Annotated in this window: 52 protein-coding genes (1 of these 52 running past the window's edge); 26 read left to right on the top strand and 26 right to left on the bottom strand. The window is 71.1% G+C overall.

Annotation, left to right across the window (positions count from 1 at the left end; genetic code table 11):
* Positions 1-561 carry the 5' portion of a DNA-3-methyladenine glycosylase I gene (locus tag J2Y69_RS05585; protein ID WP_310018432.1) on the bottom strand. It extends 12 nt beyond the left edge of the window, so only the first 561 of its 573 coding nucleotides appear in the window; the start codon lies at positions 559-561; its stop codon lies off the left edge, out of view.
* 57 nt (positions 562-618) lie between these two features.
* Complete coding sequence (locus J2Y69_RS05580) at positions 619-1,455, bottom strand: PfkB family carbohydrate kinase (protein WP_310018430.1); 837 nt, start codon at positions 1,453-1,455, stop codon at positions 619-621.
* Positions 1,456-1,609: 154 nt separating this feature from the next.
* Here J2Y69_RS05580 and J2Y69_RS05575 point away from each other — a divergent pair, with 154 nt between their 5' ends.
* On the top strand, positions 1,610-2,596 hold the full coding sequence (locus J2Y69_RS05575) for a nucleoside hydrolase (protein ID WP_310018428.1): 987 nt from the start codon (positions 1,610-1,612) through the stop codon (positions 2,594-2,596).
* Positions 2,597-2,869: 273 nt separating this feature from the next.
* On the opposite strand, the gene J2Y69_RS05570 is transcribed toward J2Y69_RS05575, so the two are convergent.
* Positions 2,870-4,933: an acyl-CoA dehydrogenase family protein gene (locus J2Y69_RS05570; RefSeq protein WP_310018426.1), complete on the bottom strand. Its 2,064-nt coding sequence runs from the start codon at positions 4,931-4,933 to the stop codon at positions 2,870-2,872.
* Between the two features lie 339 nt (positions 4,934-5,272).
* Between J2Y69_RS05570 and J2Y69_RS05565 the strand changes: the two genes are divergently transcribed.
* Both J2Y69_RS05565 and J2Y69_RS05560 read left to right on the top strand, forming a co-directional pair.
* Entirely contained in the window at positions 5,273-5,839 is a 567-nt protein-coding gene (locus J2Y69_RS05565; protein WP_310018424.1) for a hypothetical protein, read from the top strand.
* Between the two features lie 166 nt (positions 5,840-6,005).
* A complete protein-coding gene (locus J2Y69_RS05560) occupies positions 6,006-6,905 on the top strand; it encodes a helix-turn-helix transcriptional regulator (RefSeq protein WP_310018422.1) in 900 nt (299 codons plus the stop codon).
* A 111-nt stretch (positions 6,906-7,016) separates the two neighbouring features.
* On the opposite strand, the gene recQ is transcribed toward J2Y69_RS05560, so the two are convergent.
* A complete protein-coding gene (recQ, locus tag J2Y69_RS05555) occupies positions 7,017-9,038 on the bottom strand; it encodes a DNA helicase RecQ (protein ID WP_310018420.1) in 2,022 nt (673 codons plus the stop codon).
* 115 nt (positions 9,039-9,153) lie between these two features.
* Here recQ and J2Y69_RS05550 point away from each other — a divergent pair, with 115 nt between their 5' ends.
* The 6 genes from J2Y69_RS05550 (at position 9,154) to J2Y69_RS05525 (ending at position 14,687) form a co-directional block, all read left to right on the top strand.
* Positions 9,154-9,456 (top strand): GNAT family N-acetyltransferase, encoded by a 303-nt coding sequence (locus J2Y69_RS05550; protein ID WP_310018418.1) that lies wholly within the window; start codon positions 9,154-9,156, stop codon positions 9,454-9,456.
* Positions 9,453-10,433 (top strand): pirin family protein, encoded by a 981-nt coding sequence (locus J2Y69_RS05545; RefSeq protein ID WP_310018416.1) that lies wholly within the window; start codon positions 9,453-9,455, stop codon positions 10,431-10,433. The genes J2Y69_RS05550 and J2Y69_RS05545 overlap by 4 nt, the downstream gene beginning before the upstream one ends.
* A 59-nt stretch (positions 10,434-10,492) precedes the next feature.
* Complete coding sequence (locus J2Y69_RS05540; RefSeq protein WP_310018414.1) at positions 10,493-11,035, top strand: ECF transporter S component; 543 nt, start codon at positions 10,493-10,495, stop codon at positions 11,033-11,035.
* A gap of 151 nt (positions 11,036-11,186) precedes the next feature.
* Positions 11,187-12,971 carry an ABC transporter ATP-binding protein gene (locus J2Y69_RS05535; RefSeq protein ID WP_310018412.1) on the top strand — a complete coding sequence of 595 codons (1,785 nt, stop codon included), beginning with the start codon at positions 11,187-11,189 and terminating at the stop codon, positions 12,969-12,971.
* Positions 12,968-13,801 carry an energy-coupling factor transporter transmembrane component T gene (locus J2Y69_RS05530; RefSeq protein WP_310018410.1) on the top strand — a complete coding sequence of 278 codons (834 nt, stop codon included), beginning with the start codon at positions 12,968-12,970 and terminating at the stop codon, positions 13,799-13,801. The genes J2Y69_RS05535 and J2Y69_RS05530 overlap by 4 nt, the downstream gene beginning before the upstream one ends.
* A gap of 10 nt (positions 13,802-13,811) precedes the next feature.
* Positions 13,812-14,687, top strand: a complete 876-nt coding sequence (locus J2Y69_RS05525) for a siderophore-interacting protein (RefSeq protein ID WP_310018408.1) — start codon at positions 13,812-13,814, stop codon at positions 14,685-14,687.
* 220 nt (positions 14,688-14,907) lie between these two features.
* On the opposite strand, the gene J2Y69_RS05520 is transcribed toward J2Y69_RS05525, so the two are convergent.
* Complete coding sequence (locus tag J2Y69_RS05520; protein ID WP_310018406.1) at positions 14,908-16,071, bottom strand: acyl-CoA dehydrogenase family protein; 1,164 nt, start codon at positions 16,069-16,071, stop codon at positions 14,908-14,910.
* 173 nt (positions 16,072-16,244) lie between these two features.
* Positions 16,245-17,201: a M15 family metallopeptidase gene (locus J2Y69_RS05515; RefSeq protein ID WP_310018404.1), complete on the bottom strand. Its 957-nt coding sequence runs from the start codon at positions 17,199-17,201 to the stop codon at positions 16,245-16,247.
* A 96-nt stretch (positions 17,202-17,297) separates the two neighbouring features.
* Here J2Y69_RS05515 and J2Y69_RS05510 point away from each other — a divergent pair, with 96 nt between their 5' ends.
* On the top strand, positions 17,298-18,521 hold the full coding sequence (locus tag J2Y69_RS05510; RefSeq protein WP_310018402.1) for an Rv2578c family radical SAM protein: 1,224 nt from the start codon (positions 17,298-17,300) through the stop codon (positions 18,519-18,521).
* 170 nt (positions 18,522-18,691) lie between these two features.
* Here the strand turns inward: J2Y69_RS05510 and J2Y69_RS05505 are convergent, their stop codons facing one another.
* A complete protein-coding gene (locus tag J2Y69_RS05505; protein WP_310018399.1) occupies positions 18,692-21,172 on the bottom strand; it encodes a DEAD/DEAH box helicase in 2,481 nt (826 codons plus the stop codon).
* Positions 21,173-21,451: 279 nt separating this feature from the next.
* On the opposite strand from J2Y69_RS05505, the gene J2Y69_RS05500 reads away from it, so the two are divergent.
* Complete coding sequence (locus J2Y69_RS05500; RefSeq protein ID WP_310018397.1) at positions 21,452-22,354, top strand: aldose 1-epimerase family protein; 903 nt, start codon at positions 21,452-21,454, stop codon at positions 22,352-22,354.
* Positions 22,355-22,397: 43 nt separating this feature from the next.
* Here J2Y69_RS05500 and J2Y69_RS05495 read toward each other — a convergent pair whose 3' ends face one another.
* The 3 genes from J2Y69_RS05495 to J2Y69_RS05485 form a co-directional block, all read right to left on the bottom strand.
* A complete protein-coding gene (locus tag J2Y69_RS05495) occupies positions 22,398-22,916 on the bottom strand; it encodes a hemerythrin domain-containing protein (protein WP_310018395.1) in 519 nt (172 codons plus the stop codon).
* A gap of 95 nt (positions 22,917-23,011) precedes the next feature.
* On the bottom strand, positions 23,012-26,299 hold the full coding sequence (locus J2Y69_RS05490; protein WP_310018393.1) for an efflux RND transporter permease subunit: 3,288 nt from the start codon (positions 26,297-26,299) through the stop codon (positions 23,012-23,014).
* A gap of 15 nt (positions 26,300-26,314) precedes the next feature.
* A complete protein-coding gene (locus J2Y69_RS05485) occupies positions 26,315-26,902 on the bottom strand; it encodes a TetR/AcrR family transcriptional regulator (RefSeq protein WP_310018391.1) in 588 nt (195 codons plus the stop codon).
* 175 nt (positions 26,903-27,077) lie between these two features.
* Here J2Y69_RS05485 and J2Y69_RS05480 point away from each other — a divergent pair, with 175 nt between their 5' ends.
* Both J2Y69_RS05480 and codB read left to right on the top strand, forming a co-directional pair.
* Entirely contained in the window at positions 27,078-27,560 is a 483-nt protein-coding gene (locus tag J2Y69_RS05480; RefSeq protein WP_310018389.1) for a nucleoside deaminase, read from the top strand.
* Entirely contained in the window at positions 27,557-28,858 is a 1,302-nt protein-coding gene (gene codB, locus J2Y69_RS05475) for a cytosine permease (RefSeq protein ID WP_310018387.1), read from the top strand. Before J2Y69_RS05480 ends, codB begins: the two co-directional genes overlap by 4 nt.
* Positions 28,859-29,255: 397 nt before the next feature.
* On the opposite strand, the gene J2Y69_RS05470 is transcribed toward codB, so the two are convergent.
* On the bottom strand, positions 29,256-29,615 hold the full coding sequence (locus J2Y69_RS05470; RefSeq protein ID WP_310018386.1) for a fluoride efflux transporter FluC: 360 nt from the start codon (positions 29,613-29,615) through the stop codon (positions 29,256-29,258).
* Complete coding sequence (locus J2Y69_RS05465; RefSeq protein ID WP_310018384.1) at positions 29,612-29,989, bottom strand: fluoride efflux transporter FluC; 378 nt, start codon at positions 29,987-29,989, stop codon at positions 29,612-29,614. The genes J2Y69_RS05470 and J2Y69_RS05465 overlap by 4 nt, the downstream gene beginning before the upstream one ends.
* 254 nt (positions 29,990-30,243) lie before the next feature.
* On the opposite strand from J2Y69_RS05465, the gene J2Y69_RS05460 reads away from it, so the two are divergent.
* The 4 genes from J2Y69_RS05460 (at position 30,244) to J2Y69_RS05445 (ending at position 33,094) form a co-directional block, all read left to right on the top strand.
* The gene (locus J2Y69_RS05460; protein WP_310018381.1) at positions 30,244-31,221 is read left to right on the top strand and encodes a hypothetical protein; all 978 of its coding nucleotides are present in this window, start codon (positions 30,244-30,246) and stop codon (positions 31,219-31,221) included.
* A 180-nt stretch (positions 31,222-31,401) separates the two neighbouring features.
* Positions 31,402-32,253, top strand: coding sequence for a DUF4097 family beta strand repeat-containing protein (locus J2Y69_RS05455; RefSeq protein WP_310018380.1), 852 nt, complete (start codon positions 31,402-31,404; stop codon positions 32,251-32,253).
* Positions 32,250-32,885 (top strand): PadR family transcriptional regulator, encoded by a 636-nt coding sequence (locus J2Y69_RS05450; protein WP_310018378.1) that lies wholly within the window; start codon positions 32,250-32,252, stop codon positions 32,883-32,885. The genes J2Y69_RS05455 and J2Y69_RS05450 overlap by 4 nt, the downstream gene beginning before the upstream one ends.
* The gene (locus tag J2Y69_RS05445; RefSeq protein WP_310018376.1) at positions 32,882-33,094 is read left to right on the top strand and encodes a hypothetical protein; all 213 of its coding nucleotides are present in this window, start codon (positions 32,882-32,884) and stop codon (positions 33,092-33,094) included. Before J2Y69_RS05450 ends, J2Y69_RS05445 begins: the two co-directional genes overlap by 4 nt.
* A gap of 25 nt (positions 33,095-33,119) precedes the next feature.
* Here J2Y69_RS05445 and J2Y69_RS05440 read toward each other — a convergent pair whose 3' ends face one another.
* Positions 33,120-33,668, bottom strand: coding sequence for a universal stress protein (locus J2Y69_RS05440; RefSeq protein ID WP_396653044.1), 549 nt, complete (start codon positions 33,666-33,668; stop codon positions 33,120-33,122).
* A 142-nt stretch (positions 33,669-33,810) separates the two neighbouring features.
* On the opposite strand from J2Y69_RS05440, the gene J2Y69_RS05435 reads away from it, so the two are divergent.
* Entirely contained in the window at positions 33,811-33,996 is a 186-nt protein-coding gene (locus tag J2Y69_RS05435; protein ID WP_310018372.1) for a DUF3073 domain-containing protein, read from the top strand.
* Between the two features lie 354 nt (positions 33,997-34,350).
* On the opposite strand, the gene J2Y69_RS05430 is transcribed toward J2Y69_RS05435, so the two are convergent.
* From J2Y69_RS05430 to purM, 3 genes are read right to left on the bottom strand one after another with little or no spacing between them, the layout of a single operon-like run.
* Positions 34,351-35,658 (bottom strand): MFS transporter, encoded by a 1,308-nt coding sequence (locus J2Y69_RS05430; RefSeq protein WP_310018370.1) that lies wholly within the window; start codon positions 35,656-35,658, stop codon positions 34,351-34,353.
* Positions 35,655-37,121 carry an amidophosphoribosyltransferase gene (gene purF, locus J2Y69_RS05425; protein ID WP_310018368.1) on the bottom strand — a complete coding sequence of 489 codons (1,467 nt, stop codon included), beginning with the start codon at positions 37,119-37,121 and terminating at the stop codon, positions 35,655-35,657. The genes J2Y69_RS05430 and purF overlap by 4 nt, the downstream gene beginning before the upstream one ends.
* Positions 37,122-37,127: 6 nt before the next feature.
* Complete coding sequence (gene purM / locus J2Y69_RS05420; protein ID WP_310018366.1) at positions 37,128-38,237, bottom strand: phosphoribosylformylglycinamidine cyclo-ligase; 1,110 nt, start codon at positions 38,235-38,237, stop codon at positions 37,128-37,130.
* A 132-nt stretch (positions 38,238-38,369) separates the two neighbouring features.
* On the opposite strand from purM, the gene J2Y69_RS05415 reads away from it, so the two are divergent.
* Positions 38,370-38,969 carry a zinc-binding alcohol dehydrogenase gene (locus J2Y69_RS05415; protein WP_310018363.1) on the top strand — a complete coding sequence of 200 codons (600 nt, stop codon included), beginning with the start codon at positions 38,370-38,372 and terminating at the stop codon, positions 38,967-38,969.
* A 21-nt stretch (positions 38,970-38,990) separates the two neighbouring features.
* Here the strand turns inward: J2Y69_RS05415 and J2Y69_RS05410 are convergent, their stop codons facing one another.
* Together J2Y69_RS05410 and J2Y69_RS05405 are read right to left on the bottom strand one after the other, a co-directional pair.
* Positions 38,991-39,308, bottom strand: a complete 318-nt coding sequence (locus J2Y69_RS05410; protein ID WP_310018361.1) for a potassium transporter Trk — start codon at positions 39,306-39,308, stop codon at positions 38,991-38,993.
* A 98-nt stretch (positions 39,309-39,406) separates the two neighbouring features.
* Complete coding sequence (locus J2Y69_RS05405) at positions 39,407-39,775, bottom strand: sterol carrier family protein (protein ID WP_310018359.1); 369 nt, start codon at positions 39,773-39,775, stop codon at positions 39,407-39,409.
* A 115-nt stretch (positions 39,776-39,890) separates the two neighbouring features.
* On the opposite strand from J2Y69_RS05405, the gene J2Y69_RS05400 reads away from it, so the two are divergent.
* The gene (locus J2Y69_RS05400) at positions 39,891-40,565 is read left to right on the top strand and encodes an NUDIX hydrolase (RefSeq protein ID WP_310018356.1); all 675 of its coding nucleotides are present in this window, start codon (positions 39,891-39,893) and stop codon (positions 40,563-40,565) included.
* 23 nt (positions 40,566-40,588) lie between these two features.
* Positions 40,589-41,866 carry a phosphoribosylamine--glycine ligase gene (purD, locus tag J2Y69_RS05395; protein ID WP_310018353.1) on the top strand — a complete coding sequence of 426 codons (1,278 nt, stop codon included), beginning with the start codon at positions 40,589-40,591 and terminating at the stop codon, positions 41,864-41,866.
* Positions 41,867-41,884: 18 nt separating this feature from the next.
* On the opposite strand, the gene J2Y69_RS05390 is transcribed toward purD, so the two are convergent.
* The 6 genes from J2Y69_RS05390 to J2Y69_RS05365 form a co-directional block, all read right to left on the bottom strand.
* A complete protein-coding gene (locus tag J2Y69_RS05390) occupies positions 41,885-42,613 on the bottom strand; it encodes an amino acid ABC transporter ATP-binding protein (RefSeq protein ID WP_310018350.1) in 729 nt (242 codons plus the stop codon).
* Entirely contained in the window at positions 42,610-44,130 is a 1,521-nt protein-coding gene (locus J2Y69_RS05385; RefSeq protein ID WP_310018348.1) for an amino acid ABC transporter substrate-binding protein/permease, read from the bottom strand. Before J2Y69_RS05385 ends, J2Y69_RS05390 begins: the two co-directional genes overlap by 4 nt.
* 97 nt (positions 44,131-44,227) lie before the next feature.
* Positions 44,228-45,766, bottom strand: a complete 1,539-nt coding sequence (locus J2Y69_RS05380; RefSeq protein ID WP_310018346.1) for an APC family permease — start codon at positions 45,764-45,766, stop codon at positions 44,228-44,230.
* Positions 45,767-46,034: 268 nt separating this feature from the next.
* Positions 46,035-47,534 (bottom strand): DHA2 family efflux MFS transporter permease subunit, encoded by a 1,500-nt coding sequence (locus J2Y69_RS05375; protein ID WP_310018343.1) that lies wholly within the window; start codon positions 47,532-47,534, stop codon positions 46,035-46,037.
* On the bottom strand, positions 47,531-48,226 hold the full coding sequence (locus tag J2Y69_RS05370) for a PadR family transcriptional regulator (RefSeq protein WP_310018341.1): 696 nt from the start codon (positions 48,224-48,226) through the stop codon (positions 47,531-47,533). Before J2Y69_RS05370 ends, J2Y69_RS05375 begins: the two co-directional genes overlap by 4 nt.
* 91 nt (positions 48,227-48,317) lie before the next feature.
* Positions 48,318-48,878 carry a GNAT family N-acetyltransferase gene (locus J2Y69_RS05365; protein WP_310018339.1) on the bottom strand — a complete coding sequence of 187 codons (561 nt, stop codon included), beginning with the start codon at positions 48,876-48,878 and terminating at the stop codon, positions 48,318-48,320.
* 75 nt (positions 48,879-48,953) lie between these two features.
* Between J2Y69_RS05365 and J2Y69_RS05360 the strand changes: the two genes are divergently transcribed.
* Positions 48,954-49,922 (top strand): phosphoribosylaminoimidazolesuccinocarboxamide synthase, encoded by a 969-nt coding sequence (locus tag J2Y69_RS05360; protein ID WP_396653043.1) that lies wholly within the window; start codon positions 48,954-48,956, stop codon positions 49,920-49,922.
* A 202-nt stretch (positions 49,923-50,124) separates the two neighbouring features.
* On the top strand, positions 50,125-51,471 hold the full coding sequence (locus J2Y69_RS05355; RefSeq protein WP_310018337.1) for a uracil-xanthine permease family protein: 1,347 nt from the start codon (positions 50,125-50,127) through the stop codon (positions 51,469-51,471).
* A 237-nt stretch (positions 51,472-51,708) separates the two neighbouring features.
* Here J2Y69_RS05355 and J2Y69_RS05350 read toward each other — a convergent pair whose 3' ends face one another.
* Both J2Y69_RS05350 and J2Y69_RS05345 read right to left on the bottom strand, forming a co-directional pair.
* Positions 51,709-52,704: a LacI family DNA-binding transcriptional regulator gene (locus tag J2Y69_RS05350; protein WP_310018838.1), complete on the bottom strand. Its 996-nt coding sequence runs from the start codon at positions 52,702-52,704 to the stop codon at positions 51,709-51,711.
* Between the two features lie 71 nt (positions 52,705-52,775).
* Positions 52,776-54,200 (bottom strand): glycoside hydrolase family 1 protein, encoded by a 1,425-nt coding sequence (locus J2Y69_RS05345; RefSeq protein WP_310018335.1) that lies wholly within the window; start codon positions 54,198-54,200, stop codon positions 52,776-52,778.
* Between the two features lie 115 nt (positions 54,201-54,315).
* Between J2Y69_RS05345 and J2Y69_RS05340 the strand changes: the two genes are divergently transcribed.
* The 3 genes from J2Y69_RS05340 (at position 54,316) to purQ (ending at position 56,058) form a co-directional block, all read left to right on the top strand.
* Positions 54,316-54,837 carry an adenine phosphoribosyltransferase gene (locus J2Y69_RS05340; protein ID WP_310018333.1) on the top strand — a complete coding sequence of 174 codons (522 nt, stop codon included), beginning with the start codon at positions 54,316-54,318 and terminating at the stop codon, positions 54,835-54,837.
* Between the two features lie 268 nt (positions 54,838-55,105).
* Positions 55,106-55,354, top strand: coding sequence for a phosphoribosylformylglycinamidine synthase subunit PurS (purS, locus tag J2Y69_RS05335; RefSeq protein WP_310018331.1), 249 nt, complete (start codon positions 55,106-55,108; stop codon positions 55,352-55,354).
* Positions 55,351-56,058 (top strand): phosphoribosylformylglycinamidine synthase subunit PurQ, encoded by a 708-nt coding sequence (gene purQ, locus J2Y69_RS05330; protein ID WP_310018328.1) that lies wholly within the window; start codon positions 55,351-55,353, stop codon positions 56,056-56,058. Before purS ends, purQ begins: the two co-directional genes overlap by 4 nt.
* Positions 56,059-56,438: the final 380 nt, after the last annotated feature.

Genomic DNA, 56,438 nt, shown 5'->3' with positions numbered 1-56,438 from the left:
GCGCCAGCATCCCTCCAGGTGGTCATCGACCATCCCTGCCGACTGCATCAGGGCGTACATCGTCGTCGGTCCGACGAAACGGAACCCCCGTGCGCGAAGGGCCTTGCTGAGCGCCTCCGACTCCGGGGTCACCGCCGCGACATCGGCCATGCTGCGCGGGCGCGGGCGGCCTGCGGGATCCGGGGCGAAGGACCACATCAGGCCATCGAGCTCCCCGTCCGCCATGTCCCGCACGATCGCGGCGTTGGAGATGGTCGCCTCGACCTTCGCGCGGTTGCGGACGATCCCGGGGTCGGCGAGGAGCCGGAGGACGTCGTCCTCGACGTAGTCGGCGACGATCCGAGGATCGAAGCCGGAGAACACCTCGCGGAAACGCGGGCGCTTGCGGAGGATCGTGATCCACGAGAGCCCGGCCTGGAAGCCCTCCAGCGCCATCTTCTCGAACAGCGCCCGATCGCCGTGCAACGGCTGCCCCCACTCCTCGTCGTGGTAGCGGCGGTACTCGGGATCGGTGCCCGCCCACGCGCAGCGCGGACGGTCGTCGATGTCGGCAGTCGTCATGACCTCACCCTACGGCCGGCCTCGGACAGCGGACCGACGCCCGCCTCAGGGAGAGCCTCAGGCGAGGTACTCGTCGAAGGGCGCGAGGTGCGGCTGCGAACGGGGGTCGGCGACCGCGGCCGCCCCGACCGCGCACGCCGCGGCGAGCGCCCGCTGCGGTGCGATCCCCGAAGCGAGCCCCACGGTCAGCGCCGCGCAGAAGGCGTCGCCGGCGCCGACGGTGTTGGCGACCTCGGTCTTCACCGCGGGCGCTGAAGCGATCTCGACGCCCCCCTCGAACAGCTTCGCGCCGTCGCCGCCATAGGTCACGGCCACACGGCGTGCGGTCCGAAGGGCCGGGATGAGCGCGTACTCCGTCTCGTTGACGATGACGAGGTCCGCCCGCTCCAGGACGGCGGCGGGGATGTCCATCGCGGGCGCGGCATTGAGCACGAAGTACCCCCGTGCACGCTCGGCGAGCGCCGTCACGACGTCCATCGAGATCTCCAGCTGGGCAAGCACCGCCTCATCGGCGCCGAGCTCGACGCCGTCGAGGGAGACCTCGCCGTTGGCTCCTTCGCAGACCGCGATCTGGTTCTCCCCCTCGGCGTCGACGACGATGAGAGCGACTCCCGTGGGCTCGACTCCGGCGCGGACGGCGGTCGTGTCAACGCCGGCGGCGCTCAGCTCCTCCCGCATCCAGGTGCCGTCCGAATCGGGGCCGACCGCGCCGATCATCCGTACCGCAGCGCCCAGCCGGGCGGCCGCGGCAGCCTGGTTCGCGCCCTTCCCGCCCGCCTCCCGGACGAGCCGCCCTCCGCCGATGGTCTCGCCGGGCTCCGGCAGACGCGCCGTGCGCGCGGTGAGATCGACGTTGATGCTGCCGACGACGGCGAGGGCGAGGGGCGCGGCCATGGAGGCTCCTGTTCGGGGGTCGGGTGCGGTCCAGCCTCATTCAAGCACGCCGCACCGCGCGCAGCTCGGCCCGGGATGCACCGGAATCGGTCGACGTCCGCCATCATCGAACGGGCGGTCATCCTCCGCCACCGGCACAGGAGCACCACATCACATGACTGATTCCCCCCTCCGTCCCCTCTACTTCGACTGCGACACCGGGATCGACGACGCGCTCGCCCTCGCCTATCTGCTCGCCTCGCCCGAGATCGTCCTGGCCGGCATCGGCACCGTCAGCGGCAACACCGACGCCCGCCAGGCGGCGCGGAACACCCTGGGCATCCTGGATCTCGCCGGCCGCGAGGACGTCCCGGTGTCCGTGGGGAGCCACGACTTCCTCGCCAGGCCCTACGACGGCGGCGCACCGTACGTGCACGGGAGCAACGGCGTCGGCGAGGTCTCGCTGCCCGAGCCCGCCCGCCCCGTGGCAGACGGCACCGCGGCAGACCTCCTCATCCGCCTCTCGCACGAGCACGCCGGAGCCCTCGAGGTACTCGCCGTCGGACCGCTCACCAATCTCGCCGCCGCCCTCGCACAGGACCCAACGCTCGCCGACCGCATCGCCGGCGTCACGATCATGGGCGGCGCCGCTCTCGCCGCCGGGAACATCACCCCGGTCGCCGAGGCCAACATCGCCAACGACCCCGAAGCCGCGGCGGCGGTCCTCGCGGCTCCCTGGCCGGTCACCCTCGTCCCGCTCGACGTCACGATGGAGAACGTGTTCGAGACCGAGCACCGCGACCGGCTGCTCGCGTCAGACTCCCCCGTGGCCTCCGCGGTCGGGGAGATGCTCGACTTCTACATGGACTTCTACACGAACTCCTACGGCCGCCGGTGCAGCGCGCTGCACGATCCGCTCGCCGCGGCGATCGCCGTCGGATCGATCACGCCGGTGAACGCGCCGGCGGTGCCGGTGGTCGTCGACGTCACCGACGGCCCCGGCCGCGGTCAGACCGTGTGCGATCTGCGTGGTCAGCGGCGCGGGGCGTTCGACCACCCCGGCGCCACCGTCCGCGTGGTGCTCGCCACCGACCGACCGCTCGCCGACCACCTCGCGGACCGCGTAGCCGGCACGGCGCGGGAGACCCCCACGACCGCCTGACGCTCCCCGCGTGCTGTTTCCTAAGCTGCTGTTTCCGGGGCCGCTGTTTCCGGGGCCGCTGTAGTTTCCTGAAACCGCTGCCATTCCCCGAGCCCGCTGCTTCCCTGGGCCTGCGCTGCTGTTTCTCGCTCGCGCTACACCGATCTACACAGCGCAAGCAGGAAAGAGCAGCGCGAGCACGGGATAGTCGGCAAAGAGCAGCACGAGCACGAGCACCGGAGACCCCCGGCGCGGACCACGATCGGGCCGGGAAGGCCCGGCCCGATCGTGGTGCTACTTCCGGATCTTCTTCTTCAGCGTCTTCTCGAGCACCGGGGCCTCGCCCCCGGCGGCCAGATCGGCGTAGTAGGCGCGCGCCTCGTCCTGCCGCTGCTTCTCGGCGCCGGAGGCGAGGGGGGCGCGCACGTGCTCGGGCTCGTAGCCGAAGGCGTTCACGAGGTCGAGGGCGTGCGGGCGCAGCCTGCGGCACAGGCGGTCGATGTAGCTCGACACGGCGGCGGCGCGCTGCGTGGACAGGCGGCCGTTGATGAGGTGCCAGGCGAGGTGCTTCTCGATGAGCTGGAGCCCGAACAGGTCGCGCAGCCAGGTGAGCACCTGCTTGGTGCCGGCGTCGTCGACGCGGTTCACCGCATCGGTGAACGCCTCCCACTGCAGCAGCTCGCCGTGCGCGCGGGCGGCCTCGATGAGCTCGGCCTGGTTCTCGTTGAAGAGGCGCCCCGCCTCGGCCTTCGACGCCTTGGCCGCCGGACGCAGCCGGCCGGCGATGTCGGCGACCATCTGCTGCACCCGGTCGGCGAGGAGCTCGTGCTGCTGCTCCTCGCGCAGACCGTGCTCCACCGCACGGGCGGTCGAGCCGAGGTCGGCGACGGCCTGGCCGAACGCCCGGAGACCTGCGCCGTGGAAGACCTTGCCGGCCGTCTGGCCCACGGCGAACGCGGCGAGCGCCGCCGTGTCCTTGCCCTTGAACTGGCGGGCGTAGTCGGTGAGGAGACGCTTGCCCACCAGCTGGAGCAGCACGTTGTTGTCACCCTCGAAGGTGACGTAGATGTCGAGATCGGCGCGAAGACCCACGAACCGGTTCTCGAACATGAACCCCGCACCGCCGCAGGCCTCGCGGCACTCCTGCAGCGTGTCCAGCGCATGCCAGGTGGACAGGGGCTTCAGCGCCGCGGCGAGCGTCTCCAGATCCTCCCGGTCCTCGGAGGTGTCGGTGCGCCCGGAGAAGACGCCGTCGAACTTCTGCAGGAACTCGTCGTGCGCGAACAGCTGCGCGTAGGTCGTCGCAAGGCGCGGCAGCAGACGACGCTGATGCTTGCCGTAGTCCAGCAGGACGGTCTCCTGACCGTCCGCACCGTCGAACTGGCGGCGCTGGGTCGCGTAGGTGATCGCGATGTAGAGGCCGAGGGCCGAGGCCCAGGACGCCGCGCCGTCGAGCGAGACCCGACCCTGCACGAGGGTTCCGAGCATCGTGAAGAAGCGGCGGCCCGGGCTGTCGATCGCGCTGGTGTAGGTGCCGTCGGCCGCCACGTCGCCGTAGCGGTTCAGCAGGTTGGTGCGCGGGACGCGGACGTTGTCGAAGCTCAGCCGACCGTTGTCGATGCCGTTCAGGCCGCCCTTGAGACCGTCGTCCTCACGACCGATCCCGGGAAGGTCCTCGCCGTCCTCGCCGCGCAGCGGCACGTAGAAGCAGTGCACGCCGTGGTTCACGCCGTTGGTGATGAGCTGGGCGAAGACGGTCGCCGCGATGCCGTGCAGCGCCGCGTTCCCGAGGAATTCCTTCGTCGCCGCCCGGAACGGCGTGTTGATGACGAACTCCTCCGTCGCGGCGTCGTAGGTCGCCGTCGTGCCGATCGCCGCGACGTCGGAGCCATGGCCGATCTCCGTCATCGCGAACGCACCGGGGATCGACAGGTCCATGATCCCCGGCAGCCAGCGGTCGTGGTGCTCCGCCGTGCCGAGCTGCAGGACGGCCGAGCCGAAGAGGCCCCACTGCACACCGGACTTGATCTGCAGGCTCGGGTCGGCGACGACCAGCTCCTCGAAGCCGGCGATGTTGGCGCCGTTGTTCTCCTCGCCGCCGAAGCGCTTCGGGAAGGCGCGGTGCACCGCGCTGTTCTCGACGAGGAGGTGCATCTGGGTGAGGACCCGCTCGCGGTGCTCGTCCTTGCCCAGCGAGTCATCGCGCCAGAACGCGGAGTCCTTGATCAGCTCGCGAGCCTGGCGGCGGGTGTCGGCCCACGTGCCCATCAGGAGGTCGCCGACCAGGGCGGTGTCGATCTGCGGCACGGACGCGTCCGTGCTCTGCGTGGTGCTCGTCTGGATGGCAGCGTCAACCATGGAAATCCTCTCGAGGGTGGGCGGCGTCACTATCGTAGATCTGCCACAACATCGAGCGAAGGAAGCTGTGAGATACAGCCAACCCCTCGGGGGAGTGACCTCCTCATCGTTTGTCGGCTCCCCACAGCCGAAGCGACGATCGTTCCGTTGACGCCGATCCCCGAAACGCGGCAAACCCGCCACCGATCCCCTCGCCGATCCATCCCCGAGACGACGACGGCCATACCGAGCGCGCCGATTCCCCCTTCCGCGCCCGGAGAGCGGCGTGGGCACGGATATCCCTTGATGTGGCGGTCACCCCTGGATCGCCGGATATCCCGAGAAGCAAGGAACGAGCGCATGTCCGCCGCACACGAGAACCTTTCCACGACCGCCGGGGGACTCCCCTCCTCGGCGAGGACGTCCGGCGGGATCAGCCGCCGCACGATCGTCACCGGAGCCGCCTGGTCGGTGCCCCTGATCGCCGTCGCCGTCAGCGTCCCCCGCGCCGCGGCGAGCGATGTGACCAGCCCCACAGCCCTCGTCACCGGTGCGATCCAGGCCGGCGTCACCTCGTCGACCCGCTACGCGCAGTACGGCGGCGGTCAGGTGACGTTCGCGAGCGCGGGCGTGGCCGGGATCGACTCCGGCCGGCTCTCCGTGTCGATCAGCAACCTGACGAGCACGAAGTTCCAGCTGATCACCCTCGAATCCGTCGTCGCCGAGTACGAGGCGGCGGGCTGGACGCTCGTCGTCGCGACGGAAGCGCTGATCGAGTTCACGCACGCGCCGATCGTCGACGGCGGGACCGTCCTCACCCCTGCGATCCGCTGGGAGGGAGCCCTCGACAGCGGCAAGCCCCGTGTCGGCATCGCCGTCTCATCCGACTCGGATGACGTGATCGGCACGATCATCTCCACGAACTAATCCTCCGGCTTCGGCGCTGAGAGGATCTCTCTGATGCGCCGAGCACCTCGGCAGACGGCCACCCCGAGCTCGACCGTCTGCGGGAAGCCCGTCTGGGGATGTCCCGCCCGCCCCCCTCCCCACGGGCGGGGCATCCCCAGACGGGCTCAGACGTATGGAGTCGTCGATGTCGATTTCGTTCGAGCAACCGGTGCGCCGCGCGGTCACCGGCTCCCGAATGCGCCCGGTGCGCTTCGGGACGGCCCGGGTAGCCCTGGCATCGTTCGGAGCGGGCGATATCGCGCGGCCGCCCCGTTTCGTCGCCGACGAGCTGCACCTCCTCTCCGTGCGTTCGGGGACCGTCGATCTCGTCGATCTCGGCAGCACCGCGCCCGTTCCCCCCGGCCGGCTGCGGAACGGCGAGAGCGCGCTGCTGGTGGGGGAGCGGCTCCCGGTCCACGGCGCCGCCCTGGTGCGGGAGCCGACCGATCTGCTCCTGCTCGCCGTCCCGGTCGACGCCGCGAACGGAGTCGACCTGGGCGAGGTGCACGGGCGGCTCGTCCCCCGCACGAGCGAGCTGATCCGGCCTGTGAACGCCTTCGTCGACCGCGCTCTCCGCCAGCCTCGGGCCTGGCAGGAGGCATCAGGCGTCACCGGCTACTACTTCGAGCGCCTGCTGCACGAGATGGTCTCCGGCGTCCTGGTCGAGACGGTCCTCGCGAGCGGCGCACCCCGTCCGATCGGGCGATACGAGGCGGCGATGTCCGTCATCATGGTGCGCCACGCCGATCCGGGACTGACCCCGGCGATCGTCGCCTCTGCGGCGAACCTGTCCCTTCGTCAGCTGGAACGGCTGTTCCGGGAACGGGGCACGACACCCCGTCGCGCTATCCGGCGGGCACGCGTGGAGCTCGCCCGGACGCTCCTCTCCGACCCCGCCTACGACATCCTCGACGTCGGGGACATCGCGCGCCACGTGGGCTTCGGCGGCGGGTCGAGCCTTGCGCGGGCGATGGCCGCCGAATCGCTGCCCCCGCCGTCGCGGCTCCGACGTCGTGGGTCGAGCAGGCTCCGGCCGGATGCATGAAGATCCCCCGCCCGCAGGCCCCCTGCCCCTCAGAACGCCCGCCATCCGGGGGAATTCCAGCCATCCGGGCCGGCCGGCCAGGCGGGGCCGGCCAGACAGGACCGGCAGGGGTCAGGACGCGGCGGCGATGACCTCGAGCACGGCCTCGCCGTACGCCTCGCGCTTGCGCTCACCGATGCCGGTGATCCCGACGAGCTCCTCGGCCCGCGACGGACGATGCTCGGCGAGGGCGCGCAGGGTCGCATCGGCGAAGACGACATAGGCCGGGACGCCCTGGTCCCTGGCGGTCTGCGCGCGCCAGGCCCGCAGCTCCTCGAACAGGGGACGGTCCGCCTCGCCGAGGGCATCGGCCGCGGAGCGCTTCGCCGCCCGACCCGAGGACGCGGCGCGGGTGACGACGTCGCGGCGCAGCTGCACCGGGGTCTCCCCCGTCAGCACACCGCCGCTCGCCTCGCTCAGCGCCAGGGTCCCGTAGTCGCCCTGGGCCTGCATGAGCCCGAGCGCCAGCATCTGCCGGACGACGGAGCGCCACTGCGCATCGGTCAGATCCGCACCGATGCCGTAGGTCGCCAGCTCGTCGTGCCGCATCGAGCGGATCCGCTCGGTGGAGGCGCCGCGGAGGATGTCGATGAGGTGCCCTGCGCCGAACGACTGCCGGCGCTCGCGCTGCAGCCGCACGATCGTGGACAGCAGCTTCTGCGCGGGCACCAGCCCGTCCCAGCTCTCGGGAGGGACGAGGCAGGTGTCGCAGTTGCCGCAGGGACCGGAGTCCTGGCCGAAGTAGCCGAGCAGGTTCTGCCTCCGGCACGAGACCGTCTCGCAGAGCGCGAGCATCGCGTCCAGATGCTGGTTCTGCCGCTGCTTGATCATCCGGTCGCCGTCGCCCTGCTGGATGAACCGGCGCTGCTGCACGACGTCGCCGAGGCCGTAGGCCATCCAGACGACGGCCGGCTCGCCGTCGCGACCGGCGCGGCCCGTCTCCTGGTAGTAGCCCTCGACGGACTTGGGGAGGTCGACGTGCGCGACGAAACGGACGTCCGGCTTGTCGATCCCCATGCCGAACGCGATCGTCGCGACCACGACGACGCCGTCCTCGCGCAGGAACCGCGACTGATGGGCGGCGCGCGTGCCGGCGTCGAGGCCCGCGTGGTACGGGATGGCGTCCAGGCCCTTCTCGCGCAGGAAGGTCGCGGTCTGCTCGACCGAGGAGCGACTGAGCGCGTAGACGATGCCCGCGGACCCGTCGGGCTGGCTGCGGATGAACGAGACCAGCTGGTTGCGGACGTCGGCCTTCGGGTCGATCCGGTACTGGATGTTCGGCCGGTCGAAGCTCGCGACGAAGTGCTTCGCCTCGGGCAGCCGGAGTCGTTCGGTGATCTCCTGGTGCGTCTCGCGCGTCGCCGTGGCCGTCAGGGCGATCCGCGGCACCCCGGGGAAGCGCTCCGAGAGCCCGCCGAGGGCGAGGTAGTCGGGACGGAAGTCGTGCCCCCACTGGGAGACGCAGTGCGCCTCGTCGACCGCGACGACGCTGAGGGTCCCCCGCTGCAGGAGCCGGAGCGTCGCGTCGTTCGACAGCCGCTCGGGAGCGACGTAGAGGAGGTCGAGCCCGCCGGACAGGTATGCCCGTTCCACCTCGGCGCGCTCGGCCGCGCCCTGGGTGGAGTTGAGGTAGGCCGCGCGGACGCCGTTGGCGCGGAGGGCGTCGACCTGGTCGTGCATGAGCGCGATGAGCGGGCTCACCACCAGCCCCGTTCCCTCGCGCACGAGCGCCGGGATCTGGTAGCAGAGGCTCTTGCCGCCGCCGGTGGGCATGAGCACCACCGCATCGCCGCCCGCGACGACCTGATCGATGATCGCCTCCTGGTCGCCGCGGAAGGCCTCATAGCCGTAGACCGTGCGCAACGCCTCGAGCGGGGTGCCGAACCTGCTCGGAGCGGGCTCCGCGCGCTGCTGATCGGGCGGGGCGGGGAAGCTGCCGTGCGGCGACGCCTCGGGGACGCCGGCCCACTCGCCCTCCTCGGGCGGCGGGGCGTCGTCCCACGGCACATCGGCGTAGGGGTCGCCCAGGAAGTCGTCCGGCGCCTCGGGCAGAGGCAGTCCGGCATACGGGTCGCGCGGATCCTGCGGAGGCATGCGTCCAGCGTAACCAGCGCCACCGACGCCCGGGGCCACTCTCCACAGCCGACGCCCGCCCGACACCGCGGATCCCGGCCGGGGCGTAGGTTGGATGCACCACTGAGGAGGATGCATGCCCGAGATCAGCATCGCCAGGAATGACGAGGCGTCCCGCTACGAGATCCGCTCCGACGGCACGCTCGCCGGCTTCGCGGAGTTCGAGCTGCGGCCGTCGCTGATCGCCTTCACGCACACCGTGGTCGACCCGGCCTTCCAGGGTCAGGGGCTGGCGTCCCGGCTGGCCGCGTACGCGCTCGCCGACGCCGTCGCCTCGGGGGACACGATCATCCCCTACTGCCCGTACATCGAGAAGTACCTCCGCACCCATGAGATCGCCGGCGCGAAGGTGCGCTGGCCGGAGCCTCCGGAACGATGAGCCTGCACGGTCCCCGCACGCTCCTCCTCGAGGCGAGGGAGGTGCCGCTCGGCGGCGTCAGGGCCATGAGCGTCCGGCGCACCCTGCCGCATCGCGACGTGCCGACGATCGGCGCCTGGTGCTTCCTGGACCGCTTCGGCCCGGACGAGGTGCGCATGCGCGTGGAGCCGCATCCGCACATCGGCCTGCAGACGGTCACCTGGCCGCTCGCGGGGGAGATCAGGCACCGCGACACCCTCGGCAGCGATGTCGTGCTGCACCGGGGGCAGCTCGACCTCATGACCGCGGGACGGGGCATCGCGCACTCCGAGTACTCGGTCGGCGATGGTCCCATCCCCCTGGACGCGCTCCAGTTCTGGGTGGCCCTGCCCGACGGCGCCCGCGACGGCGCACCGGGCTTCGAGCAGCACACGCGGCTCCCCGCGCTCACCCTCCCCGCGACGGACGGACCGGACGCCGCGGCCGTCGTCGTGCTCGGCACGCTTGCCGGCGTCCGCTCCCCCGCCACCGTGCACACCCCGATCGTCGGCGCCGAGATCCGCCTGGAACCGGGTGCTCGGGTGTCCGTCCCGCTCGCCTCCGACTGGGAGCACGCGGTGCTCGTGGTCGAGGGCGACGCCCGGGTCGACGCCGTCGAGGTGCCCCACGGGGAGATGCTGTTCCTCGGGGACTCCCGCGAGGACGTCGAGGTCACCACGACCGACGGGGCGCTGCTGTTCCTGCTCGGCGGGGAGCCCTTCGCGCAGGATCTCGTGATGTGGTGGAACTTCGCCGCGCGCACGCACGAGGAGATCGTGCAGGCGAGAGAGGACTGGGAGTCGGAGGGCGTCGCCGCGGACGATGCCGTTCCGGATGCCGCGGAGCCGAGCGTCGCCGTGACGCGCCGGTTCGGCCCGGTCGTCGGACACGGGCCGGAGCGGATCCCCGCCCCGCCGATCCCCCCGGTCCGACTCATGCCACGCCGCCGCCGGGTCTGATCGGATATTCCCGGCGCCCGGCGCGCCCTCCTGTCGGCGGCGCCCAGTACGCTGGGCGAGTGCCGCCCCGTTCCGTCCTGTCGACCCGTCTGCTGCTCGTCTGCGCGGCCATCGGCGTCGCGACCGGCATCCTTGGCGGCGTCGCCGGATGGATGACCCTCGTCGTCCTCCCGATCGCGCCGTGGGCGTACGGGCTCGTCCTCGGCTCGCACGTGCTGCCGGGGATCATCGCCCAGGAGGTGCTGCGCCGGCCCCTGGTCGCCCTCCTCACGCATGTGCTCGCCGCCCTCGTCGCCAGCGCGTTCAATCCGGCCTGGTTCCCGAGGTTCCTCGGCACCGCCCTGCTGTTCGGCCTGATCCAGGAGGGGGTCGCGGCCCTCACCCGCTACCGCTCCTGGGGCGCGTGGCGGTTCTTCGTGTCGGCCGTCGTGATCGGCGTCGTCATCGCGGCGGTCGTGTTCCTCGCCGTGGACATGGGCGCGCTGCCCCTGTGGGCACGGATCGCCTACCTCGCCATCGCCGTGCTGGGCCCGGTCGGCTGGACGGCGGTCGGCCTCGGCATCGGCTCCGCACTCCGTCGCGCGGGCGTCGCCCAGCGCTGATCCGGGGCTGATCCGGCACGGGTGTTCGGCCAGAGCCGGCCCGAGTCGGTGCGGGTCGATGTCCGCCAATGCGGGGTTGGCGAGTCAGGTTAGGCTCAGCTAAATTTGAAGGACCGCCCATCCGGGCCCTTCGTCGTTCCGAGGTCTCCGCGTGCCCTCATCCGCACCCCTGATCCGCGTGCGTGATCTCTCCCTCACCCACGCCGGCGCGAGCGACCCCTCGCCGCACGGCGTGAGCTTCGACGTGCACCCGGGCGAGGTCCTCCTGCTGCTCGGCCCCAGCGGATCCGGCAAGTCGACGCTGACCCTCGCCCTGAACGGACTGATCCCGCACTCCGTCGACGCCGAGCTCTCCGGCTCCGTCGAGGTCGCGGGCCGGGACACCCGTGCCACCCCCGTCGCCTCGTTGAGCACCACCGTCGCGATGGTCTTCCAGGATCCAGACGCCCAGCTCGTCACCGGAACGGTCCTTGACGAGGTCGCGTTCGGACCGGAGAACCTCCTCCTCCCGGTCGACGAGGTCCTGCGGCGGACCGAGGCCGCGCTGCGCCGGGTCGGCCTCTGGGAGCGCAGGGCCGAGAACCCCGACCGGCTCTCTGGCGGCGGACGGCAGCGCCTCGCCATCGCCTGCGCGCTCGCGATGGGCTCCCCCGTGATCGTGCTGGACGAGCCGACCGCCAACCTCGACCCGCAGGGGATCGAGGACGTCCACGCCGCGCTCCGCGAGCTCGCGGAGGGCGGGGAGCACGCGATCATCCTCGTCGAGCACAACCTGGACGCCGCGATGGCCTACGCCACGCGCGCGATCGTCCTGGACCAGAGCGGCGGTCTCGCGTTCGACGGCCCGCTCCCCGATCTCATCCGCGACCGTGTCGACGAGCTCGCCGCGATGGGGGTCTGGCTCCCCGCGGCGACGGTCGCCGCGCTCCGCCTGCGGGCGGCGGGCCTGCCCATCGACCCACTGCCGGTCACTCCCGACGAGCTCCGCGACGCGGTCTCGCGCCAGGGCGGGCACCCGCTCCTCTCCGGCGAGCGCCCGACGGCCCCAGGCGACACGCACGACCCGGGCGACCGGGATACGGCAGCACTCACTGGGGAGCCGATCATCCGGATCCGTGGACTCGACGTCGTGCGAGGACGCGTGCCGGTCCTGCACGGCATCGACCTCGACATCGCCGCGGGAGGGCTCACTGCCGTGATCGGCGCCAACGGGGCGGGCAAGACGACCCTCGTGCAGGCGATCGCAGGCGTCGTCCCTCCGCCGAGGCGACGGGTGAGCGTCGACGGCATCGACCCGGGGAGAGCGAGCCCGCGCGAGCTGACCGCGAGGATCGGCTTCGTCTTCCAGAACCCGGAGCACCAGTTCCTCGCCCACACCGTGTTCGACGAGCTCGCGCACGGCCTGCGACTGCGGCGCCTCCCGGAGGACGAGATCCGTCCCCGCGTCGAGGAGATGCTCGACCGCTTCGGCTTGACGAAGAAGGCGGACTCGCATCCCTTCCTGCTCTCCGGCGGCGAGAAGCGGCGGCTCTCGGTGGGGACCGCGCTGATCGCCCGCCCCGGGATCCTCGCGCTCGACGAGCCGACGTTCGGACAGGACAGGGCGCGGGCCGCGGAGCTCGTCTCGCTCCTGCGCGAGCTGCGCGCGGAGGGGACGACGATCCTCATCGTTACCCACGATCTCCAGCTCGTCGCGGACGACGCCACATCCACGGTCATCCTCGCCGCGGGACGGCTGCACGCCGCGGGGGCCACCGAGGATCTCCTGGGCGATGACGGGATCTTCGAATCGGCCGGCCTCCGGCTGCCGGCCGTCACCCGCGCCCTGCCGCCGCGGATCCGCCCGCTGCTGGCAGCGCCCGCCTCGCACGCGGGGACCAGGACAGGGACCAGAACAGGGACAGGGACCAATCGGTGGACGGGGGCCGGCCGATGACGGCCGTCGCCGAGCGTCCCCGCGGCGCCGCGGACCCGTATGCGGCAACGGTTGCACCCGCATACGCCTGGCTGCACCGGCTGAACCCCCTCGCCAAGGCGATCGCGCCGCTTCCCGCGATGCTGCTCCTCGTGTTCACACGCGACCTCGCGACCCCCGCCGCCTTCCTGCTGCTGTCGTATCTGCTCCTGCTCTCCGGCGCGCACCTGACGCGTCGCGTGCTCGCCGTGCTCCTGCTGGCCCTCCCGGCCGGCATCGTCCTGATCGGCATCGGCTTCTCCCTCTGGGTCGATCCCGCGCAGGTCGCCGGCACCCCTCCCGCACTGACTCTCGGAGGGTGGCCCCTGCGCTCCGGCGCGCTGGCCATCGGGTTCGCGACGGGTCTCCGCCTCGGCGCGATCCTCGCGCTCGGTCTGATCGGCGGCCTGACCATGACCGGAACCGACCTCGTGCGCGCATGCGTGCAGCAGCTGCGCGTGCCCTACCGCGTCGGGTACACGGCGCTGGCCGCCTTCCGGTTCCTCCCGCGGTTCGGCCACGAGCTCGCGGTCATCCGCGCCGCGCACCGCGTCCGCGGTCACCACGGCGGCCGGGGGCCGTTCGCACGGATCGCCCGCGGCTGGGGCTACGTGGTCCCGCTGCTCGCCGGAGCGATCCGTCACGCCGAGAGGGTCGCCCTCGCCATGGACTCCCGCGCGTTCGGCGCCCATCCGACGCGCACCGAGCGCCATCTCGTCCCCTTCCGCACGCGGGACACGGTCTTCGTCGTGCTCTTCCTCGCGGCCTCCGCCGCGATCCTCCTGCTCACCTTCCCCTGGCACACGACCTGAGAGGACCACCATGGCCGCCGGCAGACTGGTCAAGCCCGAGAACCCCGATCTCCTCCCCCTGACGGTGCTCCGCACCGAATCGCTCGCCCCGCACTGGAGGCGGATCACCCTGGGCGGGGACGGGCTCACGCGCTTCCGGCCGATGGGCTTCGACCAGTGGTTCCGGCTCTTCCTCCCGGTCAGCGGGACGGCGGGACTCGACCGGGTCCCCGCGAAGGCGAACAAGGTCTTCGGCTACCTCCGGTTCCTGCGGATCCCCGACGGGGAGCGTCCCGTGATGCGCAACTACACGGTGCGCGCGTTCCGCCCGGCATCCGAGGGCCGTGACGCGGAGCTGGACGTGGACTTCGTGCTGCACGGATCCGCCGTGGACGGTACCGCCGGCCCCGCCTCGCGATGGGCCGAGCTGTGCAAGCCCGGCGACACCGTCCTCATCATCGACGAGGGCCTCATGTTCAACCCCGAGCGCGGCACGGAGCGCGTCGTCCTGGTGGGAGACGAGACGGCCCTGCCCGCGATCGCGTCGATCTGCGCGTCGCTCCCCGCCCACGCGACGGGGACGGTGCTGCTCGAGGCACCGAGCGACGCGGATGTGCTGGCCTTCCCGCACCCCGAGGGCCTGACCGTGGAGTGGCTCGTGCGCGGATCCGGCGACGCGCCGGGGGATCTCGCGCTCCCGCGGCTGGCCGCTCTCGACCTGCCCGCTGCGCCGTTCCACGCATACGGCGCGGGGGAGCAGTCCCTCGCCTCCGGCGTGCGCAAGCATCTGGTCGGTGAGCGCGGCGTGGACAAGAACGCGGTGAGCTTCTGCGGCTACTGGAAGATCGGATCCTCCTCCCCCGCATCGAAGACCTCCCGCGCCCTCGCCGCGGAGCCCCTCGCCTGAGCCCGCCCCACCGGCCCCGCCCCGCCCCGGTACCCATCCCCGCGAGACTGCATCTGCGTCTCGAGACTGCGCGAAAAACCCGCAGTCTCGTTGCGCAGATGCAGTCTCGCGGAGTTCACGGGCTCGCGGGGTTCACGGCCCGCGGGGACGACGGACCGGCAGACGACAGACCGCCCGGCGCACGAGGCGGCCGGGCGGTCTGTGAATCGGATCGGGAGGGTCAGCGCTTGCCGGCGATCTGACGGCCGACGAGCTCGCGCATGATCTCGTTCGTCCCGCCGTAGATGCGGTGCACGCGGGCGTCGAGGAAAGCGCGGGCGATCGGATACTCGGTGATGTAGCCGTAGCCGCCGTGCAGCTGCACGCCCGTGTCGAGCACCTCCCACTCGCGCTCCGTCGCCCAGAACTTCAGCTGAGCGGCCTCCTCGGCCGTGAGCTTCTTCGCGGCGTACAGCTTCAGGCCCCGGTCGACGTACGCCCACAGCGCATCGACGGTCGTGGCCATGTCGGCGATCTTGAACCGGGTGTTCTGGAAGTCGATGACGCGCTCGCCGAACGCCTCCCGATCCCTGGTGTAGTCGACCGTCCAGGTCAGGGCAGCCTGCGTCGCGGCAGCCGCGGAGACGGCGATCGAGAGCCGCTCGAGCGGCAGGTTCATCATCAGCTGGATGAACCCCTGCCCCTCCTTGCCGCTGATCAGGTTCTCCTCCGGGACGAAGACGTCGGTGAAGGACAGCTCGGCGGTGTCCCAGCCGTGGAAGCCCATCTTGCTGAGCTTCTTCCCGTGCTCGAAGCCCTCCATGCCGTTCTCGACGATGAGCAGGCTGAACGCGTCGGGACGGTTGCCCTCCCCGGTCTTGACGAAGGTCACGACGATGTCGGCGGTCTTGCCGGACGAGATGAACGTCTTCGCGCCGTTGAGGATGTAGCCGCCGTCGACCTTCTTCGCGTTGGTCTTGATGCCCCGCAGATCGCTCCCGGCGCCGGGATCGGTCATCGCCAGCGCGCCGAGGATCTCGCCGGTGGCCATCCGCGGCAGCCACTTCTCCTTCTGGGCCTGGGTGCCCATGTGCACGAGATACGGCACGGCGAGGTCGTCCTGGATGCCGAGCGCACCGGCGAGCGACCCCGCGCCGGCCGCGATGACCTCTTCGTTCACGACGGCGCGGAAGCGGTAGTCCTGCAGCATGCCGGCGCCGCCGAACTCCTCCGGGACCGAGAGACCGATGATCCCCGCCTCGCCGGCGGCGAGCATGGTGGCGCGGTCGACCTCGCCGTCCGTCTCCCACTTCTCGATGGCCTCGTTCGTGACGTGGCGCTTGACGAAGTCCTTGACGACGTCGCGGAATGCCTCGTGGTCCTCGTCGTAGATGTCGCGTTCCATGCGCACTCCTCCATGTCGTTCTGTGCGTCGTTGCTCCCGCGATTCTAGGCGGAACCGGCGACGTCGGGCAGGCCATTGTGGGAATGCATCTCACGAATGGTGAGACCGAGTGCCGCGATTGTGGGAACGCGCCAGACACCGCCGGAGACGCCGGCCGGCCACGGGATCGTCGGTCAGGGCAGGTAGTCGGGGGCGTCCGGCAGGCCGAAGAAGCTCTCCAGGGACGTGTACCCGCCCGCGTGGTAAGCGCCCGCGATCTCCGTCCCGACGTAGCGCAGATGCCAGGGCTCCGGCGCGTACCCGGTCGAGCCCGTCGCCCCCTCGACGTAGCGCACGATGAAGCCGTGCTCCCAGCAGTGCTCGGCGACCCACGCCCCGGCGGGGCTGGCGCCGAAGTCGTTGATGCCGCCGCAGCCGCCGCGGCCCACACACTCCTCGACGTCGGCGGCGAGGCCCGTCTGATGCTCGCTGAACCCCGGGCGCGCGGAGACCGAGTCGGCCTCCTCCGGGCCGTAGGCGTCGACCTGTCCGGAGTACGTGCTCACCTGCATGTCGTAGGACCGGTATCCGCTGCCCAGCCCCAGCGCGCCGACGCCCGCGTCCTGAGCGGCCGAGGACATGCGGTCGAGAGCCTCGGCGACATCGCTGCGCAGCGGGCCGGCGGCATCGTCGCTGATCAGGGCCGGCGCGCCCAGCGAGGCCGGCGCATACCGCACCGGGGTGAGCGGCCTGGCCTTGTTCACGACGAGCCACAGTCGCGAGGGATCCGCGAGGTCGACGCAGGGGGCGTTGCCCGTCGCGACGGCGCCGCGGAACGCCGCGCCTCCGCCGAAGGCGACCACGGTCGCGTTGTCGTCACCCGAGGCGATCGCCTGCTGGACCGCGGCGTCGGCGCAGGGATCCGCCACCGGGACCGACACGACCTCCACCGCGGGGAGGTGCTCGGCGACCACCGGGCGGGGGAGCGCGGCCTGGGCCGCTGCAGGGGGTTCGCTGTTCGCGGCCGAGCCGTCGGCGAGCGCCCAGATCACGCCCAGGATCGTGACGGCGATCCCGATCGGCACGAAGATGCGCAGCCGCCCCGCCCCGTCCAGGGCGTGACGGGCCACAGGGCGTCGCGGAAAGGTCACGCTCCCATTCTCGCTGCTCTTCTGGATGTTCGCTTGATTCGAAGATAATCACGAAAGAAGCTTGACAGAGTTTCGTCTTTCTGTTCGACTATCCACATGCGATGGCAGGGGCAACGGATCGACGACACGGACGACTCCGCGCTGCCCGGCATGGAGAACCGGACGGGGTTCCTGCGCACGGTCACCACCCCCGAGTTCGCAGGCATGACCTTCCACGAGGTCCTCGCCAAGTCGGCCCTCAACCATGTCCCCGGGCCCTCGCGCATGCCCTTCTCCTGGACGGTCAACCCCTATCGCGGCTGCTCGCACGCCTGCGTCTACTGCTTCGCGCGGGGGACGCACACGTATCTCGATCTCGATGCGGGGCGGGACTTCGACTCGCAGATCGTGGTGAAGGTCAACGTCGCCGAGGTGCTGGAACGCGAGCTGCGGCGGGGGTCATGGCATCGCGAGACGGTCGCCCTCGGCACCAACACCGATCCGTATCAACGCGCCGAGGGCCGCTACCGGCTCATGCCGGGGATCATCCGCGCTCTGGCCTCCGCCGGGACGCCCTTCTCCGTCCTCACCAAGGGCACGCTGATCCGCCGCGACATCCCGGTGCTGTCCGAGGCCGCGCGATCGGTGCCGGTGGACGTGCAGATGTCCATCGCGATGTACGACGAAGGGCTGCGCGCGGCGATCGAGCCGGGAGCGCCCACCACGCAGGCGCGGCTCGACACCGTGCGCGCCCTCGCCGACGCCGGCTTCCGCGTCGGCGTGTTCCTGATGCCGATCCTGCCGCATCTGACCGACTCGGTCTCCGCGATCGACGAGGCTCTGCACCGGATCAAGGACACCGGGGCCGACCACGTCATCTACGGCGCGCTGCACCTGCGCCCCGGGGTGAAGCCCTGGTTCCTGCAGTGGCTGTCGCAGCACCGCCCCGACCTGATGTCGTCGTATCGGGCGCTCTACCCCGGGGCGTCCGCGGAGGCGCCGAAGGCCTATCGGCAATGGCTCGCCAAGCGCACCCGCCCACTGATCCGTCGGTACGGCCTGGAAGCGCGCCATTCGGACGATCGGCCGATGCGCGGATCACGGAACCCGGACGCGAGGGTGCCGGCAGAGCCTGCGACCGGGCCGGCGACCGGGCCGGCACCGCTCTGGCTGTTCGACCGCCCCGAAGCCGTGGAGAGGCGGGCCGCCGAGACACGGGCTGATGGGGCGCGGGCCGGCGGGACACCGGCTGACCGGACACAGGCTGACAGGACGCGGGCTGAGGAGCGGCGTGCCGTGGCTTTGGCGGACGCGCGCGAATCCACGCCGAGACTGTTCTGAACGCGTCGAGGTCGTCCATGCGCTCGGGAGGAGAACGGAGTTCGGGAGGAACGGTCCCGTCGGTTCAGCCCTCCCGAAGAAGGTCGGAGCGCTCGCGAGTGCTCCGACCGCCGATCCTTCCGAAGGGCGGCCTCGTGAGGCCCGCCCTTCGGAAGGATCGGGGACGTCCGTCAGGACGTGAGGTCGGCCAGCGTCACCCGACCGGCGAGCTCGTCGATCAGGTCGTCGCCCGGACGGGCCTCCTGGAACGGCGCGTCGATCTCGGCACGGTCGAGGAGCTCGCCCATCCGACGGCTGCGCTGACGCGTGATCAGGGTCACGACACGACCCTCGCGGCCCGCACGCCCGGTCCGCCCGGAGCGGTGCATGTAGGTCTTGTACTCGTCCGGCGGGTCGGCCTGGACGACCAGGTCGATGTCGTCGACGTGGATGCCGCGCGCGGCGACATCGGTCGCGACGAGCACCTGGACCCTGCCCGAGGTCAGACGGGCCAGGTTCCGCGTGCGCTTCCCCTGGTTCAGATCGCCGTGCAGCGAGACCGCGGGGATCCCGGCGTCGTCGAACGTCTCGGCGAGCGTCTCGGCGTAGGCCCTGGTGCGGGCGAAGACGAGGGTCTTCCCCTCGCGGTCCACGAGCGAGATGAGGATGTCGGTCTTGTCGCGGTGGTCGATCACCAGCACCCGGTGGTCGATCGTCCCCGAGTCCTGCGTCTCGCCGGCGACCTCGAAGACGGCCGGATCCACGAGGAACTCGTCCACGAGCGCGGCGACCTCACGGTCCAGCGTCGCCGAGAACAGCAGCTTCTGGCTCCGCTCCCCCGCGGGCAGCGCGGAACCGGTCCGCCGCAGGATCCGCTGCACGGGCTCGACGAAGCCGAGCTCGCACATGTGGTCGGCCTCGTCCAGCACGGCGATCCGCGCCCCGGAGAGGTCGAGCTTGCCCTGCTGGATGAGGTCTTCGATCCGGCCGGGGGTGCCGATCACGATGTCGACGCCCTTCTTCAACGCACCCACCTGGCGCGCCTGCGGGACACCGCCGTAGATCTGCGTGGTGAACAGTCCGACGCTCCGTGCGATGGGCTGGATCGTCCGGTCGATCTGCAGCGCGAGCTCACGGGTCGGGGCGAGGATGATCGCCTTCGGCGCCCGTCCGAACTCACGCTTCGTGCCGGCCTGCGAACGCAGGACGCTCTCCACGAGCGGCGCGCCGAAGGCGATGGTCTTGCCGGAACCGGTGCGCCCGCGGGCGAGCACGTCGCGTCCCTCGAGCGCGGCCGGGATCGAGGCCGCCTGGATCGGGAACGGCGTCTCGGCGCCCATCCCGACGAGGACCTCGGTGATGTTCGAGCCGATCCCGAGGTCGGCGAAGGTCACACCCTGGACCTCGGCGGCCTGCACGGCCTGCGCCTCGAGACGCTCGTGCACCACGTCGGGAGCCTGCACAGGCTTCGTCGCCGGCGTGCGCGTCCAGTCGTCCCGGCTCGGACGGCTCTGCGCGGCGCGCCGGTCGTCCCGTCCACGGGTGCGGTCCTCGCGGGTGCGGTCGTCTCGGCGAGCGCCGAACCGATCGGATCCGGCGCGGTCGTCACGACGCGGACGCTCGTCCCGATCGACACGAGGACGGTCCGTGCGGGGACGGTCCGTGCGGGGACGGTCGTTGCGCTCGAAGCGCGGACGGTCGTCCCGACGCGTCTCGGAGCGGCGGTCATCGGAGCGGCGGTCGTCGCGACCGGCACCCTGGCGCGCGTCGCGGTCGAACCGCGGACGCTCGTCACGACGCTCCTCCGGACGACGTCCCTCGGAACGCCGGTCGTCGGAACGGCGGTCATCACGCCCCGTCCTGGCCCGGTCGTCGCGGTCATAGCGCGGACGCTCATCGCGTCCCGTCCGAGCCCGGTCGTCCCTGCCATAACGCGGGGTGTCATAACGGGGGGTGTCATAACGGGGGCGGTCGTCACGGCGCGCACGGTCGTCACGGTCGAAACGCGGACGGTCGTCACGGCGGGCATCGGGACGGCGGTCGTCGCGACCGGCACCCTGGCGCGCGTCGCGATCGAACCGGGGACGCTCATCCCGGCGGGCGCGGTCGTCACGGTCATAGCGGGGACGCTCGTCCCGACCCGTCCGAGCCCGGTCATCACGCCCGTACGGCGCGCGGTCGTCGCGGCGCGGACGATCGTCACGATCGAAACGCGGGCGGTCATCCCGACGCGCACGGTCATCCCGGCCGTAGGGCGCGCGGTCGTCCCGGCGGGCGCGATCGTCACGATCGAAACGCGGACGCTCATCGCGGGAACGGGGGGCGTCGCCGCGACCCGACTCCGCACGGTTGCGGATCGTACGGGCCTCATCCCGGCCCGCCCTCTCCTGCGCGGTCCAGCGCCGCTTGGGAGCGCCGGCACCGGCGTCGGACTCCGTGGCGCGGTGGCCACGGTGGCCCGGGCTCCTGCTGCCGGGGCGCCGATCGTACGACGCGGACCGCGGCTCGCGGGACTCGAAGGAGGAGTCGGCGCGCGGGTTCCGGTCCGAGGACTCTCCGCGGCCGGCCGCCGGGCGCGGAGCATGGCGATCGTGGAACGGCGTCTTCTTCGCGTAGCGCGGTTCGAAGTTGCGCGCCGGGCGTCCGCCCTTGGGCTTGTGGTTCTTGGGCATGGGTGTGTCCTTCGGGTTCTCGGCACGAGAACGGCGTCCGCGCAACGAGAAGCGCCGGACCTGCCCGGGCGATCGTCGGCCGGGGCCATTCATGTGATGGTGGGTGACCATCGGCCCCTAGGCTCACACTCCAACGAAACGACGCGCGTCCTCGCCCCTGAACGGGAGCGGGGCGCGCGATGCCCGAAGCCGACGACCCCAGGATACCGGACCCGCCTGAGAGCCTCCGGGGCGGCTTCCGTCCTGTCCCACGGACCGGCGCCGCCGTACGATGGCGGTGTGACCTCTCCCACCGGCCGTCAGCTCCTTCTCCGCCACGGCGACACGACCGCGCAGATCGCTCAGGTCGGCGCATCGCTGCGTCATCTGACCGTCCGCGACACGACGATCATCCCGCCCTATCCGGACGAGGATCCGACGCCGCTGTGCTCCGGGGTGGTGCTGGCACCGTGGCCCAACCGCATCCGCGACGGCCGCTGGCAGGACGGCGACGTCGAGCGCGCCCTCGCCCTCACGGAGCCGGCCCTGCGCAACGCCAGCCACGGCCTCCTGCGCTTCACGGCCTATGAAGTCGCCCGCGCCGACGAGGCCTCGGTCACGCTTGAGGCGACCATCGTGCCGCAGACCGGCTATCCCTACCTCGTCGAGACCTCGGTCTCCTACGCGCTGAGCGACGACGGGGTCACGGTCACGCACACGCTGACCAACCGGACGGCGGAAGAGGCGCCGGTCGCGCTCGGGACCCACCCGTTCGTCACGATCGGCGACACGGATCCGGCGGATCTCGTCCTGCGCCTCCCCGCGGAGACGTACTTCGAGACCGATGACCGGCTGCTCCCCGTCGGCGAGTCGCCGGTGTCCGACGGGACCGACCTGCGCGGAGGGCGCCGCCTCGGCGACCTCCGGCTCGACACCGGCTTCGCCACCCTCCGCAGAGACGCGGACGGCCGAGTGCGCACCTCGCTCACCGCTCCGGACGGGCGCGCCGTCACGGTGTGGCAGGGCGAGGGCTTCGACTTCATCCAGGCCTTCACGACCGACCGCTACCCCGGGCAGAGCCTCGCCGTGGCGATCGAGCCGATGACGGCGCCCGCGGAGGCCTTCAACTCCGGGCGAGGGCTTCGCCGGCTCGCGACGGACGAGACCTGGACGCTGGAGTGGGGGGTCTCCTTCTCCGCCTGACTTCTCGCCGCCTGACGTCCGATCCGAGGAGCGCCGGGACGGATCAGAACGACCCGAGCGCCTCTTCGGCGGAAGCGTCGAGATCGAGCGTCCCGAGGACCTCGAGCAGCATGCGCTCCTCGTAGCGGAAATGGCTCTCCATGATCGCCGCGACGCCCTCGACATGACGGCCGAGCTCCTCAGGGCCCGCGACGCGATCCACCGCACCACGCAGGCCTCCGAGCAGATGCGCGATCATCGAGTGGTCCTGCTCCAACGCGCGCAGCGTCGGCGCGAGATCCGGATGCGCGGCCTCGAGCGCCGGGAAGAGACGCCCGTCCTCCGCCCGGTGGTGCCCGTCGAGCGCCGTGCAGAAGCCGTGGCAGTACAGCAGCAGATCACGCATCGACGCATCCGCACCTGAATCCGTGCCTGCGCCCGTGCCCACGCCTGAACTCGCGCCCGCGCCTGCACCCGAGTCCCCGGCGAGCAGGGCCTCCTGGGTGACGCGCAGTGCGGCGCGCAGGCGCGCGTGCACCTCGCGGAGCTCTCGCGCCCAGGCGACGATCCTGGTCGTCTCCACTCATGCCTCCATCTCGTCGGACCATTGCAATCCTGTCGGCCAGGAAACACCCGGGAGGCCGACAGGATCGCAACAGTCCGACAGAAGTGATCCTGTCAGTCGGCGTCGCCCGCCGCCGGGGCAACGCGCCCGCGCAGCTCACGGCGGGTCAGCGCGTGCGCGGCGTCCGCATCGTGCGCGGCGGCGTCCGCGTCGTGCACGGCGACACCCGCAGCACCAGCACCAGCAGTACCTGAACCAGCACCGGCACCGGCATCACCCGCACCGCCACCGTCGGGACCACCATCGGGACCACCGTCCGGCCCTGCAGCACCGCCCTGTCCGGACTCGGGCGCACGACGAGCGCGGCGGCGGTCCCTCGCCCCCTCGACGAGGTTGTACAGCGTCGGCAGCACCAGCAGCGTCAGGATGGTGGAGGACACCAGTCCGCCGATCACGACGATCGCGAGCGGCTGGGAGATGAACCCGCCGTGCCCGGTGATCCCGAGCGCCATCGGCGTCAGCGCGAAGATCGTCGCGAGGGCCGTCATGAGGATCGGACGGAGACGGCGCGCGGATCCCGCGAGCGTCGCATCGTGCGCATCCATCCCCTTCTCCCGATACTGATTCACCAGATCGACGAGGACGATCGCGTTGGTCACCACGATGCCGATGAGCATGAGCACACCGATGAGGGAGGCCACGCCGAGCGGCACCCCGGTGATGATCTGGAGCAGGATCGCGCCCGTCGCCGCGAACGGCACCGAGACGAGCAGCAGCAGCGGCTGGCGCAGCGACCGGAAGGTCGCCACCATCACGATGTAGACGATCAGGATCGCCGCCAGCATCGCCAGCCCCAGCTGGGAGAACGCGTCCTGCTGCTGGGTGAGGACGCCGCCGAGCGAGGCGTCGGCCCCCGACGGGAGCTTCGCGTCCTTCAGCGCGGTGGTGACCGCGGCGGAGGCGCTGTTGAGGTCGTCGCCCTTCGGGGTCACCGTGACCGTCGCCGTGCGCTGGCCGCGCTGGGTGGTGATCGAGGCCGGGCTCTCGCTCTCCTGCACGCTCGCGATCTCGTCGAGACGGATGAGGCCGAGGGCGCTCGGGATCGTGAGGGCCCTGAGCTGCTCGACCGTGGTCGGCGGGTTCGCGCTCTGGAGGTACACCGTGAGCGAGGAGCCGTCGATCTCCACCGTGCCCGCCTGCTGCGGGCGCATGGCCTGCGAGACGATCCCGCCCACCGCGACCTCGGACAGCCCGCGGGCGGCGGCCGCCGCGCGGTCGACCTCGACGGCGACGTAGGGCAGGGATGCCGACAGGTTGCTGGAGACCTGGCTGATGGCCGAGGACTTCTTCAACTCGGCGGCGACCGCGTCGGTGGCCTCCGTGAGCGTCTTCGCATCCGACGCGGTGACCTCGACCTGGATGTCGGAGGAGGCGAAGCCGCCGCCCGTCGCGATCGTGAGCTCCCCCACGTCCTTCAGATCCGCGACGGCCTTCTGCACGTCGGCGCGGACCTTCTCCTGGTCAGCGCTCGGCTCCGTCGTGATCGAGTAGGTGACGCCGGAGCTGCCGCCGCTGAACGCATCGCGCAGCGAGGAGCCGCTCGACCCGATCGAGACCTGCACGGTCTTGACGCCCTTGACGTCCTTGACGACCTCCTCGACCTTCTGGGCGGCCGCGTCCTCCGCGGTCAGGCTCGGCGCCTCGCCCAGCGACTGCGTCATCGTGAAGGTGTTCTGGCCGGAGTCCCCGAGGAAGTTCACCTTCATCAGCGGGGCCGCCGCCAGCGTGCCGCCGAGCACGAGCACGGCGAGGCCGAGCGTGACCCAGGAGTGCCGCAGCGTCCAGGAGAGGACCGGGATGTACGCCTTCTGGAGCTTCGACGGCGGGGCGTCGGGGTGCTCCGGATCGATCGCGCGGCCGTTCTCGTCGAGCACCGGCTTGCCCGGTCGCAGGAACCAGTAGGCGAGCACGGGAACGATCGTGAGCGCGACGAGCAGCGACGCCACCATCGCGATGGTCACGGTCATCGCGAACGGACGGAACAGCTCCCCCGTCATGTCGCCGACGAAGGCGATCGGGAGGAACACCGCGACGGTCGTGACCGTGGACGCGGTGATCGCCGCGGCGACCTCCCGGACCGCGAGCAGGATCGACGCCTTCTTGTCCGCATCGCCGACGTAGTGCCGCTTGATGTTCTCGATCACCACGATCGAGTCGTCCACGACGCGGCCGATCGCGATCGTCAGCGCGCCGAGGGTGAGGATGTTCAGCGAATAGCCGAACGCCTGGATGCCGATGAAGGTGATGAGGACGCTCGTCGGGATCGAGATCGCGGTCACCAGCGTCGAGCGCACCGAGAGCAGGAACAGCAGGATGATCAGCACGGCGAAGCCGAGGCCGAGCAGCCCCTCCTGCGCGAGGGACTCGATGGACTGCTGCACGTACGGCGCCTGGTCGAACACGGTCGTGAACGTCGCGCCGTCGAGGTCGCCCTCCAGTGTCGGGACGAGCGCGGTGACGGCCTTGGACACGTCGACGGTGTTCGCCGAGGGGAGCTTGGTCACCGCGATCGTGAGCGCGGGCTTGCCGTCCACCCGGGAGATCGAGGTGATCGGGTCCTCCGCGAGCACGACGCTGGCGACGGCGCCGAGGGTCGTCCCGGTGCCCGCGAGCGGCAGCGCGGCGATCTGCTCGACGGATACGAGCTTCGCACCGGTCTGCACCGTGAGGGTCTGGTCGCCCTGCGTAACAGAGCCGCCGGGGAAGAGCACGCCGTTCTGCTGCAGCGCGTCCCGGATCGCCTGCGGCGAGGTCCCCGCGCGCGCGAGCGCCGCCTGGTCCGGCGTGATCGTGATCCGCTTGCCCTGTCCGCCGACGAGCGAGGCGGCGTTCACCCCGGCGAGGTCCTCGATCTTCGGGATGACGGTCTTGGTGATGCGCTCCTGCGCCGCGGCCGGGTCGTCGAAGCCGGTGACCGCGATCTGGATGACCGGGAAGTCGTCGATGCTCGCGGCGATCACCTGGGGGTCCACCCCCTCGGGGAGCTGCGCCTTGATGCGGCCGATCGCCTGCGTGATCTTCTGCTCGGCGGTGGCGAGGTTGGTCCCGTATGCGAAGGACGCCTGGATCACCGAGGCGTTCGTCGTGCTCGTCGCGGTGGAGGAGTCAAGGCCGGGCACGCCCTGGATCGCGGTCTCGACCGGCGTCGAGACGTCGTTCTCGACGACCTCGGGAGAGGCGCCGGGGTAGGTCGCCACGATCGCGAGCTGCGGGAACTCGATCGACGGGATCAGCTCCTGCTTGAGGCTCGTCAGGGTGATGCCGCCGAAGATCGCGGCGACGATCGTGATGAGGGCGATGAGGGCACGGTTGCGGAGACTGAGGACAGCGAGCTTGGACACGGTTGCTCTCTCGGGTCAGGACGTGGCGGGACGGTCGGAGAAGGACGGGGAGGGCTCGCCGAGGATCGCGGCGAACCCGCTCTCGATCAGCGAGCGGTCGACGGGGACGCGGCCGGCGAGCGAATGCCAGAGGACGCCGTCGGTGAAGATCGCGGCGAGCGCTGCACGCTCCCGCCCGCAGGTCGGCTCGAGGAAGGACGCCATGCGCTCCCACCAGTGGCGGGCGAGCTCCTGCAGGCGCGGATCGTTGACGGCCGCGGTGACCACGGCGCGGTCGGCCTTCACCGCCTGCGCGTCGGTGAGCCCCTGCGAGATCAGCGCGGCGAGCGTTGCAGCGCTGACGCCCCGTGCGGTGAGGACCTCGTGGAGCCCGTCGATCCTGGCGTCGATGTCGGCCGCGAGGTGCTGCAGGCCGGCCGCGCGCAGGTCGTCGAGCGTGGCGAAGTACTGCGTGGTCGAGCCGAGCGGAACGGCGGCGCGGGCGGCGACCATCCGGTGCGTGACCGCATCGACGCCGACCTCGCTGATGAGCTCGGCGGCGGCGGTGACCATGGCACGACGGCGCGCCTCCGGGTCGCGTCGCCCCCGCGTCTGCTCCCCCATGGCCCTCCCTCTCGACCCATACGCGTACCCGTCCGAATCGTGCGCATACGCCCCGGACCGTACGTGTACGCCGTACGTGTACGTTTGTACATCTGCGTGGATGTGAGCAGCCTGAGAGTGGGCTGAGCGCATCGGTGCTCGGAGCCGGGGCCCGTCGCCGAATACGATGGGGGCCATGCAGCTCAGCAACGACGATCGCCGCTTCCTCGACCTCGCGATCGAGCAGGCGCGGATCGGATGGGACGAGGGCGGGATTCCCATCGGCGCCGCCCTCGTGCACCGCGGCGAGGTGCTCGCCGTCGGGCGAAACCAGCGCGTGCAGATGGGCAGCGTCATCCGTCACGGCGAGACCGACTGCCTGGAGAACGCGGGGCGGCTGCCGGCGAGCGTCTATCGGGAGAGCGTGCTCTACACGACCCTCTCCCCCTGCTACATGTGCGCGGGCACGGCGACCCTCTACGAGATCCCCCGTATCGTGATCGGCGAGAACCGCAGCTTCCAGGAGTCCGAGGCGTGGCTGCGCTCGAACGGCAAGGAGCTCGTGATCGCCGACGACGCGACGTGCATCGCGCTCATGGACCGGATGATGACCGAGCGGCCGGAGCTCTGGGCCGAGGACATCGGCGTCGAGGCGAGCGACCTCGAGCACCGCGCGTGAGCGCACCGGAGCCGAGGGCCGATCAGACGGCCAGGCCCATCGACCCCGACTACCCGGTCACGCCCGTCCCCGCGCATGCGCGCAAGGGCTTCTTCTCCCTCATGGTGGTGCTGCTCGGCTTCACCGTGTTCACCCCGACGATGCTCGCCGGCGCGACGCTGGGGAAGTCCTTCGGCCTGTCCGACCTGCTGCTGATCATCCTCCTCGGCTCCCTCGTGCTCGGCGCCTACGTGGCGGTGATGGGCTGGATCGGCGCCCGCACCGGGCTCACCACGGTCGTGATGGCGCGGTACACCCTGGGCTTCCGCGGATCCAAGCTCGCGTCGATCCTGCTCGGCGGAACGCAGATCGGCTGGTACGGCGTCGTCATCGGCACGATCGGCGACCTCACCGCCCAGGCCCTCGGCTGGGAGTCCGCCCCCGCACGCGCGGGCATCATGATCGCCGTCAGCGCCCTCATGTGCGCGACGGCCTGCTACGGCTACCGCGGCATGTACTGGGTCTCGCTGGTCTCCACGCCGCTGATCCTCGTCCTCGCGTTCTGGGTGATGTTCCGCTCGCTCGACGAGGTGGGCGGCTGGGCGGGGCTCGCCGCCATCCACCCGACGGCGTCGATGTCGCTCGCCGCCGCCGTGACCACGGTCGTCGGCACCTTCGTCTCCGCGGGCACCCAGGCGCCGAACTGGACGCGGTTCGGACGCAGCGGCAGGCAGGCCGTCATCGCCTGCCTCGTGGGGTTCCTCATCGGCAACGGCCTGATGATCTTCTTCGGCGCGATCGGCGCGATCACCTTCGGCGAGGGCGACTTCGTCCTCGTGCTCTACCAGCTCGGCCTGGTCGGCTGGGGGCTCTTCCTCCTCTTCGGCAACCTCTGGAAGTCGAACGCCGACACCGCCTACGCCTTCGGCGTCGCGGGGGCCGAGCTGTTCGAGAAGCCGAGCAAGATCCCCTTCGTCATCGGCGGATCGGTGATCGGCACCGTGCTGGCCCTCCTCGGCGTGCATGAGCACCTGCCGCAGTACCTCGGCCTGCTCGGCACCTTCATCCCCCCGCTCGGCGGCGTGATCGTGGGCGACTACCTCGCCCGCTGGCGGAGGACGCAGATGCCCGAGGGCGAGGCGCTGCCCGCGGTGAACCTCGTGAACCTGGGCGTCTACGCCGTCGCCTGCGCGCTCGCCTGGATCTCGGGAGAGCTCGGGATCGGCATCCCGCCGGTCATCGGCATCCTCGCCGCCCTCGTGCTCTCCTTCCTCCTCGCGCGCTTCTCGCCCCGCCGGGGCCCCGCGCTCCGCCCCTGACCCGGCCCGCTCCGGCCTGTTCCGGCCCGGCCCGGCCCTGTCTCGGCCTCGTCTGCCCTCGCCCGGTCCTGCGCCGCCCTCGCCCTCCGGCCTCGCCGGCCCGTCCTACCCGCCTCGCCCGGTCCGGACCCGGCCCGGACCCGTCCGACCTCCGATCCCATCCGACCCGGCCTCGTCCGACCCGACCCCGTCCAAAACCTCCGACCCGTCCGACCTCGGACCTCACCCGGTCCGGACCCGTCCGACCCGAGCTCATTCCGACCCGGACTTTTCGCTCCCGTCGCGAAATGTGCCGCAGAAATCGGCCCGGAGCGGCAGAAATCGCGACGGGAACGGACGGCGCGAGCGCGACCGGGCCGACGAACGCGAGCCGACGAGGGCGACCGGGGCGCGAGCGTCAGGAGGCTGCGCCGAGGGCGAGCCCGGCGACGGCGGCGATGACGGCGGCGAGGAGCATTCCGATCGCGTTGAGGGCCGATGCCCGACGGGCGCCGTCGCGCCAGAGCGCCACGACGTCGAGCATCGCGGTGCTGAAGGTCGTGTAGCCGCCCAGGAACCCGGCGCCGACGATGAACGCGGCGTCCGGCAGCGCGCCGGTGACCCAGCCCAGGGCGAAGGATCCGGTCACGTTGATGACAAGAACGCCCCACGGGAAGCGGGAGCCGACGAGACGCGCGACGCCGAGGTCCACGAGATAGCGCACCGCCGCACCGAGTCCGCCCGCGAGCGCGGCGAGGAGGAAGACGAGCGGGCTCATGCCGACTCTCCTCGCGGACGCCCGAGACGCAGCCCCAGGGAGGCGGCGGCGATCCCGAGCACCAGGCTGCCGATCGCATAGGCCGCGGCGAGCGCGGGGGCCGCGTGCCAGAGCGTCACGGATCCGACCGTGAACGCGCTGTAGGTGGTGAACCCGCCGAGCACGCCGGTGCCGAGGAGGAGGCGCCAGGCCGACGAGCCCGGCAGGCGCGCGGCGAGGAGGCCGAGGAGGAGGGATCCGGCGATGTTCGCGGTCAAGGTCGCCAGCGGGACACCCGCGATATCAGGGATCAGCGCGCCGAGCGCGAGACGGGCGGCCGTGCCGATCGTGCCGCCCGCGGCCACGAGGGCGATGCGCGCGACCGGGGAACTCACGTCCGCCACTCTAGACCCGCGCGTTCCGGGCGCCCACCCTCTCCTCTCTGGCGTTCCGGTCGCGAAAAGTGCCGTCGAGACCGCCATCGGACGGCCGAATTCGCGACGGGAGCGGAACGCACGCGCGACGGGAGCGGAACGCGCGACGGAGGTGTGCGCCCACGTCACCGATGGCAACATTTGCGAACGGGAGCATGCGAATTGCGACATTCCCCCTAAGGTGGTTGTGCAGACGACCCACGGAGGGGCCCCCAATGAACACCCAGACCACATCCGTCGCGCCCGGCATCCGCCGCCGCACCATCCTCAAGGCCGCGGCCTGGACGGCACCGGCCGTCGCCGTCGCCGTCGCCGTCCCCGCGGCATCCGCCAGCACCGGCAACGACGTCTCCTTCATCGAGGTGGGAGGCGACCTCGAATGGGCGCACAGCCCCGACAACACGCAGTGGCTTGAGACGAGCGCCCCGCACACGATCAAGCTCCGGGCGACCGGCGCGCAGCCCACCCCCGCGGGCACCACGCTCACCATCTCCTTCGACAACCGGTATCTCGGCGACCCGGCCCTCAGCATCGCCGGACTCGCCGTCCCAGCCGCGGCTCCGGTCGTCTCCGGCAACACCACATCCGTCGTCTTCACGATTCCCGCGGAGATCCCGGTCGACGGATCCGACCTCGTGATCGATGCCACCTGGGGCACCCGCGACGTGGTCTGGGTGGAGGACGTGGTGGTTCCCACCCTCGTCCTCACCCCCGCCGCCACCGATCCCGACACCGCGAACAATCGGTCTTCGCCGGTCGCCCGGTACATCACGACCTACGACGCCGCGGTCAGCGCCACCTTCGTCGACTACCCGCTCCCCGGAGGGTCGACCTGGCAGGTGATCGAGACGGCCACGGTCCAGGCCCTCGCCCCCGGCGACATCGCCCCGAGCGGCGTCATCACCCTCACCGTGCCCGATTCCGCCATCGCCGACATCCGCGTCGCCTCGGCGACGATCGACGGCGTCGCGCGCCCCGGCGCGGTGACGCTCCAGAGCCGTTCCGGCTCGCAGGTCTACTTCGATGTGAACGAGGGGATCGCCGCGGGCTCCACGCTCGTCGTCACGTTCGAGCACGACCTCTCCCCGACCCCGGTGACCGACTTCCCCGGTTCCTCCTACGCCCGTTTCCAGGGCGACTGGGTCGGCGACCGGGACACCAGCAACGACCAGTCCGCGACGACGAATCCCTGATCCGTCCTCGTCATCCTCCCCGGCGGGTGGCTCGCTCTTCAGCGGGCCGCCCGCCTTTTTTGATCGCGTCCTCGACACTTCCGCGACCCGCTCCTTGACAAAGACGCGATATATCGTGTTACGCTCTCAACACGCGATATATCGTGATCGCGTCGAAGGCTTCACACACAAGGAGAGACAATGACCGAGAAGTGGCTCATCGCCCCCGGCGAGGAACGCGTCATCGATATCGAGAGCGCCTCCCGCCTCAAGGTCGGCCTCGTCGGCGGACAGGTCGACATCATCGCGCACGACGAACCGGGCATCCGCATCGAGGTGCACGGCGTCACCGTCAAGGACCTGCGCATCGAGTCCGACGGCACGCAGATCGAGATCGACCACCCCCAGCTGGGCTGGGACAACTTCCTCGAGGTGTTCCGCAACTTCGGTTCCGGCGGCCCGAAGGCCGAGGTCAGCGTCGCGGTGCCCCGCGACATCGCCCTCACCCTCGGCGTCGTCAGCGCCGGCGCGCTGATCTCCGGGCTCACGACCGAGGCGCGGCTCAGCACCGTGTCCGGCGACATCATCGTCGACACCCACGCCGGAGACCTCGCCCTCAACTCCGTCTCCGGCGATGTGCAGGTGCGCGGCGTGGCGGGTGCGGTGCTCGCGAACAGCGTCTCCGGCGACGTCGCCCTCACCGGCGAGCTCCGCAAGGCGACGATCGACACGGTCTCGGGATCGATGGTCGTCGACGCCACCGGCGCCGTGAACACGATCGCGCTGAACACGGTCTCCGGCAACAGCACGGTGCGCCTGGACGTCGGCCTCCCGGCCAACTACGTGATGCGCACCCTCAGCGGTCGCCTGCGCATCGACGGCCTCGACCGCGGCGCCTCCGGCCCGAGCAACTTCACCGGCCGGTCCGGCGAGCTCGCCGGCAGCTTCGTCGACATCCGGTCCAACTCCGTCTCCGGCGACATCACCGTCCTGCGCCGCGGCGCGGCGGAGGACCCGGTGGCCTTCACCTCCGATGGCGAGGACCTGCTGTGAGCCCCGCGGTCTTCTCCCACGGCGATCTGCGCCTCTACCTCCTGGCGCTCCTCGCGGAGTCCCCGCAGCACGGCTACGGCATCATCCAGGCCCTCACCGATCGCACCGGCGGGACCTACACCCCGAGCGCGGGCACGATCTATCCTCGCCTCGCCAAGCTCGAGGAGGAGGGGCTGGTGACCAAGACGGCCGACGGACGCACCACGATCTACGCGATCACGGACGCCGGACGCGTCGAGCTCGCCTCCCGCGAGAACGACCTGGCCGGAATCGAGGCCGGCCTCGCCGACTCGGTCCGCCTGATCGCGAACGAGGTGCGCCAGAGCGTGCAGGAGGCCATGAAGAGCCTGCGGGCGGACCTTGCGAGCGCGGCCCAGTCCGAGCGCATCGCGGCCAAGAGCCGCCCCCGCCCCCCTCGGGACGACGCGAGGGTCTCCAGCCGCGAGCAGCTGCAGCGGGCGGACGCGAGCATCAACGCCTTCCGCGCCCGGGTCCGGACCGACCTGCGCACGCACGTCGCGAAGGGCGGGGAGCTGCCGTCGACGGTGGTCAACGACCTCGACGACGCCCTGGACTCCGCCGCCCATGCGCTCATCACCGCCCTCGACGCCCTCCCGCGGAGCGGACGATGACCAGCGCGCCCGCGTCCGCCTGCGCGGATCCGCAGCACGATTCCGTTCCCGGCGCCCCGGCTCAGGCCGCCGCCGGGAGCGGGGTCGGCGTCGGGGATGGAAGTGGGGTCAGGGACGGGAGCAGTGTCGGGGTGGGGATGGCTGAGCCGTCGCCCCTCTCCTCCGCCACCGATCCGCGCCGGACGAGCACCCTGATCCGCTACCACTGACCGGGCACTGCTCCGGCCGCTCGCGCTACTCGGTCCAGATGTCCTGATCGTCCGGGACCGGCTCCTCCAGCGGCACGACGAGGACCGGGCGGGACTGACGGTGCGAGAGCCTCGCGGCGACGGACCCGGTGAAGAACTCGCGGATCGACTCGCCGAGCCCCCGCTTGCGGGTGCCCACGACCACGAGCTGGGCGTCGAGCTTGCCGGCGAGCTGCTTGACGGCGAGCGCCGGATCGCCCACCAGCTGGCGCGCGGTCCAGGTGAGGCCGGTTCCCGCCAGCGCCTCCGCCGCCGTGCGCCGCACCCCTTCGAACTCCGCCGCACCCGAGTCGATGTTCAGATCGAGCGGCGCGGAGTGCACGTAGCCGTCCGGATCCTCATAGGTCACGAACCGTGTCACATCGACGTGGACCACGACGAGCGGAGCGTTCAGCAGCTGCGCGTACTGCACCGCGACGGACAGCACCCTGGCGGGCTGGTCGGGGAGCACGGCGACGATCACGGCCTTCTGCAACTGCGCGTTCTGGACCTCGTCATCGACCGGAGAGGGGGCGTTGTCGTCCACGTCTTTCATTCCCTTCGCTGCCGGAGCGCGAGCCGGGGCAGATGGCCCGCGTGCTATCCTGAATGCTACTCTTACCGGCCGCGAGCCGGTGCCGTGAATAAACACCGGGCGGTGATCTGCCCGGTTTGCTTACAGTAAGGGGGTCTCGCGCATGGGCCGTGGCCGTCAGAAGGCGAAGCACACGAAGATCGCCCGTGAGCTCAAGGCATACAGTCCCGAAGTGAACTACTCGGCACTGGAGCGCGAGCTCGGACACGCGAACGACGAGGACGCCTACGTCGACAAGTGGGCTGATCAGTACGCCGACGAAGACGAGGACAAGCTCGAGAGAGCCTGACCCCGTCTCAGACTCCGGCCCTGTCCGACGAGCCCCGTGCTCCGTCGGACAGGGCCTTCGTCGTCCGCGCCGCAGGCGCTGTGCCTCGACCGTCCCGCCCCGTCCTGCGCCGCCCTCCCCTGCACCGCCCTGAGCCATCGGTTCGCGCTGCTGAATCCTGCACGCACCCGCGCCTGCGCTGTCGATTCCTGTTCGCGCTACCGAAAAATGCGCAGCGCGAGCAGGGAACGACAGCGCGACAGAAATAGACAGCGCGAGAGGAGAAGGGCAGCGCAGGACAGGAAAGGGCAGCGCGAGAGGAGAAGCGCAGGAAAGGGCAGCGCGAGGCGGGAGGACGGGAGGGGCGACGCGGGGTCACCAGCGGCCGTGCCGCTGCTCCCACTCGTCCTCGACCGTGCGACGGCGCCCGGCGAGGAGCCCCGCGGGGATCGAGGCGACGATCACCGCGGCGACCACGATCAAGGGCACCTGCCATCCGCCCGTCGTCTCGTGCAGCACGCCGATGAGGATCGGGAAGACCGCGGCGAGCGTGTATCCGACGCTCTGCACGAAGCCGCTGAGCGCCACCGCGCTCTCCGGCGTGCGCGCACGGATGCTGATCAGCACGAGGCTCAGCGGGAACAGCGCGCCGACCAGGCCGTACAGACAGACCCACAGCCAGACGATCGCGGGGTCTGGGACGAGCAGGAGCCCGAGGAGTCCCACCAGTCCGCCGAGCGCCCCGATGAAGTACAGCGGGCGCGTGGCCTGGAACCGGACGACGAGGATGGGCACCAGCAGCGAGGACGGCAGCCCGACGAACGCGAACAGGGAGAGCAGGAGACCGGCGGACGAGGGGCTGACGCCCACGTGGTCCACGAGGATCGACGGCAGCCACGCGAAGGTCACGTAGGCCATCGTCGATGATGTCCCGAATACGACCGCGAGCGCCCAGGACAGCGGGATCCTGATCACCCGGGAGAAGCTCCGCGAGTCGGCCGGGGCGACCACGATCGGCCCGGTGGACACGCTCGCCGCCTCCTCGAAGTCCGCGGCAGGCGGACGGACGAGCGCGGGCGGCTCCACGACCACGGGGACCGACTTCCCGGTCCGCTCCTGCACCAGCAGGATCAGCCAGGGGACGACGCCGGCCGCCGCGAACACTCCCCAGAGCGCGAGCGAGAACCGCCACCCCGCCGCGTCCGCCACGGGGACCGCCAGCAGCGGAGGCAGGAAGGTCGAGCACGCCATCGCCGTCGTGTACAGCGTCATCATGGTGCCGAGGCGGTCGGGGAAGTACTTCTTGACCAGCGGCGGGAGCAGGATGTTGCCGGTCCCGACGCCGGCGAAGATCAGCGCGGTGGTGAGGAGCAGGGTGACCGAGTCGATCGACAGGCCGCGGAGCACCAGCCCGACGGCGACCGCGGCGAGGGCGACGACGGCCAGCCGCTCCAGCCCGAAGCGCCTCTCGAGGAACGGCGTGAGCAGCCCGAACACCGCGAAGCACACGGGCGGCGCCGTGCCGATGAGACCGATCACCGCCGGCGAGAGCACGAAGTCGACGGAGATGTGATCGATCACCGGGGACAGCGACGCGACCGCCGAGCGCAGGGAGAACGCGCAGAGCAGGATCCCGAGCACGGCGAGCGCCCGCCCCTGCCACAGCGGCCGCGTCGTCGTCACGAGGTCTGTGACCCTTCGAGCCAGGAGAGGTACTCCTCGGTGACGGTGCCCGTCACGTACCGCCCGTCGAAGCAGCTCATGTCGAGGTCGGTGAGGTCGGAGCCCTCGATGATCGCGGCCTTGAGGTCCTCGACCTCCTGGTACACGATCCGGTCGCAGCCGAGCTCCTCGGCGATCTCGGGGATCGTCCGCCCGTAGGCGACGAGCTCATGGCGGGACGGCATGTTGATCCCGTAGACGTGCGGGTGCCGGATCGGCGGCGCCGCCGAGGCGAAGATCACGGAGGCGGCGCCGGCGTCCCGCGCCATCTGGATGATCTGCTGGCTGGTCGTGCCGCGGACGATCGAGTCGTCGATGAGGAGGACGTTCTTGCCCGCGAACTCCGCCGACATGGCGTTCAGCTTCTGCCGCACGCTCTTCTTGCGCACCGCCTGCCCCGGCATGATGAAGGTCCGCCCGACGTAGCGGTTCTTGTAGAAGCCCTCGCGGTACTCGATGCCGAGCTTGCGCGCGACCTCCATCGCCGCAGGACGCGAGGAGTCGGGAATCGGCATGACGACGTCGATCTGGTCCAGCGGCACGTGCGCGGCGATCGTGTCGGCGAGGCGGTCGCCCATCCGCAGCCGGGACTCGTACACCGAGACGCCGTTCATCACCGAGTCGGGACGGGCCAGGTACACGTACTCGAACGCGCAGGGGATGAGCTTCGGATCGGCCGCGCACTGCCGCGTGAACAGCTCGCCGTCGTTCGTGATGAACACCGCCTCGCCCGGCTCCACCTCGCGCACCACCTCGTAGTCCGCGTTCTCCAGCACGAGCGACTCGCTCGCCACGACCCACTCGTCTCGGCCGTCGCCGCCCTGCGCCGTGCGGCGTCCGAGGATCAGCGGGCGGATGCCGAACGGGTCGCGGAAGGCGAGGAGGCCGTGCCCGGAGATGATCGCGATGACCGCGTAGGCGCCCTCGATCCGCTCGTGCGTGCGGGCGACGGCCTCGAAGATCCGCTCCGGATCGAGGTCGATCGCCGACGTCGTCGTCTGCAGCTCATGGGCGAGCACGTTCAGGAGCAGCTCGGTGTCGCTGGAGGAGTTCAGGTGCCTGCGGTCGCGCTCCGCCATCTCGGCGGTGAGCTCACGCGTGTTGGTGAGGTTGCCGTTGTGGATGAGGATGATGCCGTACGGCGCGTTCACGTAGAACGGCTGGGCCTCCTCCTCGCTCGACGCGGTGCCCTTCGTGGCGTAGCGCACATGCCCGAGGCCGACGTTGCCGAGGAGGGCGCGCATGTCGCGGGTTCGGAAGGCCTCCCGCACCATGCCGCTGGCCTTCGCCATGTGCATGACCCCGCCGGGCTCTGCCGTCGCGATTCCCGTCGCATCCTGGCCGCGGTGCTGCAGCAGGAGGAGGGCGTCGTAGATGTCCTGGTTGATCGGGCCGTTCCCGACCATTCCGACGATGCCGCACATAGGGGGTTAGTTCTTCTCGCCTTCTCGATATGCGCCCACGAGACGCACGGCTCCCCCGTCGACGCCCTTCGCCCCCTGCTCGAAGTCGCCGTCGGGCCGAGCATCCGTGCGCACGGTCGCGACCTGCCAGGTGTCGATGCCGGACGCGGTGAGCGTCGAGGCGATGTCGGAGGCGGAGCCCGCGTCGACGACGGCGAGGAATCCGATCCCGAGGTTCCAGGTGCCCTCGCTCGATTCGAGCGAGGTTCCCGCGATGTCGCTCAGCACCCGGAACACCGGGGCGGGCGACCAGGTCGCGCGGTCGACCTCGGCCCAGCTGCCCTGCGGCAGGACACGGGCGAGGTTGGCGGCGATGCCGCCGCCGGTGACGTGGCTGAGGGCGTGGAGCGCGGGGCCGAACGTGTCGGCGATCCCGAGCAGCGGTGCGGTGTACAGGCGCGTGGGCGTCAGCAGCGCCTCGCCCCAGGTCCCGCCGAGGTCGGCCGCCCGGTCGCCGTAGCCGATCCCCGCGTTCGCGATGATGTGCCGCACGAGAGAGTAGCCGTTCGAGTGCAGGCCGCTGGACGCGAGGGCGAGGACGACGTCGCCGTCCCTGACCCGCTCGGCGCCGAGCATCCGATCGGCCTCGACGACGCCGGTCGCCGCCCCCGCGACGTCGTAGTCGTTGAGCCCCAGCAGACCCGGGTGCTCGGCCGTCTCCCCGCCGACGAGGGAGGTGCCGGTGAGCGTGCACGCCTCGGCGATCCCGCGAACGATGTCGGCGATCCGCTCCGGGAAGACCTTGCCGCACGCGATGTAGTCGGTCATGAAGAGGGGCTTTGCCCCGACCACGACGATGTCGTCGACGACCATGCCGACCAGGTCGTGCCCGATCGTGTCGTGCTTGTCGATGGCCTGCGCGATCGCGACCTTGGTGCCGACGCCGTCGGTGCTGGTGGCCAGCAGCGGGCGCGTGTAGCCGAGGAGCGCCGAGGCGTCGAAGAGACCGGCGAACCCGCCGACCCCTCCGGTGACCTCGGGGCCGTGCGTCGCGCGCACGGCGGATTTCATGAGTTCGACGGCGCGATCGCCGGCGGCCGTATCGACGCCGGCCGCGGCATAGGTGTGGGACGACACGCCTCCACCCTACCGTCGCCTCCGGCGCGTCGCCTCCGCGGTACGGTCCCTGCGGCTGTCCACCCGGGACGGTCGGGCCACGGCTGTGGATGGTCGCGTGTGTGCGGAGCGCGGCATCCGTACGATGGGGCCATGAGCGACAAGCCGCAGTGGCTCGTGCGCGAGGACGCCGGGGTGCCGGTGCTCGTCGCGCTCGCCCTGCGGCAGGCGCTGGGCATCCGCGAGCCCATCGATCTCCCCGCCCTGCGCGACCGCGAGCTGCGCGGGCCGGACGCCCCCGAGGCGAGCGAGGCCCTGGAACGGCAATGGCTGGCGTACTGGGAGATGACCGTCGAGCCGGTCGCGCATCCGGCCGGCGGCCCCCTTGAGCTGGTCGACGGGTTCGACACGCTCGTCGCCCTTCCCGTCGACGGCGCGGAGGAGCTGCGCGCAGCGATCCTCCCGCATGCGGGATCGGCCGTCGCCTACGCCAAGGAGGTGCAGGCCGGCTACGCCCGATCGATCACCGGAGGCAGCGACGCCTACCGCGCATACGCCGGGGCGATCGCCGAGTTCGAGCGGGAGGTCGGTCGTCGTGCGCACTCGTTCGAGCTCAACGTGCACGTGCTGCCGCTGGCCCAGCGCGGCATCTGGTGGATCGGGGCGCTGAGCGTCGCCGTCACCGACGGCCTGCGCCGCGACGTGGTCGCCTTCGACACCGCGATCCGACCCGTGATCGCCGAGCTCGCCTGAGCTTCGAGATCCGGCTCGGGGCTACTCCGTGACGGTCTCGTGCTCGACGCGGACGGTCCGCTCGGTGCGGCGGGTGGCCCGGTCCAGGATCAGCGCGACGAGCCCGCCGAGGGCGACGCCCGCCGGCACCGTCCACAGCAGCAGGAACCCGAACACCTGGCCGACCGGGTAGACGACGCCCAGCGCCTCGGACGGCTCATTGCTGCCGACCGCGGCGAGGACGACGGCGGCGATCACGCCGAGCACGACGCCGGCGCCGAGGAACACGCCCCAGCGCGGCGCACGCCGCACCCGGGCCTCGACGGACTCGTCGCGGACGGTGCGGGGCTCGCTGCTCATGCCCCCATTCTCCCACGCCCTCTTCACACGGTCGGCCCGATCCACTTCTGTCGGCCCGATCCGGGAGTTTCGTCCGACATCGGTGCGATCATCCGACATCAGGGGCGCAGCGGGAGCAGGTCGTCGAGGTCGGCGCGGGTGCCGGAGGCGTGGATGCGCCCGGTGCCCATCGCCTCGGCCCAGGACAGGGATCCGGTGGCGATGGCGATCCAGGTGGCCGGATCCGTCTCCACGACGTTCGGCGGCGTCCCACGGGTGTGCCTCGGCCCCTGCACCACCTGCACGGCGCCGAACGGGGGGACCCGCACCTCGACGCTGTTCCCCGGCGCCTTCTCGTCGAGGAGCTGCAGCAGGTAGCGGACCGCCGTGGCGTAGGGCGCACGCGCCGGCTTCACGCCGTCGGCGAGGGCGGCCGTGACCTCGGCCAGGGCCTCGCGCCCCGCCACCGTGTCGATCCTCGTCGCCATGCCCCCAAGCCTAGGCGCGGGACGCGCGCGGATCTCCTCCCGAGATACGGGAACGCCGGATACCGAGAACGGAGGATACGGAGAACGGATCCCGGACCGCGCCTACGCTGGGGACATGTCCGACGCCACCTCCCCCGCCACCGGAGCCCGCGCCGACCTGCTCTCCGCCGCGACGTCGCCGGCATGGGCCTCGCTCCTGCCCGCGTCTCCCCCCGACGCCGCCCCTCGTCCAGCGGCCGTCCTCATGCTCTTCGGCGTGCTCGACGATGTGCTGGCACCGCCCGACGCCGCCGTCGCGCGCGACCTGGACGTGCTCCTGCAGAAGCGCGCCACGACCCTCTCCACCCATCCGGGCCAGGTGTCGTTCCCCGGCGGCAAGGCCGAGCCGGAGGATGCGGACGTCGCCGCGACCGCGCTGCGCGAGGCGGAGGAGGAGACGGGCCTTGACCCGTCCGGCGTGGAGGTGCTGGCCGTGCTTCCCGAGCTCCCCCTCATCGCGAGCAACCATCGGGTCTCGCCCGTGCTCGGCTGGTGGCGGCACCCCTCCACCGTGGCGGCGGTGGACCACGCGGAGACCGTGGAGGTCTTCCGGATGCCGGTCGCGCGTCTCCTCGATCCCGCCCACCGGTACACGTCGGTGCGCCGGTACGGCGACCGGGTCTTCCGCGCCCCGGCGTTCGAGGTCGACGGGACAGTGGTCTGGGGCTTCACGGCGATGGTGCTCGACGGCCTGTTCGACGCGGCCGGGTGGACGGTGCCCTGGGACCGGGACATCGAGCGGCCGGTCTGAGGCACGATCGATAGGCTGGCCGGGTGAAGATCCTCGTCCTCGGTTCCGGTGCCCGCGAGCACGCGATCATCCTCGCCCTGCGATCGGAGGAGGAGGCGCACGTCCTCCTCGCCGCCCCGGGGAACGCCGGTATCGCGCAGGACGCGACGATCGTGGAGGTCGACCCGTTCGACGGCCCCGCCATCGCGGCGTTCGCGAACGAGCACGCGGTGGACCTGGTCGTCATCGGCCCCGAGGCACCCCTGGTCGCCGGCGTGGCCGATGCCGTGCGGGAGCGGGGCATCCCGGTGTTCGGACCGGGGAAGGCCGCCGCGCAGCTCGAGGGCTCGAAGACGTTCGCCAAGCGGATCATGGACGCCGCCGGCGTGCCGACCGGCCGCGCCGTCCGGGCGTCCTCCCGTGCCGAGGCCGAGGCGGCGTTCGACGAGCTGGGCGCGCCGTACGTCGTGAAGGCCGACGGGCTGGCCGCGGGCAAGGGCGTGATCGTCACCGATGACCGCACAGCGGCCCTGGCCCACGCCGAGCAGTACCTGCCCTCGGGCTCCGTGCTCGTGGAGGAGTTCCTCACCGGCCCCGAGGTCTCGCTCTTCTTCCTCAGCGACGGCGACACCGTGCGTCCGCTCAGCCCCGCGCAGGACTTTAAGCGCGCGTTCGACGGCGACGCCGGTCCGAACACGGGCGGCATGGGCGCCTACTCGCCGCTCCCGTGGCTGGCCGAGCAGTTCGGCAGCGCGGAGGCGTTCGTCGACGAGGTCACCCGCACGGTCGCCATGCCCGTGGTGCAGCGGCTCGATGCGGAGGGCACGCCGTTCATCGGCCTGCTCTACGCCGGGCTGATCCTCACGCCCGCCGGCATCCGCGTGATCGAGTTCAACGCCCGCTTCGGCGACCCGGAGACCCAGGTCGTTCTCCCCCGGCTGGTCACGCCGCTGTCCGCGCTGCTGCTCGCCGCCTCGGTCGGGACCTTGGAGGACCAGCCGCAGCCGGTGTTCTCCGACGAGGTCGCCGTCACCGTCGTCCTCGCCAGCGAGGGCTACCCCGAGGCACCGCAGACCGGACGGCTCATCGAGGGCCTCGCCGAGGCGGCGTCCGTCGAGGGCGTCCGGATCGTCCACGCCGCGACGGCGGGACCGGATGCGCCGGGCGGATCGCTCATCGCGACCGGCGGCCGCGTGCTGAACGTCGTGGCGACCGGATCCGACTTCGCCGACGCCCGTGCCCGCGCGTACGAGGCCATCGGCCGCATCTCGCTCGACGGATCGCACTACCGCCGCGACATCGCCGCCCGCGTCGCCGAATAGCCCGCGCAGCGCGCGGGCTCAGAGCACCTTCGAGAGGAAGTCCTTCAGCCGCTCGTTCTTCGGGGCGCCGAACAGCTCGGCCGGCGGCGCCTGCTCGACGACCACGCCGCCGTCCATGAACACGGTGCGACCGGAGACCTCGCGGGCGAAGCCCATCTCGTGGGTGACCAGCACCATGGTCATGCCCCCGGAGGCGAGGTCGCGGATCACCTGCAGCACCTCGCCGACCATCTCCGGGTCCAGGGCGCTCGTCGCCTCGTCGAAGAGCATGATCTCGGGATCCATGGCCAGCGCCCGTGCGATCGCGACGCGCTGCTTCTGACCGCCGGAGAGCGACGCCGGCTTCGCGTCCGCCTTCTCCTCGAGGCCGACCCGTGCGAGCAGCGACCGCGCGCGCTCCCGCGCCTGCGCCTTCGACAGGCGTCCGAGCTCGACCGGTGCGAGCGTGATGTTCTCCAGCACGGTCATGTGCGGGAACAGGTTGAAGTGCTGGAACACCATGCCGATGCGCTGGCGCACCTCGTCGAGCTTCACGCTCTTGTCGGTGAGGTCGACGCCGTCGATGACGATGCGACCGGAGGTGGGCTCCTCGAGCTTGTTGAGGCAGCGCAGCAGCGTGGACTTGCCGGAGCCGGAGGGCCCGATGACCGCGATGACCTCGCCGTCCTCGACCGCGAGGTCGATGCCCTTGAGCACCTGGTTGTCCCCGAACGACTTGTGCAGGTCCTGCACCTCGATCTTGCTCATGCGTTGAACTTCCTCTCCAGGCGATTGGCGAGCAGTGTCAGCAGGGTGATCACGACGAAGTAGATGACGGCGACGATCGTCAGCACCTGGGCGGACAGGTAGGTCGAGGCGATGATCTGCCGCGACTGGAAGGTCAGCTCGGCGAGGCCGATCACGCTGATCAGCGACGTGTCCTTGAGGGTGATGATCCCCTGGTTCACGAACGACGGGATCATGATCCGGAAGGCCTGCGGCAGCACCACCCGCCGCATCGTCTTCCAGTGGCCGAGCCCGAGCGAGCGCGACGCCTCGGCCTGCCCGGGATCGACCGCCTGGATGCCGCCGCGGATGATCTCGGTCATGTACGCGCCCGTGTTCAACGAGAGCGTGATGGCCCCCGCGACGAACGGGTCGAACGTGAGGCCGGGGAACAGCTGCGGGACCGCGAAGAACACGAAGAACGCCTGCACCAGGATCGGGGTGCCGCGGAACACGAAGACGTAGGCCGTGGCGAGCCAGCGGAACAGGAAGAAGCCGGAGATCCGGCCGAAGCCGAAGACGAGCCCGAGGATGAACGCGGCGACGATCGCGACGATGGTCGCGAGGATCGTGAGCCACAGGCCGTTCATCAGCGCCGGCCAGTACTTCACCGCGACCGAGATGATGTCGGTCGGCTGCGCGGTCTCCTCGCCGCCGGAGAGGTACCGGTCGACGATCTTGTCGTACTCGCCCGACTCCTTGAGGTTCGCGAGCCCGGCGTTGAACTTCTCGATCAGCTCGGGCTTCTGTCCCTTGTTGACCGCGAAGCCGTACTCGCCGCCGAGCTCGGGGGCGCCGACGAGGCGGAAGCCGGAGCCCTGCTGGATCCCGTACGCGAGCACGGGGAAGTCCTCGAAGTAGCCGACCGCCTGGCCCGCCTTGACCGCGTCGACCATGTCGGTCGTGTCCTGGTAGGGCGTGATGCGGAAGCCGTACTTGTCCTTGTTCTCCTCGGCGAACGTCTGCCCCTGGGTGCCGGTCTTGACCGCGACCGCCTTGCCATCGAGATCGTCGAGGGAGTGGATGTCACCGCTGGCGAGCACGCCGAGCTGGATGCCGCTGGTGAAGTAGGGGGCGCTGAAGTCGAACGTCTTCTGCCGCTCGGCGGTGATCGACATGCCCGCCATGACGGCGTCGACCTGGTTCGACTGGAGCGCCTGGACGGCGGCGTCGAAACCGAGCTGGCGGATCTCGACCTGGAAGCCCTGATCCTTCGCGATGGCATGGAGGAGGTCCATGTCGATGCCGACCAGCTGTCCGTCGGCGTTCGTGAACTCGAAGGGCGCGAAGGTCGTGTCCGTGCCGATCACATAGGTCGTATCGGCCGCGGTCGTGCCTGCGCTGGCGGCCGTATCGGCGGCGGCTGTGTCGGCGGCGGTCGCGGTGGCCGCGCCGCTGAGAAGGACGGCGCCCGCGACGAGCACGGTCAGCACGGCGGTGCCGGCGGCACGACCGAGCGTGCGCAGCCGCGCGATCGCGGGAGTGGGGTTTCGGATCACGACGGATGCTCCTCGGGATCGGCAGGTGTGACCGGTCGGTCGAGCATCCACCCTAGTGGGCGGCCGTTTCGCGGTCCGATCCCCCGCGGGCCGCCGATCAGATCCCGCCGTCCACCGAGCGGATGACCTCGCCGGGCTCATCCGGGACGAGGACGGGGGTGTCGCGATTCAGGCTCTCGCCGCGGAAGAAGCGCTTCGCCCGAGGGAACAGGAACCAGAGCACCATCAGGACGACGCCGAAGAGCAGCGAACCGATCCCGACGACGAACGTCCCTCCGATGCCCAGGAGCACGGTGTTGCCGTAGTCCACCGCCCACATGTCGACCGCGGACTGCACGAACGCATAGGTGAGCATGAGCGCGCCGAGGAGCGGCATCAGCCCCTTCACCAGGAAGGCGCCGGCGGAGCGGAACAGCTCGGCGCGGAAGTACCAGACGCACGCGTAGCCGGTGATCGCGTAGTAGAAGGCGATCGCGAGGCCGAGGGACGCGATCGAGTCCTGCAGGATGTTGTCGCTGATCAGCGTCATGCCGATGTAGTAGAGGGATGCGACGATGCCCATCACCAGCGTGGCGAAGGACGGGGTCCGGTACCGCGGATGCACACCCTTGAACCTCTCCGGCAGCGCGCGATAGACCCCCATCGCGAGGGTGCCCCTGGCGGTGGGGAGGATCGTGGTCTGCGTCGAGGACACCGCCGAGATCAGCACCGCGACGACCAGCACCCAGCCGAAGGGGCCGAGCAGGCCGTCCTTGATCGCGAGGAAGAAGTCGTCGGCGTTGGCCTCGTTGCCCAGCCCCGTCCCGCCCTCCCCGAGGCCCGCGTACATCATCGCCGCGACGGTGACGCCGACGTAGGTGATCAGGAGCAGGACGCAGGTGAGCAGGGCCGCAGCGCCCGGGATGCGCTTGGGGTCCTTGGTCTCCTCGTTGAGCGCGAGGCAGGTGTCCCACCCCCAGTAGATGAACAGGGCCAGGAGCACCGCCTCGGTGAAGCCGCTCCAGGATCCGATCGCGAACGGGTTCAGCCACTCCCAGTCGAACGGCGTCGGGTTCGGGGCCGTGCCGGTGAAGAACTGCACGAACGCCGCGACGACGAACAGCGCGAGCGCGCCGTACTGGATCGCCAGCAGCAGGTTCTGGATCTTCTCGCCGATCTCGACGCCGCGCCAGCTCACCCAGGTCATCGCGGCGATGAACGCGACGGCGACGAGGATGATCCGCCAGTCGTTGTTCTCGAACTCTTGCCCCAACAGCGCCCAGAAGTAGACGCTCGCGATCTGCGCGAGGTTCGCGAGCACGACCATCCCGGCGACGGCGACGCCCCATCCGCCCATCCAGCCGACCCACGGGCCGAAGGCCTTCGTCGCCCAGGTGAACGTGGTCCCGCAGTCCGGGACGTCACGGTTCAGCTCACGGTAGGCGAAGGCGATGAACAGCATCGGGACGAAGGCGATGATGAACGCGATCGGCGCCTGGGCGCCCACCGCCAGCACCACGAAGCCGAGGGTCGCGACGAGCGAGTACACCGGGGCCGTGGACGCCAGGCCGATGACCGTGGATCCCCACAGCCCGAGGGTTCCCGCGGCGAGGCCTTTGCCCTCGCCGCGGCTGAGGTCGATCGGGGTCGTCGTCATGTCGTCTCCAGGGCAGCGTCGCATCGGGTGGCCGCGCCCTGGGGAGCCGGGAGGCGACGCTGCCTCCGGTGAGCGCTGATGACGGCGCCAGCCTAGGGCAGCCGCGCGCGCCGCGTCCAGCATCTTCCACCGCACCGCCACGGAAACCGCGGCGGTCTGCGCCTTCCGGTAACGAATTCTGCCGCTCCCGACGATCGGAAGCGGCAGAATTCGCAACGGGAGCGGTCCCGGACGGCGTCCGGGACCGCTCGGCCGGGCTCAGTCGGGCTCAGCTCTGGGGGACGTGCCGCCGGAGGAAGAACGCGGCGATGAGCGCGACGCCGATCACCGCGGCGGGGAGGAGCATCGTCTGCGCCATGCCCGTCGAGAATCCGCCGACGATCGCCTCCGGCAGCGCACCGCCTCCGCCGATCCCGCCCGGCGCCTGGTCGATCCCGGGGAGGTTCGCCTCCAGCCGCGCCTGCATGAACGCGGCGATCGCGGACGATCCGATCACGGAGCCGATGGTGCGGGTGGTGTTGTAGATGCCGGCGCCTGCGCCCGCCTGCCGCGGAGGGAGGCGACGGGTGGCGGTGGTCGCCAGCGGCCCCCACATCCCGGCGTTGCCGATGCCCAGCAGCGCCGAGGGGAACAGGAACATCCAGATCGGGGTGTCCGGCGTCATCAGCGCCGAGTTCCACAGCAGGCCGGCCGCGACGAACAGCAGGCCGGGGATGAGGATGAGCCGCGGATCGACCCGGTCGAGCAGGGAGCCGGCGAACGGCGCGAGCACGCCGGAGATCACCGCCATCGGGATCATCAGCAGCGCGGACTCGGTCGGCGTCAGCCCCCGCGCCAGCTGCAGGAAGAACATGAACGGCAGCGCCATGCCCGTGATCGTGAACCCGACGGCGGCGATCGCGAGATTCGCACCGGAGAAGTTGCGGTCGCGGAACAGGCTGAGCGGCACCAAGGGCTCGCTCTTGGTGCGCCACTGCTGCACGATGAAGACCGCGAGCAGCACGAGGCCGGCGATGATGAGCCCCCATACCGAGATCGGGCCGGCGATCGTGCCCCAGTCGTACTTCTCGCCCTCCTGCAGGCCGAACACGATGAGGAACAGCGCGACCGCGCTGAGCACGACGCCCACCACGTCGAAGCGGTGCGGGTGGGTCTCCAGCCGCGGGACGAGGATCGCGGCCAGCACGAACCCGACGATGCCGACGGGGACGTTGATGAAGAAGATCCACTCCCAGCCGAGGCCGTCCACGAGGAGGCCGCCGAGAAGCGGGCCGACCAGGGTCGCCACGCCCGCCGTCGCGCCCCACAGGCCCATGGCCGCACCGCGGCGCTCAGGCGGGAAGGTGCGGGTGATCACGGCCATCGTCTGCGGCGTCATGAACGCCGCGCCGATGCCCTGGACCGCGCGGGCGACGATCAGCCCCTCCAGCGTGCTGGACAGTCCGCACCACAGCGAGGCGGCGGTGAAGACGACGAGCCCGATCAGGTAGATGTTCTTCGGCCCGAACCTGTCGCCGAGGCGACCGGTGATCAGGAGCGGCACCGCGTAGGCGAGCAGATAGGCGCTCGTGACCCACACGACGTTGTCGAGGTTGTTGGTGCTCGGATCCAACGCCGCCTTGATCGCGGGGTTGGCCACCGAGACGATCGTGGTGTCGACGAGGATCATGAAGAAGCCGATGACCAGCGCCCAGAGGGCGGGCCAGGGGCTTCGAGGGACGACGGGGCGGGACCCCGTCGTCGTCGCGGTGGATGAGGTGTCTGTCATTCGCGTGGTGCCTTTCGAAGGGCGTCGTCCGTGATGTCGGAGTTCGTGATGTCGACGTTCGTTGTGTCTGAGCTCGTGATGCCGGAGCTCGTGATGCTGCTGTCCGGGTCGCTTCCGTCCGGGTCGCTGCAGACGCCCCAGACGAACGCGGGGTCCGCCAGGTCGGCGAGGAACCCGTCGGTCCAGGCCAGGTCGGCATCCAGCAGAGCCACCTGGCGATCGTGCTCGAGGAGGAACTGAGCGGAGACGGAGCGGGCACGTGCATCGGCGAGGCCACTCCCGAGGGCGTCGAGCTGCTCGGCGAGCAACGCGCGCCGAGCAGAGACGAGGCCGACCACCTCTGCACGGGGGAGGTTGTGCGCCTCGGCGAGCGCGACCTGGAACTCCGCCTCGCGATCGACCAGCGACAGCCCCCGACGTACCCAGGTCTCCAGCACCTCACGCCCGTCCCCGACGAGCGTGTAGGTGGTGCGCTCGGGACGGTTACCCTCGCGGTCCACCCCGACCTCGGCGATGAGCCCGTCCTTCTGCAGGCGGGCGACCGTGTGGTAGAGCGTCCCGTTCGTGAGACGCACCATGCGGTCCCCGCGGCGATGGCGCAGCAGCCTCAGCATCTCGTAGGGATGCATGTCGCCCTCGCGCAGCAGGGCGAGGACCATGACGCCGAGGGGTGTCGGTGTAGGGGTCTTCATTCATGCTCCATATCGATTAGTCCATGTGGACTATACACGTGACCGGCCGCCATGACGACCCGGAGCTCGCACCGGTCGGCTGCTCCCCTCGTCAGCGCAGCGTCGACGCGAGCTGGGCGGCGCTCAGCGGCCGATCCGCGAAGACGAGCCGTTCCACCGAGGGATCGGGGTTCCCCGCATCCGGACCCCGATGCCGCAGGGTGAGTCCCGCTCTCCCCGCGACCGCGGCGGAGGCGTGATTGTGCGCGACCAGGAAGGCGATCACGGGCACCTCAGGCGCCAGGACCTCGGCTCGCGCGGTCGCCGCCTCCGCGAGCTCGGTCGCGTATCCCCGGCCGTGGTGATCGGCGGCGATCCGGTAGCCGAGGTTCCACACGTCACCGCCCCCGCGCTTGCCTCCCCTCAGCCGGGTGCAGCCGCCGTAGCCGATCACCTCCCCCGTCTCGCGGAGCCGCACCACCCAGGTTCCGAGGTCGGCATCGATCCAATGCCCGATCCATCCGGCGAGCATCGCCGCCGACTGGCCGGCGTCGGTGTGGCGGAGGGTCGGGTAGTGGGTCCAGACGCGGGGGTCGGCGTTGATCGCATAGAGGACGTCGGCGTCGGCCGGCGTCGGGCGGCTCAGCCGCAGGCGAGGGGTGAGCGTGTCCATCGGGCTCAGGGTACGCGCCCCCTCCGACATCGCAGTCGGATGCCCGGCACGCCCCGTGGCCGGGATAATGGGCGGGTGAGCACCCCAGCGAGCCCCACCCCCGAGAACTCCACGCCCGAGAACTCCACGCCCGAGAGCGCCGCCCCGTCGGCAGAGCCGGGCTCCGCGATCGGAGCCTCGACCCGGATCCCGGGATGGCGCCATCTCTACTCCGGCAAGGTCCGCGACCTCTACGCCTCGGAGGACGCCGACGACACCCGCATCCTCGTCGTGGCGTCCGACCGGGTGAGCGCCTTCGACTTCGTGCTCGAGCCGGGGATCCCGCAGAAGGGCGCGCTGCTGACGAGACTGAGCCGATGGTGGTTCGCCCGGCTCTCCGAGGGGCCGGATGCCGTGCCGAACCACCTCGCCCCCGGTGACCTCCCCGCCGCCGTGGCCGACCGCGCGATGATCGCGCAGTCGCTGGAGATGCTGCCGATCGAGTGCGTCGTCCGCGGCTACCTCACCGGATCCGGCTGGGCCGAGTACCAGGAGTCGGGGACCGTCTGCGGCATCCCCCTCCCTGCGGGCCTGCACGACGGCGACCTCCTGCCGGAGCCGCTTTTCACCCCGGCCTACAAGGCGCCGATGGGAGAGCACGACGAGAACATCACGTTCGCGCGCGCCGAGGAGATCGTGGGCGCGGAGCAGGCGGCGCAGCTGCGGGACGCGTCGCTGGCGATCTACCGACGCGCCGCCGCGATCGCCGAGGAGCGGGGACTGATCCTCGCCGACACGAAGTTCGAGTTCGGCGTCGACCGCGACGGCGTGCTCCGCCTCGCCGACGAGGTCCTGACCAGCGACTCCTCCCGCTACTGGGACCGGGAGTCCTGGCGCACCGGGACCACATCGGCGGAGCGGATGGCGAGCTTCGACAAGCAGATCGTGCGCGACTGGCTCGCCGCCCACTGGGACCGGCAGGGCGAGCCGCCCGCGCTGCCCGCGGACGTCGTCGAGCGCACCGCCGCGCGCTACGCGGAGCTGATCGATCGTTTGACCGCCTGACCGACAGCTCCGCGAGCGCCAGACTCCCGAACGTCTGGTCGGCGAACGTCTGGTCGGCCCGTTCCACATCCGTCGGCCAAGAGGGCCGCAACGGTCCGACGAACGTGGAACGGTCCGACAGCAGGGGCTTGCCCCTCCTCTCAGGGAACGCCCAGGATAGGGTGGCGAACAGCCTTCATCCCCTGATTCCGAGGAGCACCCCATGGCCCTGTGGAAGATCCACGGCGACGGCCGCACGGTCGAGCCGGGAGCCGTCGTCCGCCCCGATGAGCGGCTCAGCTGGCCCGCCACCATCGCGATCGGCGTGCAGCACGTGGTGGCGATGTTCGGCGCGACCTTCCTCGTGCCGATCCTCACCGGCTTCCCCGTGCCGACGACGCTGCTGTTCAGCGGCATCGGCACGATCCTGTTCCTCCTGATCACCCGCAACAAGCTGCCGAGCTACCTCGGATCCTCCTTCGCGTTCATCGCCCCCGTCACCGCGGCGACCGCTGCGAACGCCGTCGGCGGCTCGGACGGACGAGGCGCCGCCCTCGCCGGCATCGTCGCGGTCGGCGTCCTGCTGGTGCTCATCGGCGTCGTGGTGCACACGGTCGGCGTGCGCTGGGTGGACCGCTTCCTGCCGCCGGTGCTCGCGGGGACGATCGTGGCCCTCATCGGCTTCAACCTCGCCGGCGCCGCGCACAACAACTTCGCCGCGTCCCCGGTCACGGCCACCTTCACCCTCGCCGTGACGATCCTCTTCGCCGTGCTGTTCCGCGGGTTCCTCGGACGGATCTCGATCTTCCTCGGCGTGATCGCCGGCTACGTCTTCGCGGGGATCCGCGGCGAGCTCTCCTTCACGGCCGTGGAGGAGGCGGACTGGGTCGGGCTCCCCACCTTCCACCTCCCCGACTTCGCGTCCCCGGGGACCTGGTCGGTCATGGCGATGTTCCTCCCCGTCGTCCTGGTCCTCATCGCCGAGAACGTCGGGCACGTGCGCGGCGTCGCGACCATGGTCGAGGACCCCTCGATCAATCAGCAGACGGGCAAGGCCCTCATCGCCGACGGCCTCTCGACCTCCGTCGCCGGCTTCTTCGGCGGCTCCGGGACGACCACCTACGGCGAGAACATCGGCGTCATGGCCTCGACCCGGGTGTACTCCACGGCCGCGTACTGGGTCGCCGGCATCGCCGCGATCCTGCTGAGCCTGTCGCCCAAGTTCGGCGCGGTCATCAACTCGGTCCCGCCCGGCGTGCTCGGCGGGATCACGACGGCCCTGTACGGTCTCATCGGGATCATCGGCGTGAAGATCTGGGTCGACAACCGCGTCGACTTCTCCCGGCCGGTCAACCAGTACACGGCGGCCGTCGCGCTCGTCATCGCCGTGGGCGGCTTCATGATCAAGGACGAGGGGTCGGGCTTCGAGCTCGGCGGAATCGTGATCGCCACCCTCGCCGCGATCGTGATCTACCACGGCGGGAACCTCGTCGCCCGCCTGCGCCGCTCCGGTGCGGACGACCCGCGACCGCTCGAGGCCGTCGGCCCGCTCGGCGGCGACCCGGAATAGCCGGGGCAGGAGCCCGGGACAGGAGCCCGGGGTCTCGGGTCCAACCGCGTCCCGATTTCTGTTGTTCACGAGCCGAAACACAACCAGAACCGGGACACGCACCCCGAAAATCGGGACACGGGCACCCGCACCCCGCCGGGGGCATCCCCACGGGGTCAGGCGGAGGCATCACCCCCGCCGGGATGATCCCCTCGGGTCAGCCCGAGGCGTCACTCCCGCCGCGGCATCCCCGCGGGGTCAGGCGGAGGCGCGGACCACGAGCTCGGTGGGCATGATCGTGACGCGGCGCGGCGATCGACCGGCGAGGACGTCGATGAGCACCGCGGCCATCGTCTCGCCCTCGGCGTGCATCGGCTGGCGGACGGTGGTGAGCGGCGGATCGGTCGCGACGGCGATCTGCGAGTCGTCGTAGCCGATGACCGCCACGTCCTCCGGCACCCGCAGGCCCGCCCCGCGGAGCACCCGCAGGACTCCGCTCGCCATGAGGTCGCTGGCGACGAAGACGCCGTCCGGCCGCGCCTCCCCCTCCAGGAGACGGCCGGCGGCCTCCGCCCCGCCCGCCTCGGAGAACCCGCCGTCCAGCTCCGCCCACGGCTCGAGCCCCGCATCGCGGAGCGCCTCACGGAAGCCCCGCAGCCGATCGACGGCGGGCGGCATCGTGAGCGGACCCGTGACAGTCGCGATCCGACGGCAGCCCCGGGCGATCAGATGCTCCGCCGCGATCCGTCCGCCGCGCACGTTGTCGACGTCGACGACGTAGTCCGACGGCCTCTCGTGCGCCGGACGCCCGCCGAAGACCACGGGCACCGACTCCGCGATCCGGTCGACGAAGGAGTCGCTGGTGTGGTGCGAGACGATGATGGCGGCGTCCACCCCGCCGTTGCGCACGAAGCCGGTCATCTTGTCCCCGGGATCCTCGCTGGCCACGAGCAGGGTGAGCACGTAGTCGGATGCGGCGAGACGGGAGCTGATGCCGGCCACGATCTCCGCGAAGAACGGGTCGCCGAAGAAGCGCGTCGTGTCCTCGGGGACCACCAGGGCGATCGCGTGCGTCTGCCGGCTGGCCAGCGAGCGTGCCGCGCGGTTCGGGACGTAGTCCAGCAGCGCGATCGCGTCCTGCACCGCGGTGAGGGCACTGCGGCTCACCGCCGTCGACCCGTTGACCACCCGCGACACGGTCGACCGGGAGACACCCGCGACCGCCGCGACCTCTTCGATCGTCGCCCGACCCATCCGCTCCCTCTCTGCCACCCGCGGCACGGTCGCCGACGGGCGAGGTGCGTGCGAGGAAGGCGGCGGATCGGTCAGATCGCGCGCGCCGCGATGATGTGAGCGTACTCCCGACCGCTGTCCTTCACGATCCGCTCCAGGCTCTGATAGTCGACGCGGACGATGCCGAACCGCTTCTCGTAGCCCCAGGACCACTCGTAGTTGTCCAGCAGCGACCAGGCGAAGTAGCCGCGCACGTCCGTCCCTGACTCGATCGCGTCCAGGGTCGCTGCCACGTGCGCGCGCAGGAACTCCGTGCGCTCGGCGTCCGGGACCGCGCCGTCGATGACCGCATCGTCGTAGGCGGCGCCGTTCTCGGTCACGTACAGGGGCACGCCGTCCGCGTACTCGGCGGCGACCCGCTGGAGCAGGCGGGTCAGTCCCTCCGGCTGCACCTCCCAGTCCATGCCCGTACGGGGAAGCCCGCGCTCCGCCCAATGCACGTCCTGCGCGGCCGGGAACGGGGACCGCGTCGGCCGGGTGACGCCGATCCCGCCGGCGTGCACGTCGCGGCTCGCCGTCCCCTCGGGCGCATGCCCCGTAAGCAGCTCGCCGTGGTAGTAGTTCACGCCCAGCACGTCGAGCGGCACGGCGATCGTCTCGAGGTCCCCCGGACGGACCGCGCGCTCCCAGCCCGTCACCGCGTCCGGGTCCACGGCGCGGACGTCGTCCACGACGTCCTGCGGATAGGAGCCACGGAACACCGGATCCAGGAACCAGCGGTTGAACTGCCCGTCGATGCGACGCGCGGCGTCCACGTCGGCCGGATCGCTCGGGTCCGCGGGATCCGCGACGGTGAGGTTCAGGGTGATCCCGAGATCGAGCTCCGGATCGCGCGCGCGGAGCGCCTCGATCGTCCGGCCGTGCGCGAGCAGCAGGTGGTGGGAGGCGACCAGGCCGTCCTCCACGCTGTAGCGACCGGGGGCGTGCACGCCCGCGGTGTAGGAGAGGAAGGACGAGCACCACGGCTCGTTCAGGGTCGTCCAGTCCCGGACGCGGTCGCCGAGGGCGTCGTGCGTGGTGAGGGCGTACTCGGTGAACCGCTCGACGGTGTCGCGGCTCGTCCACCCACCCCGCTCCTCCAGCGCCTGGGGCATGTCCCAGTGATAGAGCGTCAGCCACGGGCGGATGCCGGCGCCGAGCAGCTCGTCGACCAGGCGGTCGTAGAAGGCGAGGCCTGCGGGGTTCACGGCGCCGCCGTCCGGGCGCACCCGCGACCAGGACGTCGAGAACCGGTAGACCTGGAGTCCGAGCTCGCGCATCAGGGCCACGTCCTCGGGGACGCGGTGATAGTGGTCGCAGGCAACGTCGCCGGTGTCGCCGTTCTGCACGGCGCCGGGGACGCGGGCGAACGCGTCCCAGATCGAGACGGTCCTGCCGTCCTCGAACGCGGCGCCCTCGATCTGATAGGCGGCGGTCGCAGCGCCGAAGAGGAAGCCCTCGGGGAATGAACGGGTCATGGGTGGTCCTCTCCTGGGCCTCTTCGTGTCGGGCTCGATGCTAGCAAGCGTGGGAGCGCTCCCAAAGACCGGACGCCCTCCCGCATCGGCCGCGCCCGATAGCTACGCTGTAGCGGTGACCCTGACGCCAGCGCTCGCCCGCGCCGAATCGCTCATCCGCTCGATCCCGGATCACCCCGAGCCCGGCATCCTCTTCCGCGACATCACCCCGCTCCTGGCCGACGCGGAGGCGCTGCGGGTCACGACCGAGGCGCTGATCGCCCCGTTCACCGGAGAGTTCGACGTGGTCGCCGGCGTCGAGGCGCGCGGCTTCATCCTGGCCGGAGCCGCCGCGATCGCCGCCGGCACCGGATTCGTCCCCCTCCGCAAGGCCGGCAGGCTCCCCCGCCCCGCCGCCTCCGTCGACTATGCGCTGGAGTACGGCACGGCGACCATCGAGATGCACGACGACCTCCCCACGGGCACCCGCGTGCTGCTGATCGACGACGTGCTCGCCACGGGCGGCACGCTCGCCGCAGGCCGCCGGCTCGTGGAGGAGCTCGGCTATCGCGTCACCGGCGTCTCCGTGCTCTTCGAGATCGACGGCCTCGGCGGCCGCGGCGTGGTCGGAGACGTGCACACCGTCTTCCACTCCTGACGGGCTCGCGCGGTCCTCGCCGGCCTGTCCTGTCCGGCCCGTCCTGTCCGGCCCGTCCTGTCCTGTCCGGCCTGTCCCGGCCCGTCCCGGATGCATGGACATCCCCCGGATGCATGGCTGATTCCCGTCGATCCGGCCTGCAAGCGCGCATTCTCCATGCATTCGGGGCGGGCATGCGGACCCGACGGGGCGGCGGGCGGGTCCGCCCGGCACACGCCGGGAGATAGACTGGCCGCACCCCTCTCGCCCGCGACTTCCGGAGCCTCGAATGCCCACCATCGTCGTCGACGTCATGCCCAAGTCCGAACTGCTCGACCCGCAGGGGAAGGCCGTGACCGGCGCGTTCGCCCGACTGGGCGTCGACCTCTTCTCCGATGTCCGCATCGGGAAGCGCTTCGAGCTCACCGTCGAGGGCGAGGTCACCGACGAGGTGCTCGCCGAGGCGAAGCGCATCGCGGACGAGGTGCTCTCGAACGCGGTGATCGAGGACGTCGTCGGCATCGAGGTCGTCGAATGACGGTCCGGATCGGCGTCATCACCTTCCCCGGATCGCTCGACGACCGGGACGCGCAGCGCGCGGTCCGGATCGCCGGGGCCGAGCCCGTGGCGCTCTGGCACGGTGCGCACGACCTCGACGGTGTGGATGCGCTCGTCCTGCCCGGCGGATTCAGCTACGGCGACTACCTCCGCTCCGGCGCGATCGCCGCGCTTTCGCCGATCATGACCGAGGTCAAGAGCGCCGCCGCGAAGGGCATGCCGATCCTCGGCATCTGCAACGGCTTCCAGATGCTCGTCGAGGCCCACCTGCTCCCCGGCGGGCTGATCCGGAACGACCACCAGCACTTCGTGCGCCGCGACCAGCGGCTCACGGTCGAGAACGCCGACACCGCCTGGACCAGCGCCTTCACGAAGGGGCAGGAGATCGTCATCCCCCTGAAGAACGCCGAGGGCGGCTACATCGCCGACGCCGAGACGCTCGACCGCATCGAGGGCGACGGCCTCGTCGCCTTCCGCTATGCCGGCATCAACCCGAACGGGTCACTGCGCGACATCGCCGGCCTCACGAACGAGACCGGGAACGTGGTGGGCCTCATGCCCCACCCGGAGCACGCCACGGAGCCGGGCTTCGGCCCCGACACCCGTACCGCCATGCGCTCCGGCATCGACGGGCTCGGCTTCTTCGCCAGCGCGATCGCCGCCGTCGCCCGCGTCGCCGCCTGAGGCGGGGCTGAGCCCGGCCGGCCTGCGCCTGGGGGCTGGGGCGCAGTTCGGTCGGGTCACCTCTTGCACTCCCGTCGGCCGATCGCACTCCCGTCGGCCCAAATCAGCAATCCGGGCCGACCAGACTCAATCCATCCGACAAACGTGAACGCCCATGTCCCGAACTTGGTCCTCTTGGCTCCCCGGGTCTGACTCACCCGGTCCCGGCATCTACCGGGTCTGCTGAACGGATAGGTGACACCTGATCTGTGGTGCCGAAGGGTGCCGCTGGGAGGATGTCATCATGCCCAAGCCTTATCCCCGCGAGTTTCGTGAGGACGTCGTCGCGGTTGCTCGTGATCGGGATCCGGGGGTGCCGTTGCGGAAGATCGCGGCGGACT

The organism is Microbacterium resistens (assembly GCF_031456305.1).
GTDB classification, from domain to species: Bacteria; Actinomycetota; Actinomycetes; order Actinomycetales; family Microbacteriaceae; genus Microbacterium; species Microbacterium resistens_A.
Note: the sequence above shows the minus strand (reverse complement) of the source record. Positions and strands in the feature narration are given on the sequence as shown.

Coding starts and splice junctions, on each gene's coding strand:
- purF (WP_310018368.1), bottom strand. CDS start 37,121: ATGTGCGGCATCGTCGGAATGGTCGGGAACGGCCCGATCAACCAGGAC.
- J2Y69_RS05405 (WP_310018359.1), bottom strand. CDS start 39,775: ATGGCGACGAGGATCGACACGGTGGCGGGGCGCGAGGCCCTGGCCGAG.
- J2Y69_RS05350 (WP_310018838.1), bottom strand. CDS start 52,704: ATGGGTCGGGCGACGATCGAAGAGGTCGCGGCGGTCGCGGGTGTCTCC.
- J2Y69_RS05370 (WP_310018341.1), bottom strand. CDS start 48,226: ATGAAGACCCCTACACCGACACCCCTCGGCGTCATGGTCCTCGCCCTG.
- J2Y69_RS05530 (WP_310018410.1), top strand. CDS start 12,968: ATGACGGCCGTCGCCGAGCGTCCCCGCGGCGCCGCGGACCCGTATGCG.
- J2Y69_RS05460 (WP_310018381.1), top strand. CDS start 30,244: ATGAACACCCAGACCACATCCGTCGCGCCCGGCATCCGCCGCCGCACC.
- J2Y69_RS05455 (WP_310018380.1), top strand. CDS start 31,402: ATGACCGAGAAGTGGCTCATCGCCCCCGGCGAGGAACGCGTCATCGAT.
- J2Y69_RS05550 (WP_310018418.1), top strand. CDS start 9,154: ATGCCCGAGATCAGCATCGCCAGGAATGACGAGGCGTCCCGCTACGAG.
- J2Y69_RS05520 (WP_310018406.1), bottom strand. CDS start 16,071: ATGGAACGCGACATCTACGACGAGGACCACGAGGCATTCCGCGACGTC.
- J2Y69_RS05505 (WP_310018399.1), bottom strand. CDS start 21,172: ATGCCCAAGAACCACAAGCCCAAGGGCGGACGCCCGGCGCGCAACTTC.
- J2Y69_RS05445 (WP_310018376.1), top strand. CDS start 32,882: ATGACCAGCGCGCCCGCGTCCGCCTGCGCGGATCCGCAGCACGATTCC.
- J2Y69_RS05365 (WP_310018339.1), bottom strand. CDS start 48,878: ATGGACACGCTCACCCCTCGCCTGCGGCTGAGCCGCCCGACGCCGGCC.
- J2Y69_RS05415 (WP_310018363.1), top strand. CDS start 38,370: ATGAGCGACAAGCCGCAGTGGCTCGTGCGCGAGGACGCCGGGGTGCCG.
- recQ (WP_310018420.1), bottom strand. CDS start 9,038: ATGCCTCCGCAGGATCCGCGCGACCCGTATGCCGGACTGCCTCTGCCC.
- J2Y69_RS05380 (WP_310018346.1), bottom strand. CDS start 45,766: ATGACGACGACCCCGATCGACCTCAGCCGCGGCGAGGGCAAAGGCCTC.
- J2Y69_RS05570 (WP_310018426.1), bottom strand. CDS start 4,933: ATGGTTGACGCTGCCATCCAGACGAGCACCACGCAGAGCACGGACGCG.
- purS (WP_310018331.1), top strand. CDS start 55,106: ATGCCCACCATCGTCGTCGACGTCATGCCCAAGTCCGAACTGCTCGAC.
- J2Y69_RS05560 (WP_310018422.1), top strand. CDS start 6,006: ATGTCGATTTCGTTCGAGCAACCGGTGCGCCGCGCGGTCACCGGCTCC.
- J2Y69_RS05470 (WP_310018386.1), bottom strand. CDS start 29,615: ATGAGCCCGCTCGTCTTCCTCCTCGCCGCGCTCGCGGGCGGACTCGGT.
- J2Y69_RS05525 (WP_310018408.1), top strand. CDS start 13,812: ATGGCCGCCGGCAGACTGGTCAAGCCCGAGAACCCCGATCTCCTCCCC.
- J2Y69_RS05345 (WP_310018335.1), bottom strand. CDS start 54,200: ATGACCCGTTCATTCCCCGAGGGCTTCCTCTTCGGCGCTGCGACCGCC.
- purQ (WP_310018328.1), top strand. CDS start 55,351: ATGACGGTCCGGATCGGCGTCATCACCTTCCCCGGATCGCTCGACGAC.
- J2Y69_RS05580 (WP_310018430.1), bottom strand. CDS start 1,455: ATGGCCGCGCCCCTCGCCCTCGCCGTCGTCGGCAGCATCAACGTCGAT.
- J2Y69_RS05375 (WP_310018343.1), bottom strand. CDS start 47,534: ATGACAGACACCTCATCCACCGCGACGACGACGGGGTCCCGCCCCGTC.
- J2Y69_RS05410 (WP_310018361.1), bottom strand. CDS start 39,308: ATGAGCAGCGAGCCCCGCACCGTCCGCGACGAGTCCGTCGAGGCCCGG.
- J2Y69_RS05440 (WP_396653044.1), bottom strand. CDS start 33,668: ATGAAAGACGTGGACGACAACGCCCCCTCTCCGGTCGATGACGAGGTC.
- J2Y69_RS05575 (WP_310018428.1), top strand. CDS start 1,610: ATGACTGATTCCCCCCTCCGTCCCCTCTACTTCGACTGCGACACCGGG.
- J2Y69_RS05565 (WP_310018424.1), top strand. CDS start 5,273: ATGTCCGCCGCACACGAGAACCTTTCCACGACCGCCGGGGGACTCCCC.
- J2Y69_RS05545 (WP_310018416.1), top strand. CDS start 9,453: ATGAGCCTGCACGGTCCCCGCACGCTCCTCCTCGAGGCGAGGGAGGTG.
- J2Y69_RS05390 (WP_310018350.1), bottom strand. CDS start 42,613: ATGAGCAAGATCGAGGTGCAGGACCTGCACAAGTCGTTCGGGGACAAC.
- J2Y69_RS05480 (WP_310018389.1), top strand. CDS start 27,078: ATGCAGCTCAGCAACGACGATCGCCGCTTCCTCGACCTCGCGATCGAG.
- J2Y69_RS05435 (WP_310018372.1), top strand. CDS start 33,811: ATGGGCCGTGGCCGTCAGAAGGCGAAGCACACGAAGATCGCCCGTGAG.
- J2Y69_RS05355 (WP_310018337.1), top strand. CDS start 50,125: ATGGCCCTGTGGAAGATCCACGGCGACGGCCGCACGGTCGAGCCGGGA.
- J2Y69_RS05485 (WP_310018391.1), bottom strand. CDS start 26,902: ATGGGGGAGCAGACGCGGGGGCGACGCGACCCGGAGGCGCGCCGTCGT.
- J2Y69_RS05400 (WP_310018356.1), top strand. CDS start 39,891: ATGTCCGACGCCACCTCCCCCGCCACCGGAGCCCGCGCCGACCTGCTC.
- J2Y69_RS05510 (WP_310018402.1), top strand. CDS start 17,298: ATGCGATGGCAGGGGCAACGGATCGACGACACGGACGACTCCGCGCTG.